The sequence below is a fragment of the Achromobacter sp. ACM02 genome, from assembly GCF_014851605.1.
Classification (GTDB): domain Bacteria; phylum Pseudomonadota; class Gammaproteobacteria; order Burkholderiales; family Burkholderiaceae_B; genus Achromobacter; species Achromobacter aegrifaciens.
Window position 1 is genome coordinate 112,954 of record NZ_JACUZY010000011.1, and the last position, 55,476, is coordinate 168,429.

The following is a 55,476-nucleotide window of genomic DNA, read 5'->3' on the forward strand; positions in this document are numbered from 1 at the left end:
CAGCACCTGGCCGGTCGCGGCCCAGCGGCCATCCGCGTCATAAGGCCGACCCAGGTGACGCTGGCACCAGCCATCCAGCAGGACGTTGGCGGGTCCCGTGTCGAAGCCGCGGGGCGCATGCCCCGGCTCCAGCAGCGTCACGTTGGCGATGCCGCCCAGGTTGAGGACGGCGCGGCCTTGCGGCGCGCCGAAGATGGCACCGTGGAAGGGCGGCACCAGCGGCGCACCCTGGCCGCCCGCGGCCACGTCGCGGCTGCGGAAATCCGCCACCACGTCGATGCCGGCCAGTTCCGCCAGCACGGCGGGGGCATTGAGTTGCACGGTGTAGCCCAGGTCGGGCCGGTGCCGGACCGTCTGGCCGTGGGCGCCGATGGCGGTCACGTCGCCGGCCGCGACGCCGGCCTGCTGCAACAGGGCCGCCACGGCCTGGGCATACAGGCGGGCGAGGGCGTTGGCGGCCAGCGCGGCGCGGGCCAGCTCGTCGTCGCCGAATTGATTCAGGGCCAGCAGTTCGCGCCGCAGGTCCGCAGGCATGGGCAGGCTGGCGCTGGCGAGCACGGCTGGCGCCGCGCCGTCGTCCAGGCGCACCAGCACGCCGTCCACGCCGTCCACGCTGGTGCCTGACATCAGTCCGATATAGAGCTGAGCGTTAGTTGTGGAAGGATTCACGAGAGCCTCGAAAAAGAAAAAGCGGCCGCGCAACTGAGAGTGCGGGGCCGCCTTTGACGGGGACGTTAGGCCGGCTTTAGCGGCTGGCCACGTTGGTCAGCGCGTCGGGCAGGGTCTGCTGGAACTCGGTCAGCAGCTGGATCTGCGCCTTGTACGGAGCCACGGCCTGGTTGAAGGCGCGGACTTCGGCGGGTTCCAGGCTGCGGGCGACCGGCAGGTCCACCGACAGCGGATCGATCGGCTGGTTGTCCACGCGGAATTCATAGTGCAGGTGCGGGCCGGTGGCCCAGCCGGTGGCGCCGACATAGCCCAGCAACTGGCCTTGCGAGATCTTCGAACCCTTGGTGATGCCTTCGGCGATGCGGCTCTGGTGGGCGTACAGCGTCGAATACTTGCCGTGGTGCTTGACGATGACGACGTTGCCGTAGCCGTTCTGCCAGCCGGAGAATTCCACCGTGCCGTCAGCGGTAGAGTGGATCGGCGTGCCGGAAGGCGCCGCGTAGTCCACGCCCTTGTGTCCCGTCCAGGTCTTGTGGATGGGGTGCATGCGCATGCCAAAGGTGGAGCTGATGCGGCTGAATTTCAGGGCGGTGCGCAGGAACGCGCCGCGCAGGCTGGTGCCGTCGAAGTCGTAGTATGAACCGCTCTTTTCGTCGGGGCTGAACCAGACGGCGTTGTAGGTCTTGTCGCCGTTGATGAATTCCAGCGCCAGCACTCGGCCGGCGCCGGCGTAGCGGCCGTCGTGCGAACGCACTTCGTAGACCACGCGGAATTTGTCGCCCTGGCGCAGGTCGCGCAAGAAGTCGATCTTGGCGCTGAGGATGTCGGCCATCTGCATGGTGACCGAGTCCGGGATGCCGGCGGCGTCGGTGGCGCCGAACAGCGACGAACGGATCGTGCCCACGGCGACGCGGGTCTGGCGTTCGGTGCTTTCGGTGATTTCCTCGGCCTTGTAGCTGTCGCCTGCCGGCGCGACGTGCAGCATGCGCGTCACGACCTGGCCGTCCGTCTCGTTGCCGGGGGTGTGGATGTAACGCAGCCAGATCAGGTTGCCGGCTTCGTCCGTCGCGGCTTGCACCGAGCGGCCCGGGTACAGCTTGTAGATGCTGCGGGCGCTGGCTTCGTGCGTCAGGAAGGTCTGCAGGCTGGGCGCGTCGAGTTCCAGGCGTTGCAGCACCGCGGCCAGCGTGTCGCCGGCGCGGATCCGGGTTTCGCTGATATAGGGAGCGGCACTGGGAGTGCTGACTTCGACTTGCTCGGCGCTTAGCGGCAGGACGCTGCTGATGATGCGCGAAGGGGGGAGTTCAGTGCGGTCGGGTTGCTGCACCATGCCGAGGGCGGCGGCGCCAGCGAACAGACCAATTGCGGTGACGAGGAGAGTGCGGCGGAAAAGTCCCGAGCGCTGGGGCTTGGGCTCGCCGGGCGCAAACACGGCAGCAACTTTGCGTTTGATGCTACTCGCCATTTCGTGGAGGCCACGATTCATCGTGAAGATACCCTCTCAGGTGGCTTGAGCTCGCAGGGTGCGTGACACGAACGGCCCTCGCGCGCACATTTCGGGGCAAGGGCTGGCGCGGGGCGCATCTTGTGAACAACGGGGTGTAAACCGGACCACAACTGCGTATAGATGGCAATTGCGTATGATTAGGGCGGTATCCTAGCTGATTCGGCTAGAATTTTCGATAGTTTTCGTCACTTTTTACACCTTTTTATCGGCTGAAGCCGAGTTGGTCCCCCTGCCATGTCATCCTCAGAAGCCCCGATTACCCCCGAAGTCGAAGCAGACCTGCGTATAGCGAAGCGCGGTTGCGATGAGTTGCTGGTCGAGTCCGAATTCGCCCGCAAGCTGGCCAGGAGCCGCGCCACGGGCGTGCCTCTGCGCATCAAATTGGGGTTGGATCCGACCGCGCCGGACATCCACCTGGGTCACACGGTGGTGCTGAACAAGATGCGCCAGCTGCAGGACATGGGCCACAACGTCATCTTCCTGATCGGCGATTTCACCTCCACCATCGGCGATCCCAGCGGCCGCAACAACACGCGCCCGCCGCTCACGCGTGAACAGATCGAGGCCAACGCCAAGACCTATTACGCCCAGGCCAGCCTGGTGCTGGATCCGGCGCGCACCGAGATCCGCTACAACTCCGAGTGGTGCGATCCGCTGGGCGCGCGCGGCATGATCCAGCTCGCGTCGCGCTACACGGTCGCGCGCATGATGGAGCGCGAGGACTTCACCAAGCGCTTCAAGGGCGGCATCCCGATCTCGGTCCATGAATTCCTGTATCCGCTGATGCAGGGCTATGACTCGGTGGCGCTGAAGTCCGATCTGGAGCTGGGGGGCACCGATCAGAAGTTCAACCTGCTGGTCGGGCGCGAGCTGCAAAAAGAGTATGGACAGGAGCCGCAGTGCATCTTGACGATGCCGCTGCTGGTCGGGACGGATGGCGTAGAGAAGATGTCCAAGTCCAAGGGCAACTACATCGGCATTTCGGAGTCGCCCGATTCGATGTTCGGCAAGCTCATGTCGATTTCCGACACGCTGATGTGGCGCTACTTCGAGCTGCTGTCGTTCCGCTCTCTGGAAGAGATCGCGGCGCTCAAGCAGGAGATCGATGGCGGCCGCAACCCGCGCGACGCCAAGGTCATGCTGGCCCAGGAAATCATTGCGCGCTTCCATTCCGCCAAGGCTGCCGATGACGCGCTGGCCTCGTTCGAAGCCCGTTTCCGCGACGGCGCGATCCCCGACGACATCCCCGAAGTAAACATCGGCGGCGCGCCGGTGGGCATCCTCAAGCTGCTGCGCGAAGCCGGCCTGGTGGCTTCCGGTTCGGAAGCGCAGCGCAACGTGGAGCAAGGCGGCGTGCGCGTCAATGGCGACCGCGTGGAAGACAAATCGTTGCAATTGCCGGCGGGGACTTACGTCGTTCAGGTGGGCAAGCGCAAATTTGCGCGTGTTAACTTGAACCCATGATTGCGAAGTTTTGATACGCTGAGGGTACAGACAGGGGCAGTGGGGCCTTTGCGGCACATCAAGGAGCACGACATGAAACTTTCGAGTTTGTCCTTTTCCGATAACGAGTCGATTCCCGAACGCTACGCCTTCGGCAGGATCGATGCGCAATCGCACGTCGCGCTGGCAGACAACTTCAACCCGCAGTTCTCCTGGGACGAAGTTCCGGCGGGCACGCAGTCGTTTGCCTTGATCTGCCATGATCCCGATGTGCCCTCCGAACCCGACGACGTCAACCAGGAAGGCCGCGAGGTGCCGGCCAGCCTGCCCCGCGTGGACTTCTTCCACTGGGTGCTGGTCGATCTGCCGGCCGACCTGCGCGACATCGAGGAAGGCGCCTTCTCCAGCGGCATCACGCCGCGCGGCAAGGGCGGCCCGCTGGCGCCGATGGATGCGCGCCAGGGCATCAACTCGTACTCGTCATGGTTCGCCAACGATCACGACATGAGCGGCGACTACTTCGGCTATGACGGCCCGTGCCCGCCCTGGAACGACGCCATCCCGCACCGCTACGTCTTCACCCTGTATGCGCTGGACGTGCCCACGCTGAACCTGCAGGGTTCGTTCACCGGCGAAGACGCGCTGCGCGCGATCCAGAAGCACGTGTTGGCGCAGGCGTCGTTGACCGGCACCTATACGCTCAATCCGAAACTGGCTCCCAAGCAGATCGGCGCCACCTCGGCCTGATTCGCCGCGCCACAGAAAGGCCGCAGTCTTGCGACTGCGGCCTTTTTTCATCGCCGAAAAGATTCAGCCCGTGGCGCGCTTGAGCCGCAGCAGCGCCAATCCAAAAGTGATGAAGATGGCGCCGACCAGGCGGTTGATCCAGGTCACGATGCGGGGTTGGCGCAGCAGGCGCCGGGCGCGGTGGGCCAAGGCGCCATAGGCCAGCAGCGACACCAGCGACATGCCCGTGAAGATGCCCGTCAGGATGAAGAACTGCGGCAGCAAGGGCTCGGCCGCGTTCAGGAACTGAGGAAACAGCGCCGTGAAGAACAGAATGGGCTTGGGGTTCAGCGTTGCAACCAGCGCGGCTTCCGAATAGAGCCGCCCGGCGCTGCGCGGCGCCAGCGCGGCGGCGTCTGCGGGCGGCGCAATGTTCGAGCGGCCCAGCAGGTGGCGCAGGCCGATGTAGAGCAGGTACGCCGCGCCGGCCAGCTTGAGCAGCATGAACAGCATGGCGGACGATTGCAGCACCACGCCCAGTCCCAGCATGGCGGCGGCCGACAGCAGGAACAGCCCGGTGACATTACCCAGGGTGGAGGGCAGCACGGCCCGCCATCCACCCGCCGCGCCGTTACGGATGGCCAGCATGGTGGCCGGGCCGGGGCTGACGACGCTGACCGCAGCTACTAATGAGTAGGTTATGAGCGTGGCGCTTTGCATGAAAGTTTCTCAAGTCGGATTGAGACGGCTTTTCCGGCCGCGGAGGATGGCGTGGTTTTCGCGCCCATGCCGGGAATTTTGCCCGGGTTCCCTGCATTTTGGGAGCATTTGATCCTGTCCGACGGGGTAAACTATCCGTCATTCTCCGGGTTTACCCACCCGGGCGCAGTTTTCTCCTCTCTTACCGCCTCAGGAACCCCCCGTCATGTTTGACCGCAACCTCACCTTGTCCAAGGCTGACCCGGACGTTTGGGCCGCCATCCAGAAGGAAGACGTCCGCCAGGAACAGCACATCGAGCTGATCGCCTCGGAGAACTACGCCAGCCCGGCCGTCATGGAAGCCCAGGGCACGCAGCTCACCAACAAGTACGCCGAAGGCTATCCGGGCAAGCGCTACTACGGCGGTTGCGAATACGTGGACGTGGTCGAGCAGCTGGCCATCGACCGCCTGAAGCAGATCTTCGGCGCCGAAGCCGCCAACGTGCAGCCCAACTCGGGTTCGCAGGCCAACCAGGGCGTGTACATGGCCGTCCTGAAGCCGGGCGACACCGTGCTGGGCATGAGCCTGGCCGAAGGCGGCCACCTGACGCACGGCGCGTCGGTCAACGCCTCGGGCAAGCTGTACAACTTCATCTCCTACGGCCTGGACGAAAACGAAGTCCTGAACTATGACCAGGTCGAGCAACTGGCCAAGGAGCACAAGCCCAAGCTGATCGTGGCTGGCGCCTCCGCCTACGCCCTGCACATCGACTTCGAACGCATGGCCCGCATCGCCCGTGAAAACGGCGCGCTGTTCATGGTCGACATCGCCCACTACGCCGGCCTGGTCGCTGGCGGCGCCTACCCCAACCCGGTTCCGCACGCCGACTTCGTCACGTCGACCACGCACAAGTCGCTGCGCGGCCCGCGCGGCGGCGTCATCATGATGAAGGCCGAGCACGAGAAGATCATCAACTCGGCGATCTTCCCCGGCATCCAGGGCGGTCCGCTGATGCACGTCATCGCCGGCAAGGCGGTGGCCTTCAAGGAAGCGCTGGAACCTGCCTTCAAGGACTACGCGCAGCAAGTGGTCAAGAACGCCAAGGTGCTGGCCGACACGCTGGTCAAGCGCGGCCTGCGCATTGTCTCCGGCCGCACCGAAAGCCACGTCATGCTGGTGGACCTGCGTTCCAAGGGCATCACGGGCAAGGAAGCGGAAGCCGTGCTGGGCCAGGCCCACATCACGGTCAACAAGAACGCCATCCCGAACGACCCGGAAAAGCCCTTCGTGACCAGCGGCATCCGCCTGGGCACGCCGGCCATGACCACGCGCGGCTTCACCGAAGCCGAAGCCGAGCTGACCGCCAACCTGATCGCCGACGTGCTGGACAACCCGCGCGACGAAGCCAACATCGCCGCCGTGCGTGCAAAGGTCAACGAACTGACCTCGCGCCTGCCGGTCTACGGCAAGAAGTAAGCGAGCAATCCCTGCGGCGGGCTGTGGCCCGGCCGCAGCGGTCTACCAGGGACGGCCCCGCAAGGCGCCGTCCCTTTGTTTTCGGGCGGCTTGGCGCCGCCTGGTAAAAAATACGGGGGCGGATTAGCCCGTATTGGCGCTGGCGGCCGGACGCCTCGTTACAATATGCTCAACTATTGCCCCCTCAGTGCCTTTAGGGATCACACATGCGGTGTCCATTTTGCGGCAATGCCGAAACGCAGGTCGTAGACAGCCGGGTCTCCGAAGAAGGCGACGCCATACGCCGTCGCCGTCGCTGCCTGTCCTGTGACAAACGTTTCACCACCTATGAACGGGTGGAGCTGGCCATGCCCTCCATCGTCAAGCGCAATGGCAGCCGCAGCGACTACGACCCCGGCAAGCTGCGCGCCAGCCTGAGCCTGGCGCTGCGCAAGCGTCCCGTCAGCACGGAAGACGTGGACGCCGCGGTCGCGCGCATCGAAGAGCAGCTGCTGGCCAGCGGGCTGCGTGAAGTGCCCAGCGAACACATAGGCGAGCTCGTGATGAACGAACTGCGCAAGCTCGACAAGGTGGCATACGTGCGCTTCGCTTCGGTCTACAAGAGCTTCGAGGACATCGGCGAATTCGTCGAAGCCATCCGCGAGATGCAAGGACCGCTGTTGCCGGGCAAGCTGCGCAAGGACTAGCAGGGCTCAGGTTCAACCGATCCGCGGCCGGCTGGCCGCATGGAAGCTGGAAAATGACGGCGCTGCGGCGCCGTCATTGCATGGTGGGAGCCGTACGCGCCAGGCTGGGCGTCAGCGGCTGGAACTTGCGCCAGACGCGGCGCATGTGCTGCGCCGAGCCGAATCCCGACTTTTCGGCCACGCGTTCCAGGTCCAGCCGGGTATCGCGCAGCAGGTCGCGCGCCAGCGCCACGCGTATCTGATACAGGTAGTCCATCGGCGTGCAGCCCGCGTGTTCGCGGAACAGCCGCGTCAGATGGCGCGCGCTGGTGTGTGCCTGGTCCGCCAGCGATTGCGCCGACCAGGGCGCCGCCGGATCACGGATGACCGCGTCCTGCACCCGGTGCACGCCTGGATGCAGGTGGCTGCGATGGTCCAGCCAGGGCGACAGCGTGGAATCCGTGCCGGCGCGCCGTTGGTAGACCACCATGTCGCGCGCCGTTTCGCTGGCCACGCGCGGGCCGCAATGGCGCGACACCATGTGCAGAGCCAAATCGATGCCGGCCGTGATGCCGGCGCTGCTGACCAGTTTGCCGTCTTCGACGAAGATGCGGTTGTCATGCAGCCGCGCGCTCGGGTCAATGCTGGCCAGCTGTTCCAGGCAAGTGTGGTGTGTGGTGCAGTCGCGCTGCCGCGTCAGGCCGGCGGCGGCGGCGAACAGGGCGCCTGCGCACACCGTCATCAGCGTGAAGCCGTCCACCGGATGGCGGGCCGCGAGCCAGTCGATGATGGCGCGCGAGTCGGGGTCGTCCAGGCGCGTGGGCTTGCCCACCACGCCGGAAATGATGACCAGGGCTTCGGGCGGCAGGCTGGCCGGCAAGGCTTGGATATGAGCCAGGTGCAGGCCCGGCAGGCCGCTTTCGACTTCCCGGGACGGGCCGCAGAAATGCTGTTCGAAGGCCCCGGGAACCAGCTTGTTGGCGACGCGGAAGGCCTCCGCGGGGCCTGCCACGTCCAGCAGCACGACGCCCCGCGTCAGCACGAAATACACTGGAACCATGCGGCCCTCCGCCAGTGTCAGGCCGCCAGCGCGTCGGCCGCGCGTGCGATGCGGGCAAAACGCCCTTGCAGCACCAGCTCGGTCCGGTCGCGGATCTCGGCCGGCGTGTAATGCTGGCCGGACGGGCTCTGCATGGCAAAGGTCAGGGTGGCGTCCGTGGGGAACACCACCTTGTAGCCGGCGTCGCTGGCGTGGCGCGAGGTGGTTTCGCAGCACTGTTCGGTGCGGATGCCGCTGACGATGATGCCTTCGATGCCGTGCTTCACCAGCCAGTCCTGCAGGCTGGCGCCGTCCGCGTCTTTGGCGTAGAGCGAGGAATGCACGGTCTTGTGGAACACGGCGGTGGGCTCGATGCGCAGTTCCTTGAGCGTCTTGACGTGGCCGGAGGCCATCGAGAAGGGGTTGGCGGGGTCGTTCGACACGCTGGTGTGGAACACCTGCAGCACCGGAATGTCGCGGGCCTGGGCGGCGTCGATCAGGGATTGGATCTGTTCCACGAACGCAGGGTACTCGGCTTCATCCCAAAACGGACGTTGCCGGAAAGAGTCTTGTACGTCGATGACGATCAGTGCTTGTTTCATGGATCGCGCTCCTGGAGGGCGAATTTTAGGGGTGTGCAGCTATTTTTACTGCAATCCGGCGTGGCGGCGAGTGCGGCGAAAGACGGCCATCGGCCTAAAACGGACATTGGCCGCCGCTGTCCCGTGGACCCGCTGCCGGACCGCCTGCCCGCCCTGCGGCGGACATACAATCCTGGACATGATGATTCCCAGCGACAACGACGACATTTTCTGGATGCGCCGCGCCCTGGCGTTGGCGCAGGCCGTCATGTACACCACCGCGCCCAACCCCCGGGTCGGCTGCGTGATCGTGCGCGGCGGACAGCTGCTGGGCGAAGGCGCCACGCAGCCGCCGGGCGGCCCGCACGCGGAAGTCTGCGCCTTGCGCGACGTCCAGGCGCGCGGTGAATCCGTGGAAGGCGCCACGCTTTACGTCACCCTGGAACCCTGCAGCCATTTCGGCCGCACGCCGCCCTGCGTGGACGCTGTGCTTGCGGCCCGGCCGGCGCGGGTCGTGGTGGCCATCGGCGACCCCAATCCGCTGGTCAATGGGCAAGGACTGGCGCGTCTGCGCGATGCCGGGATCGCGGTGACCACTGGCGTCTGCCGCGCGGAGGCGCTGGCCATCAACGCGGGTTTCATCTCGCGCATGAGCCGCGGCCTGCCGTGGGTGTGGATGAAGATGGCGGCCTCGCTGGACGGGCGCAGCGCGCTGCATAACGGCGTCTCGCAATGGATCACCGGACCCGAGGCTCGCGCCGACGGACACCGCTGGCGCGCCCGCGCCTGCGTGGTGCTGACCGGCATGGGCACCGTGCTGAAAGACGATCCGCAGCTCAATGTCAGAGGCGTGGACACGCCCCGCCAGCCGCGCAAGGCGGTAGTGGACGGCCGTTTTGAAATCCCCGAGGACGCGCGGTTGTTCGATGGCGCCGAGGTCATCATCTTCACGGCTCGCGAAGATGCCGCCAAGGCCGTGCGCCTGCAGGCCAGGAACGCCCGCGTGGTGCTGCTGCCGGGCGAGGCGCCGGGCCGGGTCGATCTGCCGGCGATGATGCGCTGGCTGGCGCAGGAACAGTTCAACGAGGTCCACGTCGAAGCCGGCGCGGGCCTGAGCGGCGCGCTGGTCGCCGCGGGCTGCGTGGATGAACTGCTGCTGTACCTGGCGCCGGTGCTGCTGGGCGACGCCGCCGGCATGGTCCGCCTGCCCATGCTGGAGCACCTGGACGGCGCCCGCCGCTATGAATTCATCGAGACCGCGCCGGTGGGCGCAGATCTGCGCGTGCGCGCCCGGGTGGCCGACACCTGGAATCAGCTGACGCGGCGGGTGGAGCTGCCTGAGCTGTCTTAGGCGCGGCGCCGGCCCGTGCGCGCCGCGGTGTAGCGCCAGGCCAGGATCGTGGCAGCGCCGCCGGCCAGGGCCAACAACGCGGCCGCCAGCAGCAGGCCGGGATGGTCGCGGCGCAGACGTTCCCACGATTTTCCGGCCTGCGTGTAATGGAACCAGGCAGCCGCCTGGAAATCGGGCGCGGCGCATTCGCGGCCGAAAGAGCCGCTGAACGGCACCTGCGCGCCGTGTTCTATATAGCGGCGGTAGATCGTGGCGGCCAGTTCCGGGGAGTCGTCGATGATGTAGCGGGCGCCCTGGCACAGCACGGCGGCGTAGGCTTGCGAGCGGCGCGGCAGCTCGTCGGACGCGCGCAGCGCATGATTGGCCGCGATCTCGCGGTAGTGGAAGCGGGTGTAGGGCTGCGCTTCGCTGGCGGCATAGCGACGGCGTTCCTCTTCGGTGACAAACGGGCCCGGCAGCGCGGCGGCGGCACGCAAGGCCGGCGTGTCGGGCGTTCCGGCATCGTCATCCTCTGCCTTCCAGCCTGGGACCGCGCTGCGTCCCGCGCCATAACTGGTGTTGCCGCCATAGACCGCAAAATCCGGCTCCTGTTCGTAGCCCATGATCTCCATCCCGTCGCGCCGCGCCAGCCGCGAAGCTTCGTACCAGGCTTGCGCCCGTGATGTGCGGCCCCAGGCGCTCCCGGCACGGCGCAAGGCCGCGCCATACTCCGCGGCGAGCCGGCGGGTTTCCTGCAGACGCACTTCCCACTTGCCGTCGACGCTTTCCAGCGTGGCGTAGCGGGCGTCCGAATCGGCGGGGAAATAGGGCAGCGCCAGCTCGATCGAACCTTCGCGCACCATCCGGCGCGCCAGCAGCAGGCGCAGGCGGTCGGATGCGGTGATGGGATGCTGCCTTACCCAGTCGTAGAAATTCTGCGGATCGCGCGGCACGGACCTTGCCGGCGCCGGAGTGGCGGGCGCATGCCGGTCCACATAGGACTTGAGTTCGGCGGTGGTCAGCACGCGCTCAGCGACGTAGGCAGCGTCATTCCAGTACGGGGTGGATAACCAGAAGCCTCCGGCCGGATTGGCCGGATCGTCCTTCACGGTGGCGTGCAGTAGTTGATCCAGCGCCTCGACATACTGGCCGCGCGACAGCGTCAACACGCCTTGTTCGCCCAGCAGGCGCGCCGCGCCGACAGCCTCCAGGCTGCCGTCGGCGCGCGGAAACGCGCGTGCAGCCTGGGCATAGGCCTGGGCCGCCGCCTGCGTATCGCCTTGCCGCAGCGCCAGCTTGGCGCGGACCCACCAGGCCAAGGCCGTGTCCAGCCGCGCGGCCAACGTCTGCGCTAGCTCGTAGCGGCCGATGCGGTAGGCCAGCGCGGCTACGCGGTCGGCGTCCGGCACCTGCTTCAGGTCCTGGGTTTCCAATGCCGCAACCAGCGATTGCAGCGCCGGATTGGGTGTGACGTCATGCCCTTGCGCCGCATCGGCCAACCCCACCTGGCCAGTCGTATCGTAGGCGGCGTACGGATCGCTGGCGCTGTCCAGCCTGCCATCGACGATGTCGCCGACCCTGGCCAGCGCGTAGGCCACCAGCAGGCGTTGCGCGACTGGATCGTCGATCAGGCGGCGCGTGCGCGCCGGATCTTCCAAGGCCCATTCGGCCAGCATGCGCAGCGATGCATTGCCGCTCGCGGAGTCGCGCGCGGCCTGTTCGGCATAGAGGCGCAGCGCATGCTTTAGCGAGGCCGCGGGAATGGCGTCCATGCAGGGCTCGGCATTGACCAGCTCCATATAGCTGCATTGCCCCTGCGGCCCGGCGAGGAACAGGCGCGCCTCCTGGCCGTAGCTGGCAACGGCCAGGCCCAGCGGGTCCGGCGCACCGTCGCGCGCCAGTTGCCGCACGCGGCCATAGGCTTGTGCTGCGGCCTGCCGCTGCGCCTCGGCGTCGTCAGTGGCTAACTCTGTCTCGTCCCCGATTTCTGCCAGCATATAGGCGGCCCAGACGCTGCGTGGCGCGGCCTGCTGCGCCGGCAACTGGAGAATGGCGCGGTAGCGGGCGCGCGCCTGCTCCAGCAGGCGGTCGGTGTCCGGCGCTTCGCGGGCGGCATGGGTGTCGACCGCGGCCGCGGTGTAAAGACGCACCGCTTCCGGCAAATCGGCGCCCAGCGCATAGGCCCGGTCGCCATCGGCTTGCGCGCGCATGGCGCGAGCCGTGGTCCGCTGCGCCGGCGTGAGCGCGGGATCGCGGTCTTCCGGCAGGGCGTTTTGCAGATAGCTGCCGTCTGGCAATTCATAGGCTTCGCGGGCTCGCAGCGCATCGCTGGCGTCCACGAGGCGCGCGGTTTCATAGCTGAAAGCGTTGGCCGGCGTCGCACGCAGCGTAGCCGCGCGGTCGTCGAGCAGCTGGGCGGGGAACTCCGGCCCGCAGGCGATGACGATACCGGCTCCCGTCAGGAGCAGCAGCGCCGCAAGCGATTTACGGTTGTACATGGAAGCTCGTGGGCCCGTTTTCACAGCGTATCCAGCCTATGTTGCGTTGGCCGCCGGCATGCAGCAGGCCATTCTGGGAGCGGCGCAGGAAGGCGCCGCTGGAATCATGTTCGAGGGTATAGCCATTGATGCCGTCGGCCGCGCGGCAAGCGCCTTGCCAGCGGATCGCGAAGGGCAGGGCTGCGTCGGCATTGCCGCCGTTGGCCAGAATCAGGTCTTGCGCGCCGCTGCCGCCTGCTGCGCGCGCCGTGACGGACAGCGCCGGCGACAGGGGCTGGCGCGTCAGTACGGCGCGCCAGGTGGCCAGGCTCCAGGCGCGTTCGTCGCGCGCGGTGGGCAGGCGGAACCAGACGATGCCCGCCAGTCCGCGCGGACGGGCGCGGTGGATCTCATCGATGAAAGCCGCCATGGCTGCCGGGGTGGCCACCAGTTCGCTGGCGCGGCCGCCCGGCAGCAGGGCGGGGCGTTCGCTTTCGACCGCGGCGATGCTGCCGTCGTCGTTCCAGCTTACGCGGCTGCCATAGGTGGCCAACGCCACGCGCCATGGCCGCTGGGTGCGGTCCGCGAACGCCGCCAGCCAGGCGCTTGCGCGCCTGGCATTGAACAGCCCCTGTTCGGGACTCAGCACGGCGTGGACCTGCAACACGGCTTCATCGGGAATCCGCAACAGCGCGTCGAGCCCGGCGCCGCCCAGCCATGTCGGCAACGCGGTTATCGACAAAGGCAGATCCGGTTCCAGGCCCTGCTTCAAGGTCTCCAGGAACGTCGCATAGGTGGGCAACTTGGAGGTTGGGCAGTCGTAGTCGATTTCGATGCCGGCCAAGCCGATACCCGCGCTTTCCCATGCGCCGCGCGCGGCGTTGATCCGCGCAAGCACTTCCGCGGCGGGCAGCGCATCGGCGCGACCGTCCAGGCGGAAAACCATGATGACGGGACGTTTGGCCGCGGCCAGTGCGGCCAGATCGGGCGCAGCAGTGAACCACCTGCCATCCGGGTTCATTTCCGCCATCAGCACGCGCCATGCCCGCACCACGTCGGCACTGTCGGCCAGCGCCTGGCTGACCGGCGGCGTCCAGACGCGTTGCCAGACATAGGCGTCGGCCGGCAGATCCGCCTGCTTGCCGCAAGCGGCCAGAAGCAGCAGCAAGACGCTGCAAAGCACTGCGCGACAGCGTTTGACGAGGACCTTCATGCGGCGGGTCAAAAATCGGAAAATTATGATGTGGCGATGGCGATGGGCGGACGACAGGAAGCGAACCAAATGCGCGGCGCGTTTCGAATGCGTGATTCTATCGCCGCCGCAAGGGGTATTAGCACTCTGCGTTCGCGGCTGCCAATCGCGCAGACCTCCGTAATCCGTGGCTTGCAGGCGATTCGCGATGCGCCAGCGCTATCGATATGCCATCAAGTTTGCGCAGGTTTGCGTGGTTGCAGCGCGTGTCTATTGCATGAATTTGAAAGCGCGCGACACGACTATTTTTGGCCTTGCGTTAAATGAATTGCCACAAAAACGTCAATTGGCTTTAGCATAGGCACATGACTTGGCGCCACGCACTGATGGACTACACCGTGCAATGCCACGCGCCCTCGTCACCACGGATCCTCGTGCAGCGTCATCGGTGCTTTTCACAACCGGACCTGCACGCTGCTGAACGAAGACGCTACGCGCCGTTCAGACCGTCCGCTGCCATCGCACAGCGGGCGCAACGGGTTTATGCCCGCATCATAAAAATCCCTGGGACATCGCTCTTCCCTTCAAATCATTGCTGAGCATTTCATGTGCGGATGCACCATGCACGCACACATACAGCGATATGCTGAAGTCGAACGAGTGAACTTATTCACTTAAGTTGCATTCCCTGACGGAACTTGCATCCGAAGAGTGCAGCCTAACTGGAAAGGGCCTGATCATGCCTTTGGTTGATGTGTGGCGAAAGCAACATACCATCCGGCCGACAGTGCTTATCGCGAGATTGTCTAGTAATGCGCGAGCGCTGAGGCACAATGGGGGCAGGTAGGGACGTATTGGATTTTTCGCGTGTTGTAGGAGGTTTCCGTGCAAAACATCGTCGAAGGCTTCAAGTCGCAGTATGCAAGAGAGCAGGAATCGGAACTCTCTCTCGAGGAGTACCTCAACCTCGCCAAAAGCGATCCCATGGCGTACGCCAGCCCCGCAGAACGCATGCTGGCGGCAATAGGCGAACCCGAAGTCGTGGATACGCGCAACGACCCACGTCTTTCCCGTTTGTTTTCCAACCGGACCATCCGACGCTATCCGGCGTTCCAGGAGTTCTACGGCATGGAGGACGTGATCGGACAGATCGTCGCGTTCTTCAAGCACGCCGCGCAGGGACTGGAAGAGCGCAAGCAAATCCTCTATCTGCTGGGCCCGGTGGGCGGCGGCAAGTCGTCCATCGCGGAGCGGCTCAAGTCGCTGATGGAGGCCTATCCCATCTACGCCCTGAAGGGGTCGCCGGTCAACGAATCGCCGCTCGGACTGTTCCACCCGGAACGTTTTGGCGACACGCTTGAAAAGGAATACGGCATCCCGCGGCGCTACCTGAGCGGCATCATGTCCCCCTGGGCCGTGAAGCGCCTGAAGGAGTTCGACGGCGACATCTCGAAGTTCCGCGTCGTGCGCCTGAACCCGTCGGTGCTGCGCCAGATCGCCATCGCCAAGACTGAACCTGGCGACGAGAACAACCAGGACATTTCGTCGCTGGTGGGCAAGGTCGACATCCGCATGCTCGACCGCCACTCGCAGGACGATCCGGATGCCTACAGCTACTCTGGCGGGCTGTGCCTGGCCAACCAGGGGCTGCTTGAATTCGTCGAGATGTTCAAGGCCCCGATCAAGATGCTGCACCCCTTGCTGACGGCAACCCAGGAAGGCAACTTCAAGGGCACCGAAGGCTTTTCCGCGATCCCGTTCAACGGCGCCATCCTGGCCCACTCGAACGAATCGGAATGGCAGACCTTCCGCAACAACAAGCACAACGAGGCGTTCCTCGACCGTATCTACATCGTCAAGGTGCCTTACTGCCTGCAGGTGTCGGAAGAGGTCCGCATCTACGAAAAGCTGCTGCACCACAGTTCGCTGTCGGCGGCGCCATGCGCCCCGGGAACGTTGGACATGATGGCGCAGTTCTCGGTCCTGACGCGCCTGAAGGAACCCGAAAATTCCAGCATCTATTCGAAGCTGCGCGTCTACGACGGCGAAAGCCTGAAGGACGTGGATCCCAAGGCCAAGGCCCTGCAGGAATACAAGGACTATGCCGGCACAGATGAAGGCATGACCGGGGTGTCGACGCGTTTCGCGTACAAGATCCTGTCCAGCGTCTTCAACTACGACCAGACCGAAGTCGCCGCCAACCCGGTGCACCTGATGTACGTGCTCGAGCAGCGGATCGGCCGCGAAGACTACCCCGAGGAAATCCGCCGGCGCTATCTTGAATTCATCAAGGGCTACCTGGCGCCGCGCTACGCGGAATTCATCGGCAAGGAAATCCAGACCGCCTACCTCGAGTCCTACTCGGAATACGGCCAGAACATCTTCGACCGCTACGTGACCTTTGCCGACTGCTGGATCCAGGACGAGGAATTCCGCGACCCGGAAACCGGCGAAAGCTTCGACCGCAGCGCGCTCAACGACGAACTGGAAAAGATCGAGAAGCCGGCCGGCATCGCCAACCCGAAGGACTTCCGCAACGAGATCGTCAACTTCGTGCTGCGGGCGCGCGCCAACAACAACGGCCGCAACCCGACCTGGACCAGCTATGAAAAGCTGCGCGAAGTGATCGAGAAGAAGATGTTCTCGAACACCGAAGACCTGTTGCCGGTGATCTCGTTCAACGCCAAGGCGTCGGCCGAGGACAAGTCCAAGCACCAGAGTTTCGTGGATCGCATGGTTGAAAAGGGCTACACGGAAAAGCAGGTAAGACTGCTGTGCGAGTGGTATCTCCGTGTGAGGAAGTCTTCCTGAGCGAGGTGAATCATGAATTCACTCATCGATCGCCGTCTTAACGGGCGCAATAAAAGCGCCGTCAACCGGGAGCGTTTTCTCCGGCGTTATAAGAACCAGATCCGCAAGGCGGTACATGGGATGATCCGCGACCGCTCCATCCAGGACATGGATCAGGGCGGCGAGATCAACCTGCCCGCCCGCGACATCTCCGAGCCGACCTTCCATCACGGCCAGGGCGGCGACCGCGAGATCGTGCACCCCGGCAACCGCGAGTTTGCCAAGGGAGACACGTTCGACCGGCCGCAAGGCGGGCAGGGGGAAGGCGGCTCCGAGCCGGGCGAAGGCGAATCGGTCGACCAGTTCACCTTCAGCCTGTCGCGGGCGGAATTCCTGAACCTGTTCTTCGAGGACCTGGAACTGCCGCACATGGCGCGCACGCAGCTGGGCGAGGTCAGCCAGAAGAAATGGCAGCGCGCTGGCTACACGACCACGGGCTCGCCCAGCATGCTGAGCATCAGCCGCACGCTCAAGTCTTCGCTGGCGCGCCGCGTATCGCTCGGCGTGAAGGCGCGCGCCGATCTGGAGGATGCCGAGGAGCGCCTGGCCAAGGCGCTGGAAGCGGGCGCTCCCGCCGACGAGATCAAGGCGCTGGAGCAGGACGTCGAAGGTTGCCGCGAACGCCTGGCCCGCGTGCCTTTCCTGGACGACCTGGACCTGCGCTACCGCAACCGGGTGTCGGTGGCCATCCCGATGGCGCGCGCCGTCATGTTCTGCCTGATGGACGTGTCGGGCTCCATGGACGAAAACAAGAAGGACCTGGCCAAGCGCTTCTTTTCGCTGCTTTACCTGTTCCTGTCGCGCAAGTACGAACACGTGGACCTGGTTTTCATCCGCCATACCGACAACGCCGAGGAAGTCGACGAACATACCTTCTTCTACGATCCCAAGAGCGGCGGCACCATCGTGCTGTCGGCGCTGGAACTGATGCGCGAGATCCTGGAGAAGCGCTATCCGCCGACCGCCTGGAACGTGTACGCGGCGCAGGCCAGCGACGGCGACTCGTTCGGCGCCGACGCGGGCAAGAGCGCGCGCTTCCTGGCCGAACATCTGCTGCCGGCCACGCGCTACTTTGCCTACATCGAAGTGCCCGACTCGCAGGAGGCGCGCAAGAGCAGCCTGTGGGCGGAATATGAACAGAAACTGGAGCCGCATTTCGTCATGCGGCGCATCTGCGAACGCGGCGAGATCTTCCCCGTGTTCCATGACCTGTTCAAAAAGGAAACCGCATGAATGCCATCGTGGGAGCGCTCGTGGAACCGGAGGCCGCCGGCAGCGCTCGGCCCATCTCCCAGGGTTCCGAATGGACCTTCGAACTGATCCAGTCCTATGACGACGCGATCTCCAAGGTCGCCGCCGAATACGGACTGGACACGTACCCGAACCAGATCGAGGTAATCACCTCGGAACAGATGCTGGATGCCTATGCGTCGGCCGGTCTGCCTATCGGCTATCCGCACTGGTCGTACGGCAAGGAATTCATCCGCAACGAGCAGTTCTACCGCCGCGGCATGCAGGGGCTGGCGTACGAGATCGTCATCAACTCCAACCCTTGCATCTCCTATCTCATGGAAGAGAACTCCATGACGATGCAGGCGCTGGTGATCGCCCACGCCTGTTACGGCCACAACTCGTTCTTCAAGGGCAATTACCTGTTCCGGCAATGGACCGATGCCGACGGTGTGCTGGACTACCTGGTCTTCGCGCGCAAATACGTCATGTCCTGCGAGGACCGCTATGGCATCGACGCGGTGGAATCCTTGCTCGATTCCTGCCACGCGCTCTCGCACCACGGCGTGGACCGCTACAAGCGCCCCACGCCCATTTCCTACAAGGAAGAGGCCGCGCGCCAGGCCGAACGCCAGGAACATGCCCGGCTGCAGTACAACGATCTGTGGCGTACCCTGCCGCGCCTGGAGGCCGACAAGGACACCCACGTCGAGGCCTCGGTGTTTCCGCCGGAGCCCGAAGAGAACTTGCTGTACTTCATCGAGAAGTATTCGCCCAAGCTCGCGCCGTGGCAGAAGGAACTGGTGCGCATCGTCCGCAAGGTCGCGCAATACTTCTATCCGCAGACCCAGACCAAGGTCATGAACGAAGGCTGGGCCACGTTCTGGCACTACACCATCCTGAACCGGCTGCATGAAAAAGGCTTGGTCAACGACGGCTTCATGATGGAGTTCCTGCAAAGCCACACCAACGTGGTCAGCCAGCGCGGCTTCGACGAACGCGGCTACGGCGGCATCAACCCCTATGCGCTGGGCTTTGCCATGATGTCCGACATCCGCCGCATCTGCGAGGCGCCGACGGCCGAGGACCGGCGCTGGTTCCCCGACATCGCCGGCGGCGACTGGCTGAAGACGCTGGACTTCGCCATGCGCAACTTCAAGGACGAGTCCTTCATCTCGCAATACCTGTCGCCCCGCCTGATCCGCGAGTTCCGTTTCTTCGCGATCTCCGACCACCAGGCCAACCCCAAGCTCGAAGTCGCCGCCATCCACGACGACGAAGGCTACCGCGACATCCGCCGCCTGCTGGCTGCGCAACACAACCGCGACAACATGGTGCCGGACATCCAGGTGGTCCGCTTCAACCGCGACTCCGACCGCTCGCTGGTGCTGCGCCACCTGAAGAGCCGCGGCCGCCCGCTGGCGGGCGAGGACGCCGAACAGGTGATGAAGCACCTGGCCCGACTGTGGGGTTTCAGGGTGCGGCTGGAAGAGACCGAGCCGGACGGCACCGTCAGCTCCTACCGGGAACAGGACCCGCCGGCATCAGCCTCCTAGTGGTCGGTCAAAGCAGGGGACGCCGTTGGCGTCCCCTTTTCTTTGTCCGCTTGTCGGCGTTGTGCGAAATCTGCTAGAATCGCGGATTCGCATTTTCTGCAGCGGCTCGCCCGCAGCGAAAATCGCAGATAGGACAGGTGGCCGAGTGGTTGAAGGCGCACGCCTGGAAAGCGTGTATACGTCAAAAGCGTATCGGGGGTTCGAATCCCCCTCTGTCCGCCAGAATTCGCACTGCAAAGCAGTACACAAAAAACCCGCAAGCGCTCAAGCCTTGCGGGTTTTTTGCATTTTCGCGGCATTAAAAAACGCCGCCCGGCGTAATTTGCCGGGCGGCGTCTTGGACCGGAACGCCTACGCGCCCACCGGCTTCCCATCAATACGCCGCACCACCACCGTAGCCGAGCGCGCATCGCCGCCGCCGGCACGCAACGTGTTCCACGTCTGATCCGGGTGCTGGATGTTGATGAAGAACGTGGTCAGGTCCGGCGTGTAGGCGATGCCGGTGATTTCGCAGCCCAGCGGGCCGACCAGGAAGCGCTTGGATTCGCCGGTCTTCTGGTCGATGTAGTACATCGAGTTGTTGCCGAAGAAGTCCGTGGTCGAGGCGCTGGTGCCGGCGTCGGTCTGGACCCACAGGCGGCCCTTGGGGTCGACGCGGATGCCGTCGGGGCTGGAGAAGGTGTCGCCGTTGACGTTGCCCGTCAGGTTGGCGGCCACGCCGTCGGCCTTGTCGCGGCCGGCCAGCAGCAGCAGGTCCCACTCGAAGGTGGTGGCCAGGGGCGAGTCGCCGCGCTCGTGCCAGCGGATGATGTGGCCGTGCGAGTTGTTGACGCGCGGGTTGGCGGCGCTGGTGCGCTTGCGGCTGCCGTTGTTGGTCAGCGTGCAGTACACGGTCTTGTCCACGCCCACCGTGATCCATTCCGGGCGGTCCATCAGCGTGGCGCCGGCGACGCGGGCGGCGGCGCCGGTGTTGACCAGCACGTCGGCCTGCGTATTGAAGTTGACGAGCTTGCCGGTGATCACGGTGCCGCTGGCGACCTGCGTGAAATTGCCGGGATCGGTGGCGCCGGCGGTCAGGTTGTTCTTGCCCACGGTCAGTTCGACCCAGTTGCCGCTGCCGTCGTCATTGAAGCGCGCGGCGTACAGCGTGCCTTCGTCCAGCAGGCCCATGTTGGCGGCGCGGTTGGCGGGATCGTACGGCTTGCTCGGCACGAACTTGTAGATGCAGCCAGGCGTGGTGTCGTCGCCCATGTAGAAAGCAACACGGTTGTTCTCGTCCAGCATGAAGGCCGTGTTTTCATGGCTGAAGCGGCCCATCGCGGTGCGCTTGACGGCGGTCGAATCCGGGTTCTGGGGATCGATTTCCACCACCCAGCCATAGCCTTCGTCGGCCGGTTTGCCGGCGTCGCCGGTCTTGTAGTGGTAGTTGTTGAGCGTTTCTTCGCAGGTCAGATAGGTGCCCCAGGGCGTGTCGCCGCTGGAACAGTTGTTCAGCGTGCCGACGACGGTGTCGCCCACGACGGACTTGGCCGGACCGCTGACGTTGTAGACGGTGTTGCCGGTGTAGCGCTTGTTGTAGCGCGAGTCGGTCTTGACGGCCCATGCGCCATTGGCGCTGCGCGCGATTTCGATGACGGACACGCCGACGTTGGACAGGCGGGTCTTCACGCCTTCGACGCTCTGGTCCAGGGTCTCGTCGTCCAGCGCTTCATGGTTCAGCACCAGCAGGCCGCCCTGGTTGGGGTCCACGCCGGGCAGGGCATAGAAGTGCATGCCATCGTGCTGGCCGCCGGATTGGGTTTCCGTGGCGGGATAGGACTGCGGCACGCCGGCGTAGCCAGCCGAGCCGATCATGCACTTGTCGCCGGCGGAGTAGAGCACTTCGGCCACGTAGCCTGCGGGAACCGTGACGGTGTCGGCGACGATCTTGTCGGCCAGCGGGGTGAACGTGACGGAATAGTCGGGGCCGGGGGGCGGCTTGGTGCCGCCTTCGCCCGGCTCGTTGCCGGAGGTGTCGTCGTCGTCATCGTCGCTGCCGCCACAGGCGGTCAGCAGGGTCGATGCGCCGAACACGGACAGCATTGACAGGCCGAAGCTGTTCTTCAGCAAAGTGCGGCGCTGGGGATTCGCGGCGACGATTTCGTCGAACATCTGCCCGGGAACGGTGACTTCGTCTTGGGCTTCGCGATAGGGGGCGCGCAATTTATCAGTCAAGTAAGACATTCCAACCTCATAGTGTCGCGATCGAGTCGCTCAATTGTTTGTAAGCAAAACGAAAGCGAGGTTAAGGGTCGGTCGTTACAACGGGGTGACGATAGTGTGAAGTCCTTATGGTTAAGTGGGTAGTCCGCCGCCTGACCGAGCCCGTGATCGGAATTCCGGTTGAGGCGGCGGCGTTGCGATTGTCAGTCTTGCGGCCCGACGATGGGCGTGACGTCCAGCACATACATCTGCCGCTCGCCTTCGTGCACGGAGTCGATGCAGACCTGCGTGCCGTCGCGGCTCCAGCGCGGATGCAGGTCGCAGCGGTTTTCCTTGGACAGATTGGGATCGGCGTAGAAGCTGCCCAGCGAATGGCGCAGGCCGGTCTGCATGTCGTAGAGGAACAGGATGCGCTCGTGCGTGGTCGAGTCCGGATAGGTGTCGCTGAGCAGCCAGCGCGTGTTCACGGGAGAGTAGGTCATGTGGCCGTTCTCCGTCAGCACGCCGTCGCCCACGACCTGGACCGCGCCGCCGGGCGCATCGCGGTAGAGGTGGTAGTGGATGCTGCCGTCATGCGGGCCCCACACGATGATGGTCTGGTCGTCGCGCCACAGCGGGTGCGAGATCTGGTATTCGGATTTCTCGTAGTCGAACGTGCCGACCGCGCCGGGATCGAAGTCGTCGGCCAGTTGCGGCAGCGGATGGTCGGAGCATTCCAGCAGGCGCATGTCGCTGCCGTCGGCGTTCATGGTGATCAGCCGGTGCAGGAAGCAGGTCTCGTCCTTGACGCGTTCGGTCCAGCGGTGCAGGAACAGGATGCGGGAGGACGAAGGATTGATCTCGATATGGCTGACCCAGTGGATGGCGCGCTCCATCGAGTCGCGCGGATGGAAGTTGCGCAGGTCGGCGTAGCTGACCAGCAGGCGGTGCGCGCCGCTTTCCAGGTCCATGCTGTGGATGCCGTCGTCGGCTGGGGCGTAGTCCACGGGGCCGGGCGCGTGTTCGCTGTAGCCGATGGTCTCGTGCGTGATGTAGAGGCGGCGGTAATCCACGCAGAGCGCGTAGCGGCTGTTGGGCGCGGCCACGTAGATGGGCAGTGGCAGGTGGCGCGTCTGGCCGGTGGCGACGTTGTGGACCGCGGAGCGGAAGCCCGGATAGAAGCCGCCGTCGTCGTCGCGGCGGCAGTTGTAGATCATCTGCGGCTCGGATTCGCCGTCCAGCCATTGCAGTTGGCAGCCCATCTGCCAGTTCCAGGCCGTGGTGCTGCCCACGGCGTGGTAGCGGTCGCCGTCCTGGAGATCGAAGTAACCCACCTCGGCGCTCAACTCGGGCGTGAGCCGCGCGTCCTTGAACGGCGTGCGGTTGGCCAGCAGATAGCGGCCGTCGCGATGCCAGACGGTCTTGTTGTAGTAGCCGAAGAAATGATGGTGTGGCGTGGCGCCCAGGCGGCGGCAGGCGATGGGCGTGGCGAGCATGCGGTTCATGGATGGCAGGGCAAAGAGGAAGTCGGAAAGAAAAAAGGGCGGCGCAGGCGCCGCCCCGGGCGTTCAGCCCGCAGTGATGTGTTCGGTTTCGATGACCTGGTTCCAGCGGGCGCGTTCGCGTTCGACGAAGGCGCGCGCGTCGGCGGGGCTGTTGCCCACCGGAGTCATGCCCAGGCGCTCCAGGCCTTCGCGGAATGCCGGGTCGGCGTAGACGCGGCGCAGGTCGGCGCTGATCTTTTCGATCAGCGCGTCCGGTACGTCCTTGCTGGCGGCCAGCGTGGTCCAGGACGTCACGGTCAGGCCGGGCAGGCCTGCTTCGGCGGCGGTGGGGACGTCGGGCAGGGCTGGCGAGCGCGTGGCGCCGGTGATGGCCAGCGCCTTCAGCTTCTTGGCCTGGATGTAGCCGATGGTGGTGGGCACGTTCTCGAACAGCAACTGGATCTGGCCGCCCAGCAGGTCGTTGGTGGCGGCCGAGCTGCCGCGGTACGGGATGTGCACGATGGGCGCCTGCGCGGCCATCTTGTAGAGTTCGCCCACCATGTGCACGGACGAGCCCACGCCGGCCGAGCCGAAGTGCAGCGTTTCCGGCTTGGCCTTTGCCAGCGCGGTGAGTTCGGCCAGGGTGTTGGCTTCCAGCGCGGGGTTGGCCACCACCACGTGCGGCATCTCGGCCACGATGGTGATCAGCTTCAGATCGCGGGCGGGTTGGTAGTTGAGGTTCTTGTAGACCCCGTAGGTGGCATGCAGGCCGATGGAGCCCAGCAGCAGCGTATAGCCGTCCGGCCCCGAGTCGGCGACGAACTTGCCGCCGATGTGCCCGCCCGCGCCGGGGCGGTTTTCCACCACTACCGACTGGCCGTAGAGCTTGCCCAGGTGTTCGGCCAACAGCCGTCCCTGGATATCGGAGCTGCCGCCCGCGGTGAAGGGCACGATGATGCGCACCGGGCGGTCGGGATAGTTGGCTTGCGCGTGCGCGGCCAGCGGCAGGGCGGCTGCCGTCAGGCCCAGGCACAGCGTTTGCAGGAGTTGGCGCCAGGAGCGGCGGAGGTTCATGTGGTTTCCCCTGGAAGGTTGGGTAGTGCGGGGGGCGCATCTGGCGGCGCCCTTGGGAAAACCAGTGTAGGAGTCCTCATGTATTTGAAAAAATTCTTTTTTCAACATAGGCTATGCAAGTTTGCTATACATTGCCCGCCATGAGCCGACCCCTGAATTTCCGCCAGATCGAAGCCTTCCATGCGGTCATGCTGGCCGGCACCACTACCGGCGCGGCGCAGATGCTGCGCACCACCCAGCCCTCGGTCAGCCGGCTGCTGGCGCAGGTGCAGCAGGCCAGCGGCCTGAAGCTGTTCGACATGGAGCGCGGCCGCTTGCGGCCCACGCGCGAGGCCAAGGATCTGTTCGATACCGTGCAGCGGCACTTCGTGGGGCTGGAGCGCATCGAGGACCGCGTTGCCGCGATGCGGCGCAGCGGCAGCGGCGTGCTGCGGCTGGCCTGCACCCCGGCGCTGGGCCTGGGCGTGCTGCCCGGCGCGATCGAGACCTTCGCGCAGCGCTATCCCGAGGTACACATCAACATGCAGACCGTGGGCAGCCAGTATCTGCGGGAAGGGTTGCTGCACGGCACCTACGACCTGGTGGTGACTACGGCGCCCATGGACGGCGCACAGCTGGAAATGCAGGCCTTGCACGAAAGCGCGGCGGTTTGCGTGATGCGGCCCGACCATCCGCTGGCCGCGCAGCCGTCCGTCGACATCATGGACCTGGACGGGCGCCGCCTGCTGGTGCTGAACGCGGATGACGACGTCTATCTGCAGCTGCGCGGCGCGATGCAGGAACACCAGGCGCAGCCCGCCTCGGAAATCGAGACCACCTATTCATCCACCATCTGCGCGCTGGCTGCCGCCGGCAGCGGCCTGGGCGTGGTCAATCCCTACATCGCCGCGGTGTTCGCGGACCGTTTGGCGATACGGCCGTTCACGCCGCGCCTGCCGGTGCGCGTCAGCATGGCTTACCCCGCGCAGACCGCGCCGTCGTCGGTGACCGAGGCCTTCGTGGAGATCCTGGCGCGCGGTTTCCAGGCGCAGCCGGACGCGACCTGAGCGCGGCAGGGGCCGCGCCCGGGCTCGCGTATCATCTGGCCATCGCGTCGGCTCAGCTCTTGCGGTTTTCGTAAGACGTATCCAGCACGTCATCTTCCGGGGTGATGATGCCGGGTTCGCCAGGTTCCGCCATGGCGCGTCCGCGCCTTGGCATGCCGGCGACCTCTTTGCTGTGGTCCGCCATCGGCAGGATTTCGGTGCCTTTGCGCGGGTCGACGGCGACGGGTTGTTCCGTTTCAGCGGCCTTGGCCGCCTGCGGATCGGGGGCGGTTTTCAACATGATGTCTGCTCCGCTTGCGGGCGTCCCGGGATGGCGACGCGCCTGGTTGCCACTTCCATCTTAGGGCCGTGCGGCCGGCTGGGAGCAGGAATGCCTGTCACGTTTGCAAGGGGCTGTTGCAGGAGCCCGACCCTTATAATTTCCGACGCCTCGCGGCTTGCCGCAAGCCGCCCGGTTTCTCACTTTCCATAAGCCTACCTTGACTGAATCCGTCGAACGCTCCGTCCATGCTGAACTCGTTGCCGTGCTGGTCGCCGTCACCAACGGCGAGCCGCGGGTGCTGACGACCGACGATGCGCGCGCCTTGCCGGCCGGTCCCTTCAAGCTGTCGCACCGTTCGCTGCAGGCCGGGCTGCGCGCCTGGGTGGAGGAGCAGACCCATCACCCGCTGGGTTACGTGGAGCAGCTCTACACCTTCGCCGACGGCGACCGCTCCGATGAATCGGGCGCGCGCGTGATGTCGGTCAGCTACCTGGGCCTGACGCGCGAGGCGGGCGAGACCGGCGTGGCGCAAGTCGGCTGGCAGGATTGGTACCGCTACTTCCCCTGGGAAGACCGGCGCACGGGCACGCCCGCGCTGGTGGAAGAAATAATCGTCCCGCGTCTGGCCGCCTGGTGCGAAGACAGTAGCGATGCGGCCGTGCGCATGCGCCGCCGCCAACGCGCCGCCATCACCTTCGGACTGGACGGCTCGCCCTGGAACGAGGACATGGTGCTGCAGCGCTACGAGCTGCTGTTCGAAGCGGGGCTGGTGCCCGAAGCGGCCCGGCGCGGGGGCAAGGGCGCCGTGGTGCCCGGCGAACCCATGCGCCACGACCACCGTCGCATCCTGGCCACCGGCATCGCGCGGCTGCGCGCCAAGATCAAGTACCGCCCCGTGGTGTTCGAGTTGATGCCCGCGCAGTTCACCCTGCTGCAATTGCAGTTGGCCGTGGAGGCGCTGGCCGGGCGCGGCCTGCACAAGCAGAATTTCCGCCGCCTCATCGAGCAGCAGGCGCTGGTCGAAGAGACGGGCGAAATGGCCACGGGCACGGCCGGCAGGCCGGCCAAGCTGTTCCGTTTTCGTCGTGACGTGCTGCTGGAGCGCGCTATTGCAGGGAGCAAGTTGCCGCTGTCTCGGGCGATGTGACGTTGAGATGCATCACGCTTGAGAGTCCAAGTCACCCAAGAGTTTTAGCGGTTCTCGCAGGTGTGCCACAGCCGCAGCACGTGGACAACCGCATCCTGGTTTTCGTAGCGAATCTCGTACTCTCCAACCAGGATTCTTCTCACCTCTCGTGGTTCGAATTGGAACAGTTGTTCGCCAATACGCGGGTTGGTCTAAGAACTTGATCTTGCCCTGCTCCTGGCGACGCCGTGATCAGCGCGAGGCGGATTTCGGACTCGATGACACGCTAATGATCTCGAAATAATCACAGTGATTAAAATTTAATCGATCACACAAGCTATTTCAAACTGGACGGAAAATGGCTGACGCTTGACAAGCCTTATGCTCGTCTCTAGCATAAGTGGTGCGCAATCTCCGCGCGCCTTTTTTTAACTGGTAAATACTCAAAATGAGCATTAAAGCCGAAGCGCCTATGACCATCGCCCGACTGCCCGTTCCCCCTCTGCCGGAAGTCATGCTGGAGCCGCTGGTGCGCGCGGCCTTGCTCGAGGACCTGGGACGCGCCGGGGACCTGACCACCGACGCCATCGTGCCCGCCGACGCCACGGCGCAGACCCGTCTGGTCGCGCGCCAGGAAGGCGTGCTGGCCGGGCTGGACCTGGCCCGCCTGGCGTTTCGCGCCATGGACCCGGGCATCAAGTTCGACGTTGCGGTGCGCGACGGCAGCGAATTGCAGCCAGGCGCGGAAATCGCCCGCATCAGCGGTAACGCCCGCGCCATGCTGACGGCTGAGCGCGTGGCGCTGAACTTCCTGTGCCATCTGAGCGGCGTGGCCAGCGCCACTGCGTCCATCGCCCGCGCCATCGAAGGGTACGGCGCCCGCGTCACCTGCACCCGCAAGACCATGCCGGGCCTGCGCGCCGTGCAGAAGTACGCGGTGCGTGTCGGCGGCGGCAGCAATCACCGCCACGGCCTGGACGACGCGGTACTGATCAAGGACAACCACATCGCGCTGGCGGGCGGGGTCGCGACGGCGGTCGAGCGGGCGCGCGCCGGCATCGGCCACATGGTCAAGATCGAACTGGAAGTGGACACGCTGGAGCAGTTGGAAACGGCGCTGTCCCTGGGCGTGGATGTGGTGCTGCTGGACAACATGGGCCTGGACGATCTGCGCCGCGCCGTGGCGATGGCGCGCGGCCGGGCCATCACCGAGGCTTCGGGGCGCATCACGCCCGAAACCGCCGCGGCGGTGGCGGCCACCGGGGTGGACCAGATCGCGGTGGGCTGGATCACCCATAGCGCCAAGGTGCTCGACATCGGCCTGGACGCCTGACCTTTCCGCCGGCCACCGGCCGGCATTGCCCATGCCCCCGCGCGCATGCCGCGCGGGGACGCTTGCAAGCCCGCATCATGAATCGCCTGCTTAGCTCTGTTCTCGCATTCCTGGTTTTGCCCCTGGCCGCCTGCGGCAATTCACCCTCGGGCGAAGCGCCCAAGGACGCCGCTTATCCTTCGCACCCCATCACCATCGTGGTGACATTTCCGCCGGGTGGCGGCACCGACCTGCTGGCGCGCCGCATCGGCGCCAGCCTGCAGGAGCAGTTCGGCATGGCGGTGGTGGTGGAAAACCGTCCTGGGGCCAGCGGCAACATCGGCGCGCGCGCCGTGGCCGAAGCGCCAGCCGACGGCCATACGCTGCTGATGGTCAATAGTTCCTTCGCGATCAATCCGGGGGTCTACAGCAATCTGGGCTTCTCGCCCAAGCAGGATTTTGCGGCGGTCATCAACGTGGCCTTCGTGCCGTCGGTGTATGTGGTGCCGGCGGTTTCGCCCTGGCGCAGCCTGGACGATGCGCTGGCCGCCGCCACGCCGGACCGCCCGCTGCCGTTCGCGTCCTGCGGCAACGGCACGCCGCAACACCTGGCCGGCGAGATGCTGTCGCGCGCCACCGGCGCACCTTTGCAGCACGTGCCTTACAAGGGTTGCGGACCGGCGCTCACCGACGTGACCGCCGGCCAGGTTGGAATGGGCGTGGTCACCGCGTCCAGCGCCGCGCCTTTGATTGCGGCCGGCAAGTTGCGGGCGCTGGCCGTGACCTCGCCGGCGCGCTCGCCGCTGTTGCCGTCGGTGCCGACGGTGGCCGAGCAGGGCGTGCCCGGCTACGCGCTGGACCAGTGGCATGGCCTGCTGGCGCCGGCGGCCACGCCGCCCGCGGTGGTGGCCAAGTTGAATGCGGCAGTGGCGAAGATCGTCCAGCGCCCCGAGGTGCAGGCGGCGCTGCGCGAACAGGGCTTTACGCCCGCCAGCAGCACCCCGCGTGAATTCCAGGCCATGATCGACGCGGATATTGACCGATATACCGCCCTGACGCAGGCGATCGGCTTGCGCGCCGACTGAGCCGGGCGCAGGCCGGCCGGACTCAGGCCGCGGCGGCGGCCCGGGCGTGCTGTTCCAGCTGTTCCTTCAGGCCCGGCTGCAACTTGAGCTGGCGCGCCAGTTCGTCCAGATAGGCGCGTTCCATGTAGCTTTCCTCATCCACCACCAGCAGGCTGGCCAGGTACATCTCGGCCGCCATTTCCGGCGTTTGCGCGGCTTGCGCGATCACGGACGGATCCAGGGGGCGCGACAGTTCGGCTTCAAGCCAGCGGCGGTCTTGCGCGTCCGACGACAGCTTGGATAGTTCAGTTTCGAGCAGCGCGCGTTCTTCCGGGCCGATGTGGCCATCGGCCTTGGCCGCGCCGATCATGGCGGTCAGCACCGCCGTGCTGTGCTGCTCGGCCTGGGGCGCGGGCAGGCGGTCCAGCGTCTGCGGGGGAGCGGCCGGCGCGCCAGCCTGGCTGCGTTGCCAGTCGCCATAGGCGCGATAGGCCAGGGCGCCCAGCGCCGCCATGCCGCCGTACATGGCAACCTTGCCGCCGATCTTGCGGGCCTTCTTGCTGCCCAGCAGCAGTCCGAGCGCGCCCGCGCCCAACGCGCCGCCGCCCAGGCCGGTCAGGAAGGACGAACCCTTGCCGCCCGTGGCGTTCTGCACGCGATTGGTGGTGTCCGACAGCAGCCCTTGCCCGGACTGCAGCAGTTGATCGAGAAGTTGTCTGGCGCTCATGCGGCCCCCTTTAAAGTTTGCTCAGGTATTGCGGATAGAGATATCCGACCGGAGCGGGAGGCAGAAGTTCAGCTTACAGTCAGTTGCTTGCGCGGGCGACGTCCTTGGAGCGCCCGCCAGGTGATACAACGTGGTCTGGGGCGGCCGCGGCGGCTGCCCGTCAGGACCCCGTTACCAGGAGACAGGACCCATGAGCATCCGCGTGAGCCAGAATGCGCCCAACACGCTGCAATTCACCGCCACGGCCGAAGGCCACGATCTGCCGCTGGACATGCCCCAGCCTGCCGGCGCCGGCCCCGACCCCCACGACTACTTCGACACCGCCCTGGGCGGCTGCAAGGCCATGACCTTGATGGTCTACGCGCAGCGCAAGGGCCTGCCGCTGGAATCGGTGGGCGTGGAAGTGGTGCGCGACGCCAGCGAGGAGCGCAAGGGGATCTACCGCCTGACGGCCAAGCTGACGCTGAACGGCGAGCTGTCCGACGCGCAGATCGACGAACTGCTGGCGGTGGCCGAGAAGTGCCCGGTGCACAAGCTGATGACGGCGGTGGACGTGCAGGTGTCCACCGTGGTGGTGCAGCCGGCCTGACGAGGCCGGTTGCGGCGGCAGGGGCCGGCGGCCCCGCCGCGGGCGGATTCAGTCTTCCATGCCCGGGACGATGGTCGAGAAACCGGCATCCACGTGGGTGATCTCGCCCGTCACGCCGGCGGCCAGGTCCGACAGCATGAAGGCGGCGACGTTGCCCACGTCTTCGATGGTGACGTTGCGACGCAGGGGAGCCTGGGCTTCCACGAACTTCAGGATGGCCGAGAAGTCCTTGATGCCGCTGGCGGCCAGCGTCTTGATGGGGCCGGCGGAAATGCCGTTGGCGCGGATGCCGCGCGGGCCCAGCGCCGTGGCCAGGTAGCGCACGCTGGCTTCCAGCGAGGCCTTGGCCAGGCCCATGGTGTTGTAGTTCGGAACCACGCGTTCGGCGCCCAGGTAGGTCAGCGTCAGCACCGAGCCGTTGCGGCCTTCCATCAGCGGCAGCGCGGCTTTGGCCATGGCGGCGAAGCTGTAGGCCGAGATGTCATGTGCGATGCGGAAACCTTCACGCGACAGGCCGTCGAGGAAGTTGCCGGCGATGGCTTCGCGCGGGGCGAAACCGATGGAGTGCACCAGGCCGTCCAGGCCGTCCCAGTGTTGGCCGAGTTCGGCGAAGGCGCCTTCGATCTGGCTGTCTTCGGCCACATCGCAGGGCAGCACGATCTTGCTGCCGAATTCAGCTGCGAATTCGCCTACGCGGTCCTTGAAGCGGTCGCCCACGTAGGTGAACGCCAGTTCGGCGCCTTGCTGGTGACAGGCGCGCGCGATGCCGTAGGCGATGGATCGGTTGGAAAGCACCCCGGTGACCAGGATGCGCTTGCCGGCGAGAAAGCCCATATTTCTATCCTTTGATTTTTTCCCTCTGGAATCCGCCTATTTTAAGGAGTTTGCGCGGTTTCGCGATATGAAAATCCCTGGGACGGATCCGACCGGCATGAGCCTTTAGGACGGTTTTCAGAGCGACGGAAACAGGCGCACGAAACTGGCGAGCAAGGGATCGCGCTGGTCGGCGCGCCAGACCAACTCCAGATCGAACGTCAGGTCTATGCCGCCGATTTCCTTGAAGACCACGCCGGCCGGACCATGCAGCCGGAACGAGGCGGGAATGATGGCGCAGCCCAGGCCGGCCGACACCAGGCCGAGGATGGTGGGAAGATCGGTCGCCACGGCGGCCGGGCGCGTCAACGGAATGCCGGCGGCCTTCAAGATGCGCACCAGCGCGTCATAGTGCGAGGGCGATCCGGCGCGCGGGAACAGGATGAACTTCTGGCCCGCCAGGTCCTTGAGCGTGCGGATCTTGCCGACGTTGCGCGCCACCGCCGCGGGCATGGCGAGCAGCATGCGGTCTTCATAGATCTTCATTCCCTCCACTTCGCCATCGAGCGGAGAGCGCCAGGCGACGACGCCCGCGTCCAGCTCGTGGCGTTTGATCGCATCGAGCTGCCAGGCCGACAGGCCGGATTCCAGCTGTACATCGGTATCGGGCGAGGCGCGCGACAGGGCCGCGATCGCCTGTCCCAGGCCGGGCAGCCAGCTGTAGCCGGGCATGATGCCGATCTTCAGCGAGCCTGCCTTGCCATTGGCCGCCAGCGCCACCTGCGCCCGCAGGGTTTCGGAACCCGCCAGCATCAGTTTCGCGTGGGCGAGCAGCGCTTCGCCGGCGCGCGTGAGCGCCACGCCGCGCGGCAACCGGACCAGCAGTTGCGCGCCGAATTCCTCTTCCAGCGCCATCATCTGGCGCGACAGGGCGGGCTGGGCGATATGCAACGCCTTCGCCGCGCCGGCCACGCTGCCGGCTGCGCACACCGCCGCGAAGTAGCGCAACTGTCTCAATTCCATGCCATGCCTCCCGGGCATATGTAGCAAGCATCAAAAGTATTTGTTGCTGGTCAGTCAAATACCTATATTTTCGGATTTAACCCCATAACGTATACCCAAAAGGTCTATGACGAAACCGACATTCCGCGAGTCGCCGTTATTGCGTGACCGGCGGGTCGCGCACCTGCCGGCACGCAACCCGCACTGCGCGACGGCCTTCACCGACGTCGATCTCGACGCGCCTGGACGCCAGGCGGGCTTCCTGCACATCCCGCAGTCGCCGCACGAAGACGCCTGGGGCACGGTGCGCATACCCATGGCGGTGCTGGCCAATGGCGACGGCCCCACCGTCATCCTGGAAGCCGGCAACCACGGCGACGAGTACGAAGGCCAGATCGTGCTGGGCGAACTCATCCGCGACCTGCCGCTGGACCGCATTCGGGGGCGCCTGATCGTCATGCCCGCGCTCAACGCGCCGGCAGCGGAAGCCGGCCTGCGTACCTCGCCGCTGGACGGCAAGAACCTGAACCGCACGTTTCCCGGCGACCATGCGGGCAGCATCACGGAACAGATCGCCGCCTACGTCAGCGACGAGCTGTTCTCGCGCGGCGACGCGTTCCTGAGCCTGCATTCCGGCGGTTCGTCGCTGGACATCATTCCCAGCGCCCTGGTCCAGCCGTCGCAAGACGCCGGGCAGACCCAGCGCAACATCGATGCCGTAATGGCCTTCGGCGCGCCGTTCAACGTGATGCTGGACACGCTGGGCGATACCCGCACCAGCGTCGCCACGGCCGTGGCGGCGGGGCTTACCTGTGTCAGCACCGAGATGGCGGGACGCGGCACGGTGACGGACAGTGCGCTCGCGCTGTGCCGCGCCGGCGCGCTGCGCGTGCTGGCGCATTGGGGCGTGCTGGACCAGGCTTGCGCCCAGCCGCTGGCGGCGCAGCCAGCGCCCCTGTGCAAGGTCAGCGGCGCGAAGTCCTACGTCATCGCCTCCGAACGCGGTGTGTTCGAGGCTTACCATCGGCATGGCGAAGCCGTCGAGGCCGGCCAGCCCGCGGGCCGCATCCACCAGACATTCGATCCGCGCCGCGCGCCGGTCGAGCTGGTTTACGGGACCAGTGGCGTCATCTTCGCCAAGCGCCATCCCGGCATCGTCGTGCCCGGCAACGTCTGCTGCGTCGTGGCCAGCGCGGCCTGATTCACCCATTTTTGAAGAACGGAACATGGCAATCCATATCGAAACCCCGGCGCTCGCATCCCGCGCCTTCTCCCTGCGCAGCGGCAAGGACGTGCGCCTGAAGATGGAGGCGCTGCAGCCCAGCGGCTCGTTCAAGGCCCGCGGCATAGGCCACGCCTGCCAGATCTACAAATCCCGCGGGGCCCGGCGCTTCATCTCTTCGTCCGGCGGCAACGCCGGTTATGCGGTGGCCTACGCCGGCCGCATGCTGGCCACGCCGGTGATGGTGGTGGTGCCCGCCACGACCTCGGAGCGCGCCAAGAGCCTGATCCGCTCCGAAGGGGCGGAGGTCATCGTGCATGGCGCCTCCTGGATGGAGGCCAATGCCCGCGCGCTGGAACTCATGACCGAGGCGGATGCGTTCCTGCATCCCTTCGACGCCCCTTTGCTGTGGGAGGGGCACGCGACCATGATCGACGAGCTGGCCCGGCAGGGCGGGCGGCCGGATGCGGTCATCTGCTCGGTCGGCGGCGGCGGGCTGCTATGCGGCGTGGTCGAAGGCCTGCGGCGCAATGGCTGGGCGGAAGTGCCGGTGATTGCGGCCGAGACGGCCGGCGCCGACTCCTATGCCCAGGCCATGGGCGCGGGGGCGCCGGTGCTGTTGCCCGAGATCCGGTCCATTGCGACCTCATTGGGCGCGCGGCAGGTCTGCGACCGCGCGCTAGAGCTGGCGAAGGAGCATCCCATCGAGAGCGTGGTGGTATCGGATGCCGCCGCGGTGGCAGCCTGCGAGGACGTGCTGCTGGAGCACCGCATTCTGGTCGAGCCCGCCTGCGGCGCCTCGATTGCGGCGCTGGACGGCGGTTCGGAGTTCCTGAAGAACGCACGATCGGTGGCGGTGATCCTGTGCGGCGGCGTGGGCGTAACGGCGGGCCAGCTGGCGCAATGGAGTACGCAGTTCGCGGCGCAGCCGCGGTAGCGGGTGGTGGATGGACATAAAAAAGGGGCGTCCCGCGGGACGCGCCTTTTTCATGCAAGCGCCGATCAGCCGCGGGCGTTGGTGCCCGGCACGCGCAGTTGCGAGCCGACCTTCAGGGCGCTGCCCTTGATGTTGTTGAGCGCGCGCAGCGCGTCGACCGAGGTGCCGTACTGCTTGGCCAGCGAGAACAGCGTGTCGCCCTGGCGCACCTTGTGGGTGCGGACATTGGGGCGGGCGCTGGCTACGCGGGCGGCTGGCGCCTGGGTGGTGCGGCCGCGCGGGGCGGCGGCCTTGTTGTCCGACGGTGTCGAGTCCAGCGCGCCCACCGGCGTGGCCAGCGAGGCCAGCTGCACGCCGCCCGTGCCGGGTTCGCCCGGCACCAGCAGGGATTGGCCGGAGGCGGATTTCTGGCGCGAACCGATGTCGTTGGTCTGGCGCAGCGTGGCTTCGCTCACGCCGAAACGCTTGGCGATCGAGGCGTAGGATTCACCGCGGCGCGTATGGTAGATCTTCCAGGCGCTGAGGTCGCCCTTGTAGTTGGTCAGGTTGGCGTTGAAGATCTCGACGCGGTCGGCCGGCAGCAGCAGGGTGGGGCCGTGGTCGCCGCGGATCACGGGACGGTTGAACGAGGGGTTCAGCGCCTTGAATTCGTCCAGCGGCATTTCGGCCAGCTTGGCGGCGATTTCCAGGTCGATGTCGCTGTTCTTCTGGACCGTCACGAAGTAGGGCGTGTTGCCCACCGGGGGCAGGGCCACCGCGTAACGTTGCGGATCGGCGATGATGTTCTTGATGGCCTGCAACTTGGGCACGTAGTTGCGGGTTTCATCGGGCATGTTCAGGGACAGGTAGTCCGTACCCTGGCCGGCCGCCTCGTTCTTGGCCATGGCGCGCTGCACCGAGCCTTCGCCCCAGTTGTACGAGGCCAGCGCCAGGTACCAGTCGCCCTGCATTTCAAACAGCTTTTCCAGGTAATCCAGCGCCGCGTTGGTCGAGGCGATGGGGTCGCGGCGCTCGTCGCGCCACCAGTCCTGCTTCAGGTTGAAGTGCTGGCCCGTGGCCGGCACGAACTGCCACAGGCCGGACGCCTGGGCGCGCGACAGCGCGGTCGGGTTGTAGGCGCTTTCGACGAAGGGCAGCAGCGCCAGCTCTGTCGGCAGGCCGCGGCGGTTGATCTCGTCGACGATGAAGTACAGGTATTTGCCTGCGCGTTCCGCCATGCGCTGCACCGACTCGGGGTGGGACGCGTAGTACTCGGTCCACTGCTGCGAGAGATCGGTGTTCAGGTTGGGGATGGCGAAACCGCGGCGGATGCGGTCCCAGGCGTCGGCGGGCGGGTTGGTCAGGTCAACCGTCCGGGACGTGTCGCGGGCGATGTATCGCCCTTGCGAATTGGTGGTGAGGTTCTTGCTATCGGGGGCTTTGGTTCCTGCGCAACCGGCGAGGACTGCCAGCATGAGCGGCAGAAGGAGTCGGGATAGATTCATCGGGTTGTCACTTGAAATCGTTCTTCCATTCACGAAGGGAGGCAAAAACCTCTACCGGCGTAGCGTGGCTGCGGCCGGCCCAGCGCTCTGCGGCGTGGACGACCTCAACTTCTTGCGTGCGCAAAAACGGATTGGCCGCGCGTTCCTGCCCGATGGTGGACGGAAGCGTGGGAAGACCTTCTGCTCGTAATTGCTGGGCCTGCTGGTGCCACTGTTGCAGGCTGCGGTTGGCCGGATCGACTGCCAAGGCCCAGCGCAAGTTCGCTAGAGTGTACTCGTGTGCGCAAAAAACCTGTGTATCTGGCGGTAAAACGGCAAATTTCCCTAAAGAATCATGCATTTGCGCCGGAGTGCCTTCGAAAAGACGGCCACAGCCCCCCGCAAACAGGGTGTCGCCACAGAACAGAACCGGCTCCTGGCCGGCCGCCCGGCCGTAGTAGGCGATATGGCCGGCGGTGTGCCCGGGCACGTCCAGCACGGCCAGATCCAGGTCCAGTTCCGGGATCGCCACGCGGTCGCCCTGCGCCAGGCGCACGTCGCAGCGCGGCAGCTGTTCATGCGCGGGGCCGTATACGGTAATGCCCTCGATGCGGGACAATTCCGGTACGCCGCCCACATGGTCGCCATGATGGTGCGTGAGTAGAATGGCGCGCAGTCTCAAGCCGTTCTGGGCCAGCCATTGCAGCACCGGGCCGGCGACGCCGGGATCGACCACGGCGGCTTCATCGCCGCGGACGATGGCCCAGATGTAGTTGTCGTTGAAGGCGGGTAGAGGCAAGACCGCGGCGTTGCGATCGCGGCCGCCTGTGGGGGCGGTCAAGGCTTGCATGGGATTCGAAGGAATAGAACGTGGCAGAAGATACTCCGCCGATTGTAGAACTGGCCGAATGGTTCCAGACGCCGCCGGGACAGTACGTCCTGGCCTGGGAGCGGGCGCAGTTCGATGCGGCTGTCGCGGACGTGTTCGGATATTACGCCTGGCAGGTGGGTCTGGCGGATATGAATCTGCTGCGCGCCAACCGCATGCCCTTCAAGGGCTACGTGGGCGCGGAGACCCCGTCCGCGGAAAGCGCGGCGGCCTGGCAGTCGCGGGTGGTGCTGGCCGAGCCCGAGGCCCTGCCGTTCGAATCCCAGAGCGTGGACCTGCTGATCCTGCCGCATGCCTTCGAGTGCGCGGACGATCCCCACAACGTGCTGCGCGAGGTCGAACGCGTGCTGGTGCCCGAAGGGCGGGTCGTGATCTCGGGCTTCAATCCCTGGAGCATGTGGGGCATGCGCACGCGCATGCCCGGCATGGAACCCTGGCTGCCGCAGCCGCCGTCATCCCAGGTGTCCTTGCCGCGCCTGAAGGACTGGTTCAAGCTGCTGTCGCTCGAGGTCGAGGCCAGCCACTTCGGCTGCTACGCCCCGGCCTGCCGCAGCGAAAAGTGGCTGCAGCGCTGGTCCTTCCTGGAGTCGGCGGGCGCCCGCTGGTGGAGCGTGGGCGGCGCGGTCTATCTGGTGTCGGCCGTCAAGCGGGTGGCCGGCATGCGTATCATTGGCCCGGCCTGGAAGAAGGCCAAGCCCAAACGCGCCCGCGCCGCGTCCGTGGTGGTCAACCGCCACGCGGACGACGGCTCCTGAGGCCCCAGTTCCGCGCCGCGGGGCCAATTTTTGGGACTTTTTTTAGCAAGGAATACCAAGCAGCACCATGCAGGACGACAAAGCGAACGAGCAGAAAGTGGAAATGTGGACCGACGGCGCCTGCAAGGGCAACCCCGGTCCGGGCGGCTGGGGCGTGCTGATGCGCGCCGGCAGCCATGAAAAGACCCTGCATGGCGGCGAACTCCAGACCACCAACAACCGGATGGAACTGCTGGCAGTCATCCAGGGCCTGCGCGCGCTCAAGCGCCCGTGCACGGTCATCATCCATACGGACTCCCAATATGTAATGAAGGGCATGACCGAGTGGCTCGCCAACTGGAAGCGGCGCGGCTGGATGACGGCCGACAAGAAGCCGGTCAAGAACGCCGAGCTGTGGCAGCTGCTGGACGAACAGGTGCAGCGCCATACCGTGTCCTGGCGCTGGGTCCGCGGCCACGCCGGCGATCCCGGCAACGAACGGGCAGACCAGTTGGCCAACATGGGCGTGGAATCGGCCCGCCGGGGCTGAGGGCATCGGGATATACCCTCAAATCCGCCCTCTGGGGCGGATTTAGTTCTTTCATCCGGCTTCAGGATTGTTCCAGTATGTAAATCCGGGTGCTAAAGTGCCAACCCTCATTCCAGTTCCTGCGGCGCAGTCCGCGTGGGGGCATGCCAGGCCCGCGCCGCAATACCGCCACATTCGCGCATGAAAAAAGCAGTACTGCTCGCCGCCGTAGCGGCAGGGTTGGCCGCGGGGGCCGCGCTCGGCGTTTTTGTGCCGCGCTGGCTCGCCTTCGGAACCGTTAGTCCACAACCCGGCGCCGTCGAGGCGCCCCTCGTGACGCGCGTTGCGCCCGTTCGGGTCGAAGTGGCCGCCGTTGAAGAGATTCCTTTCGCGCGCGGCATCTCGGCCGTGGGCAGCCTGCGCTCCGACGAGTCCGTGGTGCTGCGACCAGAGGTCGCGGGCCGCATCCAGTCGATCGATTTCAAGGAAGGCCAGCCGGTCAAGCGCGGCGACGTGCTGATCCGGCTGGACGATTCCGTGCCGCGCGCCGAGCTGGCCCAGGCGCGCGCCAACCTGACGCTGGCGCAAAGCCACTACCGGCGCTCGGTGGAGCTGCAGGGCAAGGGCTTCGTCAGCCAGCAGGCGCGCGACGAATCCGCCAGCACCCTGAAGGTGCAGGAAGCCGCCGTGGCGCTGGCGCAGGCGCGCCTGGACAAGATGACGATCTCGGCGCCGTTTGGCGGCATCGCGGGCCTGCGCAGCGTGTCGGTGGGCGACTACGTCAACCAGGGCCAGGACCTGGCCCCGCTGGAGGCGATCGATCCGCTCAAGGTGGATTTCCGCGTCCCTGAAATGTATTTGAGCAAGGTGGGCGTGGGCCAGCAATTGACGCTGCGCATGGACGCGCTGCCCGGCCAGGAGCGCCAGGGCGTGGTCTACGCGGTCAGCCCGCTGGTCGACGCGGGCGGACGCTCCATCCTGCTGCGCGCCACGGTCCCCAACAAGGATGCGGTGCTGCGTCCGGGCATGTTCGCCCGCGTGCAGCTGCAGTTCAACCAGGACAAGGCGCTGGTCGCGCCGGAAGCCGCGCTGTCGCCCTCGGGCGCGACGCAATACGTCTACCGCGTCAAGGATGGCGTGGCCGAGCGGCGCGAGGTCACCATCGGCGAGCGCCGCGAGGGCCGCGTCGAAATCCTGACCGGCGTGGCGGCGGGCGACCGGCTGGTGGTGTCGGGCCTGCAGCGCGTGACAGACGGCGCCGCGGTGACCGTCCTGGCCAACGGCGCGTGACGCCGGCTTTTTTCCCTATGTGGCGGTAGCGCAATGCGTATCTCGGAAACCTGCATCAAGCGGCCGGTGTTCGCATCGGTCCTGTCGCTGATCATCGTGCTGATCGGCCTGATTTCGTATTCGCGCCTGACCGTGCGCGAGTATCCGAAGATCGACGAGCCCATCGTGTCGGTGGACACCACCTACAAGGGCGCCTCGCCCGAGGTGATCGAATCGCAGGTGACCAAGCCGCTGGAAGACCAGCTGGCCGGCATCGAGGGCGTGGACGTGATGACCTCGCGCAGCCGCTCGGAACGCAGCCTCATCAACATCAAGTTCAACCTGTCCCGCAATCCGGACGCCGCGGCCGCGGAAGTCCGCGACAAGGTTTCGCGCGCCCGCCGCTTCCTGCCCGACGAGATCGACGAGCCCATCATCGGCAAGGTCGAGGCCGATTCCCAGCCCATCATCTACATCGCGGTCGAGTCCGGTTCGTACTCCGCGATCCAGACCTCGGACTACATCAACCGCTACATCAAGACCCGCCTGTCGGTGCTGCCCGGCGCGGCCGAGGTGCGCGTCTTCGGCGAACGCCTGCCGTCCATGCGCATCTACGTGGACCGCGACAAGCTCGCCGCCTACGGCCTGACCGTGCAGGACGTGGAGGCCGCGCTGCGCAGCCAGAACGTCGAGATTCCGGCCGGCCGCATCGAGTCGCGCGCCCGCGAGTTCTCGGTGGTGTCTTCCACCGACCTGCAGACGCCGGCCCAGTTCGAGAACGTGATCGTCGCCAACGTCAAAGGCTATCCGGTCCGCATGCGCGACGTGGCCAATGTGGAGATCGCTGCCGCCAGCGACCGCGTGCTGTCGCGCTTCAATGGCAAGCCAGCCATCAACATCGGCGTGACGCGCCAGTCCACCGCCAACCCGCTGGAACTGTCCAAGGCGGCGCGCGAGGAAGTGGCGCGCCTGAACGAGAACCTGCCGGCCGGCATGAAGCTGAACATCGCGTATGACTCGTCGGTGTTCATCGAACGCTCCATCGACTCCGTGTTCCACACCATCGGCGAAGCCATCGTCCTGGTGGTGCTGGTGATCTTCTTCTTCCTGCGCAACCTGCGAGCAAGCATCATCCCCATCGTCACCATTCCGGTGTCGCTGGTGGGCGCCTGTGCGCTGATGTACCTGTTCGGTTTTTCCATCAACACGCTGACGCTGCTGGCCATGGTGCTGGCCATCGGCCTGGTGGTGGACGACGCGATCGTGGTGCTGGAGAACATCTTCCGCCACATCGAAGAGGGCATGCCGCGCAAGGAGGCCGCGCTGCGCGGTTCGCGCGAGATCGGCTTCGCGGTGGTCGCCATGACCATGACGCTGGTCACCGTGTACGCGCCGCTGGCTTTCGCCACGGGCCGCACCGGGCGGCTGTTCATCGAATTCGCGCTGGCGCTGGCCGGCGCCGTGCTGGTGTCGGGTTTCGTGGCGCTGACGCTTACGCCCATGATGTGTTCGGTGCTGCTGCGCCACCAGAGCAGCCACAGCCGCTGGTACAACCTGATCGAAGGCTGGCTCAACGGCATGAGCAACGGCTACCGGCGCGCGCTGGCGCTGGCCCTGCGCCACCGCTGGGTGGTGGTGGCCATCGGCCTGGCGGTCGCGGCCGCGAGCGGCGTGCTGTTCAAGGTCGTCAAGAGCGAGCTGGCGCCCATCGAGGATCGCGGCGTGGTGTTCGGCATCGTCAGCTCGCCTGAAGGGGCGACGCTGAACTACACGCTGGAAAGCATGCTGGGCATCGAAAAGTTCTACTCCGACATTCCGGAGGCCAGCGGCAGCCAGGTGACCGTGGGCTTCCCCACCGTGACGGACGGCACTGCCATCCTGCGCCTGAAACCCTGGGAAGAGCGCAGCCGCAAGCAGCAGGCCATCACGCAGCAGCTGCAGCCGCAATTCGCCTCGCTGCCCGGGGTGCGTGCGTTCCCGACCAATCCGCCGTCGCTGGGCCAGTCGGCGCGTTCCAAGCCGGTTGAGTTCATCATCATGAGCCAGGCGTCCTACGCCGAGCTGTCACGCCTGACCGAGGTGTTCCTGGCCGAGCTGCGCAAGTATCCCGGCCTGATCAACCTGGATACCGACCTGCGCCTGAATACGCCCGAGCTGCGGGTGCGCGTGGACCGCGACAAGATGGCCGACGTGGGCGCCAATGTGGATACCGTGGGCCGCACCCTGGAATCCATGCTGGGCGGCCGCCAGGTCACGCGCTACAAGGACGAAGGCGAACAGTACGACGTGATCGTGCAGGTGACGCCGCGCGACCGCGCCAATCCCACCGATATCTCGGGCATCTACGTGCGGGCGCGCGACGGCAGCATGGTGCAGCTGGACAATCTGCTGGGCGTGCACGAGGGCGTGTCGCCGCAATCGCTGAACCACTTCAACCGCCTGCGCGCCGTGAAGATCGACGGCGCGGTGGCGCCCGGCTACGCGCTGGGCGAAGTCCTGACGCACATGCACCAGGTGGCGCGCGACGTGCTGCCCAACACCATCGTGACCGACCTGGATGGCCAATCGCGCGAGTTCCGCGATTCCTCCGGCAGCATCTATCTGGTCTTCGCCATGGCGCTGGCCTTCATCTACCTGGTGCTGGCCGCGCAGTTCGAAAGCTGGCGCAATCCCTTCATCATCATGCTGTCGGTCCCGCTGTCCATGACCGGCGCGCTGCTGGCGCTGTGGCTGACCGGCGGCACCTTGTCCATCTACAGCCAGATCGGCCTGATCACGTTGGTGGGGCTGATCACCAAGCACGGCATCCTGATCGTCGAATTCACCAACCAGCTGCGCGACGAGGGCAAGGAGTTGTTCGAGGCCGTGGTCGAAGCCAGCGTGCTGCGCCTGCGCCCCATCCTGATGACCACCGGCGCCATGGTGCTGGGCACCGTGCCGCTGGCCTTGTCCACGGGCGCGGGGGCGGAATCGCGCCAGCAGATCGGCTGGGTCCTGGTGGGCGGGCTGATGCTGGGTACACTACTGACCTTGTTCGTCGTGCCGGTGGCCTATACCTTGATCGCCACCGCACGCAAGAAACCCGGCCAGGCCGGCAGCGCAGCGCATCACCCGGACCCCGCTCCGGCGCCGCACGCGCAGCCCGCCGCGCCTGCCCAAGCGTCGGAATAAGTTATGCGCCAGATCATCTTTGACAGTGAAACCACCGGACTGGACCCTGCCCAGGGCCATCGCATCGTCGAGATCGGCTGCGTGGAAATGGTCAACCGGATGGCCACCGGCAACAACCTGCACATCTACCTGAACCCGGACCGCGACAGCGACCCCGAGGCCTTGGCCGTGCACGGCCTGACCACGGAGTTCCTGTCGGACAAGCCACGCTTCGCCGATGTCGCGGACGAATTCGTCAAGTTCATCCAGGGCGCCGAGCTGATCGCGCACAACGCCGCGTTCGACGTCAAGTTCTTCAACGCCGAACTCGCCAAGACCGGGCGCGGCGCGGTCACCGAGTACTGCGAGACGGTCACGGATTCGCTGTTGCATGCGCGTTCGCTGTTCCCGGGCAAGCGCAATTCGCTGGATGCGCTGTGCGACCGCTTCGGCATCTCCAACGCCCACCGCACCCTGCACGGCGCATTGCTGGACGCGCAGTTGCTGGCGGAAGTCTGGCTGGCCATGACCCGCGGCCAGGACGCGCTGCTGATCGACGTGGACGACAGCGCCAGCGGCGGCGGCAATGGCATCGAGCTGGCCCGCTTCGACGCTTCGGGCCTGCCCGTGATCAAGGCCAGCGAGGCGGAACTGGCCGAACACGAAAACTATCTCGCGGCCCTGGACAAGTCCGTGGGCGGGGAGTGTACCTGGCGCAAGATCGACGCGCCGGCGGCGGCCGCATAAAGTTTTTTCGAGGCGACTTGCACACGTCCAAAAAAACGTGCTAATATTTCGCCTCTTTCGGGGTGGTTAGCTCAGTGGTAGAGCACTGCCTTCACACGGCAGGGGTCACTGGTTCGAACCCAGTACTACCCACCAAAGACCCTTGGAAGATGACGTAAGCCCCAGGCTTATCGTTGTCGGCGTACCAAGGTTAAAAAAGACGCAAAGCAAAGAAAGCCAACCGCGAGGTTGGCTTTTTTGTTTTGTGCGCATCGAACATGATTCCGCCTTCAAGCCCGGACGCCTTGCCCATTGCGAGCAAGCCATTGCGCTGAACCGTCCCTTTCATTACGCTTGGCTTGATTTGACGCAAGCGGACTCTCATCGATTGAGCCGCGTCGCATGCAAGCCTGACTATCATGGATAACAAAGGCTTTGGCCCGTGGGGCCAGGCGTAGGCGAACAGGAGAAGGTCATGTCCGAGCACACCACTACCATGTTGATCATTATCGGCGCCGGGGTGGCGCTCATGCTGATCGGCTTCGGGCTGCGCGACCGCAATCTCGGCATGGGGCTGATGGGCATAGGCCTGATCACGGCCCTGGGCACGATCATCTACAAGGCCTACATCACCTTCTATTGACCGCTAGCCGCGGCCGGCCGGACTTCAGCCCTGCTGCGTCTTGCGCGCCGCGCGCGCCAGCAGCGTGTCCAGCTGGTTTGCGAAGGCCTTGCGGTCGGCCTGGCTGAATGCGGCCGGGCCGCCGGTATCCACGCCGCTGGCCCGCAACTCTTCCATCATGTCCCGCAGCGCCAGCCGCTCCCGGATCGTTTCCGGCGTATAGCGTTCGCCGCGCGGGTTCAGGGCCATTGCGCCTTTTTCCAGGACTTGCGCGGCCAGCGGGATGTCGCCGGTGATCACCAGGTCGCCCTCGGATGCGCGCTCGGCGATGTGGGCGTCGGCGACGTCGAAGCCGCGCGGCACCTGCACCGCGCGGATCAGCGGCGAGGGCGGGGTGTAGAGCATCTGGTTGGCCACCAGCGTCAGCGGCAGCTGCCAGCGCTGGGCGGCGCGGAACAGGATGTCCTTGATGACTGCGGGGCAGGCGTCCGCATCGACCCAGATGTGCATGCGCTTACTTGTCCAGCGCGTTTTGCAGCACTTCGGCCACGATGTCGTTGGTGGACACGCCGCGTTCGGCCGCCAGGGCGCGCAGCTTGTCGGCGTGGGCTTGCGACAGCTTCAGCGGGAACGGCACCAGGCCGGCGGCCTGGTCCAGCTTGCGCTGTTCGCGGCGGTCGGGCACTTGCGAGGCGGTGCCGAAGCGGTCCGGGGTGGAGGCTTGCTTGAGCTGGCCGGCCAGCTTCAGGGCCTGGTTTTTCTGCAGATCGAATTTATTCATGGAGATTCCTGGTAGGGAGCGCAATCATAAGCGCAACCGGCTTTATTGCGGCTTGGCCTGTTCAAGCTTGGCCAGCCCTTCCTGGGCGCCGTCGTGCAGCGGCACGGTCAGGCCGCGGCGGGCGGTCGCCAGGCCCACCTGAGCGCCCTGGGCCGAGCCCGCGGCCAGCAGGTCCTGCCCGGTCACATAGACCGCGCGCACGATCACCAGGGCCTCGTCCCGGGTCAGGTCCGCGGTGGTGAGCAGCAGAGCCGCCATGCCCACGGTGGGGATAGGCTCCGTCTGGTTGGGGTAGGTGCCGGCGGCGATGTCCAGCGGCATCAGCGCGTTGTCCTCGGCCCCGGTCAGCGTCTTGATGGCGGCAGGGTCCAGCGGCAGCAGCTTCAGTCGCGCCTGGGTCAGCGCATCGCGCAAGGGCGTGGCGGGCACGCCGATGACCTGGGCGGCGGCGTCGACCTTGCCGGAGTTCAGCGCAGGCAGGGACTCTGTGAAGGGCGTATCGGCCACGGTGTAGTCGCGGCCGGCTTGCAGGCCGTGCGCGGCCAGCACGGTTTCCAGCGTGGCGCGCACCGCCGAGCCTTCCGGTCCGAGGGCGATGGTCTTGCCCTTGAGATCGCGTACGCCGCGCAGGGCGGCGTCGTCGCGGACCACGATATGGACCAGTTCCGGATACAGGCTGCCCAGGGCGCGCAGACCGGTGAAAGGCCCCTGGCCGGCGAACGGCCCCTTGCCGTCATAGGCGAGCCGCGCCGTGTCGGCCTGGGCCAGCCCCACCACCGCGTCGCCGCTGCGCAACAGCGCGATGTTCTCGGCGCCGCCGCCCGTGATCAGCGGCGAGACCCGGATCTGCTGCTTGCGAGCGACGTCGCTCAGGGCGCGCGCGAACGCCACATACTCGCCGCGGTCCGGACCGCCGGCCAGCGGATAGCCCTGTTGCATGCGGGCCAGCCGGCCATTGATGCGCGCCACGGAGCGTTCCAGTTCCTGCTGCACTACGTGCTGCGCGGTGCTGGAGGCGCTGTAGGAAACCGAATGAGTGATCTGGTCCAGCGTGTCCAGCAGCTGGCGCGTGACGGGAGGCGGCGCGCCGGTGTCCAGGTTGGGCGCCTCGGCCGCCTTGAAGCCGGCCGGGGTCACCAGCTTCCAGGTGTCGCCTTCCTGGCGGTAGATGGCGCTGGCGTGCGCGACGATGCGGTCGCCGGCCTGGTTGCCGCCGGATTTCACGCCGCTGATGCTGCGCGGACCTGCGCCCAGCAGCGTGACCAGCGCGGCGGCGCCGGGCTGGTCCCAGGCGCCCAGGGTGATGTTGCGCGCCAGGTCCAGTTCGACGTCGTAATAGACCACGCGGCGGGTTTCGCCCGCCGGGGCGCTGCTGTCCGAGGCCGAGCCCATGCGCTTGATCTCGGCGATGCGGAACAAATCCGCGCCGTAGGCGGTGGCCAGGCTGCGTTCCACGTCGGCGCGCAGGGCATCGGTGTCGGGCGCGCGGCCGCAGGCCGCCAGCAGCAGGCAGAAGCTCAGAATGACAAGACGTTTGAGCATGGTCACATACCTCCCACGAACGGCAAGGAGATCAGCGAGGTCAGCACGATCACGTTGAGGATGTCGACCAGGAAGGCGCCGGTGACCGGCACGACGATGAACGCTTCCGGCGCCGGGCCGTGGCGCCGCGTCAGCGCCTGCATATTGGCGATGGCGGTGGCGGTCGCGCCCAGCGCGAAGCCGCAGAAGGCGGCCGACATGATGGCTGCTTCGTAGTCGCGCTTGAGCATGCGGAACACGACCCAGGCGGCATACAGCGCGCACACCAGGGTCTGCACCGCCAGCATCAGGGCCAGCGGGCCGGCCAGGCGCGCCACGCTGGACAGGTCCAGCGTCATCATCGTCATGCCCAGGAACAGCGACAGCGAGATGGTGCCGATGATTTCGGTGGCGCGGTCGTCCAGCTTCAGACCCAGCTTTTCGCCGCCGTTGCGGATCAGTACGCCCGTGGCCAGGCACCACAGGAAATTCGGCAGGCTGACCGGGGCGTCCTCGACCAGGGCGGCCAGGTAGCCGCCGACCACCAGGCAGACCAGTGCGGCGGTCAGGGACACGATGTAGGAGCCTGCAGAGGACGCGGGTGCGTTTTCCGTCAGGTCCGCAGGCTCGTGGCCGTCGCCGGGCGCGTGGTCCAGGCTGCCGGCCAGCTTGTGGCGCCGCATCAGCCATTCGGCCACCGGCCCGCCCACCACGCCGCCCAGCACCAGCCCCAGGGTGGCGGCGGTCATCGCCAGCGCCATCACGTCCTGGATGTTGTTGAAGTCGGCGAAGCGCGTGGCATAGGCCGCGCCCGTGCCGTGCCCGCCCACCAGCGTGATCGTGCCGCCCAAAAGGCCCATCAGCGGATGCATGTCCAGCAGCCAGGCCATGCCCAGCCCGACGGCGTTCTGCAGCACCAGGAACGGGATCAGGGCCAGCAGGAAGGCAATCAGCCTGGGGCCGCCCTTGGCCAGCAGCTTGAGGTTGGCGGTCAGGCCGATGCTGCCAAAGAACAGCAGCAGCAAGGTCGGCTTGATGCTGGTTTCCAGCGAGACGGACACGCCGCCCCAGGTCGCCAGCAGGTAGGCCAGTACGGCGAACAGGAGGCCGCCGACGATGGGGTCCGGAATGCTGTAGCGGGCGAGGAAGCCGATCCTGGTGGTGAGCACGCGTCCGATGACCAGGACGAGGCAGCATGCCAGCAGTGATTGAACGGGCGTAAGCGAGATCATAGGTACCTTTGCGCCCTGTCAGGGCACGGTGAACTTTCTGGCTGTTTGAACCCTGCCGCCTCTCACGGACTGAGGCTTATGTTACGTCCGCCGCGCGGGCGGTGTACATGGGGGCAGGGAGGCGGCGCGCGGCGCGAAGCCGGGCGGGCGGAAAGCCGCGGCGCAGGCAGCCGCGGCCGGGGCGGCTAGAGCGGAAATGCGCGCGACATGTATTGCGCGCGCGGCCCGTAGCCAGCCAGTTTTTCGGTCAGATCGGCGCTGTCTGCGCTGTCTGCGCTGACCGGCAGGTAGCCGTGGCGCTGCCAATAACCCACGGCGGATTCCAGTGACACTAGGCTCGCGCGGCGCAAGCCGCCCTCATGCGCGCTGCGGGCGGCGGCGCGCAGTAGCGCCTGGCCCACGCCCAGCCCTTGCGCCGAGGGCGCCACGGCGCAGTCGTGCAGGAACCAGTGGTCGGCCGCGGCCGGCAGCGTCGCGAGCGCGACGTCCAGGGCGGGCGGCAGTCCCGCATCCCAGGGATAGGAGATCAGGTAGCCCAGCAGCGCATCGGAGCTGGCCGCGGGCTGCGCCACCCAGCAGTGCGCGGGGGCGAGCGCCAGGCGATTCTGGAAGAAATCCGCGCTTTCCAGCAGGAAACCGGGGTAGGCCAGGGTCTGGAGAGCCAGGATGGCGTCCACGTCGCTGGCCCGCATGAGCCGGATTTGATATTGCATGACAACCTGCGAAAACAAAAAACTCGGGCGCATTTTACCGATGCACGGACGGCCTCAGGCTTTACAGGGCTTCACAAATTGGGGACACAGGTTCACGGGACTTTATTGTTTTCAGGGAGGGGCTCCCTAGAATTCGCCCTGGATTGCCGGATCGTCGGGCGCGCCGCATTTTATGAAAATTCAACGACACCCTTCGCATACTGCTCGCCATAGTCCTGCATTCCGAGTCTAGAGCCATGCACATCCAATTCCGGTCCGAATCCGCCGTCCCGCAAGTGTTGACCAAATCGTATCCTCTGGAAGCGGTATGGCCGGCGGCCGAGGCGCCCGTACCGTATGACGCCTGCGTGACTTGCGTGATTCCCTGCCTGAACGAATGCGAAAACCTGCGGGTCCTGCTGCCTTTGCTGCGCAACCGCCTGGAGGCGCTTTGCACCAGCTGGGAGATCATCGTGGCCGATGACGGCAGCACGGACGGCACGGAAGCGCTGATGGCCGAATGGACCGAACACGACGGTTTCCGCTACGTGCAGCTGTCGCGCAACTTCGGCAAGGAAGCCGCGATCAGCGCCGGCCTGGAAGCCGCCACCGGCAATGCCGTGATCTGCCTGGACGCCGATCTGCAGCATCCCCCTGCTTTGATCGAACAGATGCTGGCGCGCTGGGCCGCCGGCGCCGAAATGGTCTACGCGGTGCGCGAGACCCGCGCCGACGAATCCTGGGCCAAGCGCACCGGCGCGCGCTGGTTCTACAAGCTGTTGAGCGGCGCGCGCGGCGTGGATGTGCCGGCGCACGCGGGCGACTTCCGCCTGATGGACCGCAGCGTGGTGGACGCGCTGATCGCGCTGCCCGAACGGACCCGTTTCATGAAGGGCCTGTACGCCTGGGTCGGCTTCAAGGGCGAGGCCCTGGCCTATACCCCCGAGGAACGCATGCACGGCGACAGCCGCTTCGGCAGCATGCGCTTATTCCGGCTGGCGCTGGATGGCCTGACCGCCTTCACCACCTGGCCGCTGCGTCTGGTCAGCCTGGTCGGCGTGGCCTTCGCCATGCTGGCGCTGAGCTACGCGGCCTATCTGGTCGGCGAGTACCTGTTCTTCGGCAACCAGGTCTCCGGTTGGACGACCATCGTGACGGCGGTGCTGTTCTTTGCCGGCGTAAATTTGATTTCCTTGGGCGTGGTGGGCGAGTACGTGTCCCGCATCTTCGATGAAGTGAAGGGACGGCCGCTCTTCGTCGTGCGCCGCCGGCAGGGCCAGGCTTCCCGGCCGGGCAAAGGCCTGGGCTGACATGTCCGCCACGACTTTCTGGCGGCGTTCCGACTGGACCCCGCCGGCAGGACGCTTCCTGCTTGCGATAGGCGCGTGGCTTGCCTTCCTGGCCTGGATCAGGCCCCTGACCCTGCCCGATGAAGGGCGCTATGCAGGCGTGGCCTGGGACATGCTGCGCAGCGGCTCGCATGCGGTGCCCTTGCTGGACGGCATGCCGTACTTCCACAAGCCGCCGCTCTATTACTGGCTGACCGAGCTGTCCTTCTCGGTGTTCGGCGTGCATCCCTGGGCGGCGCGGGTGCCTTCCTGGCTGGCCGCGTGGGGCGCCGTGGCGGCCCTGTATTGCTTCGTGCGGCGCTACCGCGATACCGAGACCGCCGCATTGACGGTGCTGGTCCTCGCCACCATGCCGTTCTTCTATGGCGGCGCGCAGTTCGCAAATCTGGACATGCTGGTTGCCGGCCTGATCACGCTGTGCGTGCTGGCCGCCGTGGACACGGCGCTGCGCGTCGAGCGCGGGCAGGCATGGCGCGCGATGGCGGTGGCGGCCGGCGTGCTGGCGGCGTTGGCGGTCTTGGCCAAGGGCTTGATCGGCCTGGCGCTGCCGGGCGCGATCCTGCTGGTCTGGCTGCTGTGGGAGCGGCGCTGGCGCGGCCTGGCCGCGCTGTGCTGGCCGCCTGCGCTGCTGGCGTTCGTCGCCGTGGCGGCGCCGTGGTTCATGCTGATGCAGCTGCGCTATCCCGGTTTTTACGACTACTTCTTCGTCTATCAGCATTTCCAGCGTTTCGCGGCCAGCGGCTTCAACAATGCGCAGCCGTTCTGGTTTTATCTGCCGGTGATTGTCGGGCTCAGCCTGCCCTGGTCGTTGTGGGGCGGCGGCATATTGCGCCAGGCGTTCTGGGTGGGCCCTACGCGCAGCCTGCGGCGCCTGGCTTTGGTGTGGTTTGCCGTCGTGCTCGTGTTTTTTTCGCTGCCGCAGTCCAAGCTCGTGGGCTATGTCCTGCCGGCGCTGGCGCCGCTGGCTTTTCTGCTGGCTGAAGTGATCCAGGGGGCCAGGCGCGCCGATGCCGAGGGTGCTACTCGCCTGGTGCGCCTGAGCGCGGTCCTGGCGGCGGGCATCTGCGTCATCGCGGTGGGCATTGCGGCGAACAACGCGCGCGGCAGCGCGGAGCCGCTGGCCAGGGTGGTGCGGGAACAGGCGCGGCCAGACGATACGTTCGTCTCGCTGCACACCTATCCCTTCGATCTGGCGCTCTACGCAAGGGCGGCGCGTCCTGCGTGGGTGGTGGACGACTGGCGCAACCCGGAGGTCCCCGTGCGCGACAACTGGCGCAAGGAGTTGTACGACGCCGCCCAGTTCGATCCCGAGACGGGCGGAGAGGTATTGCTCAGTCCCGCGGAGTTCACCGCGCGTCTGTGCCAGGCGGAGCAAGGCGCGCGTTTCTGGGTGTGGGGCACTGCGGCCGACAACCCCACCTATCCGCCGCTGCAGGGGCTGGCGCCGGTGGTGAGCAGCGTGAAGTACGTGATGTGGCGCGTCGACGTGGACGCGGCGTTCAGGCAGCGGGTTTGTGGCGGAACGCCCAGAACCGGCTGACGATGAAAGTCGCCACGGCAAGCCCGAGCAGGATCAGCGCCAGCAGGATGTCGTAGCGGATGGCAGTGTTGTGCAGTAGCCAGGCGTAGGTGGCTTCGTTGATGAGAAAGCCTGCGGCTGACACAAAGAAGAAACGGCGCGCTGCTACCGTCCAGGGAGTTTTGGAATGTCGGAATGTAAGCCGGTAATGGCCGGCGAAGGACACTGCGAAGGCGATCAGCCAGCCCACGAGGTTGGCGGCCAGGGGCGGCAGGCGGAAGAGTTCGACGCAACCCACGGCGACAGCCCAATGGGTGGCTGCGGCCGCGCATCCGACAGCAATGAAAGTGCTTACTTGTTGCAGCAGGGCGCGCATGAAAGCCGTGAAGATAAGGAAGTCAGAGGTATAGCGATGAGCAAACGTATCGTTGTCTGCGGGGACGATTTTGGCATGAATGCCGACATCGATGAAGGCATGATTGCGCTGGCCGGCATGGGCCGCCTGAGCGCGGTCAGCTGCCTCGCGCTGGGCCCTTCGTTTGCGGTCAATGCGAGGCGGCTGGCGCCGCTGAATGTGGATATCGGCCTGCATGTGAACTTCACCGAAGCGCTCGTGCCCGGCGCCGAGCCCATGCCGACGCTGAGCCGGCTGATCCTCAATGCCTACACGGGCAGGCTGGACGGAGAGTGGATCGAGGCGCAGCTGGAGCGTCAGTTCGACGCCTTCGAGGCCGCGTTCGGCCGCGCGCCCGACTATGTCGACGGTCACCAGCACGTGCATCAACTGCCCGGCATTCGCGAGCGCCTGCTGCAACTGCTCAAGCGCCGTTACGGCGCCCGTATGCCATGGCTGCGCCAGACGGCGCCGGGCATGCAGTTCGGCATTCCCATGAAGGAGGCCATCAAGGCGCGTGTCATCGGCGCGCTGGGCGCCGCGGCGTTGGCGCGCCAAGCGCGCCAGGATGGCATGCGCACCAACCGCCGGCTGCTGGGCGTCTATGGTTTCGCAGGCGGCAAGCGCCGCTATGCGGATCTGCTGCAGAACTGGCTGTTCAATGCGCGCGACTGCGACCTGCTCATGTGCCATCCGGCCATGGGCAACCAGGACGGCTGCGCCATGTCACGCCAGCGCCGCGCGGAATTCGACGTGCTGGCCAGCCCCAAGCTGGGCGACTGGCTCAACGCCAACGGGGTGCATATCTCGCGCTTGCCGGCCACGGCGCGCTGATCGGCTGCAAGGTCGTTGCGGCGCGGGCTGGCTCTAGCCGCCCGTCAGGCTCTGCAGCAGCCAGGCGCCCGCAGGTCCCAGCGCGCGCCGCCGTGACCAGACCGCATCGACGCGGATGTGGCGCGGCCAGCCCGGCGACTTCAACTCCACCAGCTGATCCTGGCCGAAGCGCTGGATCATCCAGCGCGGCAGCTCGGTCCAGCCGAATCCGCGGCTGGCCATTTCCAGCAGCATCAGATAGCCGGGCGCCGACCAGGTCGCATAGGCAGGCTCGGCGTCCTTGTCGCCCAGCTCGTAAGTGCTCAGGCGTAGCGCGCGTTCGGACTTCAGCTGGTCTTGCGTGACCTGCGGCAGCTGGGCCAGCGGATGCCCGCGGCCCACGCACAGGACGATCTCAGACAGCTCCGCCAGCGTCGCGTGCGCCACGTCGGGCGGGTAGCTGTCCTGGGCGGCCATCAGTCCCAGGTGCGCGCGGCCCTGCTGCACCAGCGCCACCACGTCCTCGTATTCCGCGATCAGGCATTCGAAGCGCAGCGCCGGATAGCGCCGGTCGATCTGGCTGAGCATGGTGTCGAAGGTCTCGGACTGGAATGTGTCGGACAGCACCACCGTCAGCCGGGGCTCCAGGCCCTCGGCCAGCTGGCTGGCGCTGCGGTTCAGCCGATCGTTGGCAGCCAGCACTTGCAGGGCCTGGCCCAGCAGGACCTGGCCGGCTTCGGTTAGCGCGGGCTGGCGCTGGCTGCGGTCGAACAATGTCACGTTCAGGTCCACTTCCAGGTTGGCGATGGTTTCACTGACCGTGGACTGGCTTTTCCCGAGCTTGCGGGCGGCAGCCGAAAACGTGCCTTCGGAGGCGACCTGGGCGAACGCCGCCAGGGATTCCAGGGAGTGGCGCATGGGTGGGATGTCCGGTGTTATCGGTTTTTCCGATGAAAACTATCTTTATGGTAACGGAAATATCGTCGAGAATCCCTGCCACTGAGTATCAACCGACCGCAGGTGGGTCATGACGCAAGCCAAGAAATCCATTAAAGAACGTTTCCTCCACGCCTTTCTGTTCGAAATCATCGCCATCGGCCTGTGCGCCCCGGCGGCCGCCTGGGCCATGGGCAAGTCCCTGTTCGAAATGGGCGTGCTGACGGCAGTGATCGCCTGGATCGCGCTGGTCTGGAACATGATCTACAACGCCGGCTTTGACCGCATCGAGAACCGCATGGGCTGGACCCGCACGCTGCGGCTGCGCGTGGTGCATGCCTTCGGCTTCGAGCTGGGCCTGATCCTGATCGTGATCCCGCTGGCGGCCTGGTGGCTAGACATCAGCCTGTGGCAGGCCTTTGTGCTGGATATCGCGCTGGTGCTGTTCTATCTGCCCTACGCCTTCCTCTACAACCTGGCCTATGATCGCTCGCGGCCACGGGTCCTGCAGTGGCTGGCCCGCCGCAAAGGGCAGGCCGCGCCGGCCGTCACGCGTCAATCACCTTGCGCGTGAACATCTCCAGGTAGTCCATCAGCGAGTCCGCGCCCTTGATGGCCGCGGACTCGTTGCCGGTGGCGATGCCCTCGGCCATCAGCATGTGGCGGCGAGCGCCCTCGGCGATGTCGCCCTCGTGCTGGTAGGCGTACCAGAAGCGGCGGCACTGGATGATCAAAGGGGCCACCGCATTCACGGCCGAGGCGTTGCGGCAGGCCTGGTGGCAGACGTGGTCCAGCATCTGGTCGGCATGCATGTAGTTGTCGAGATTGCCGCCTTCCGCCGCCTGGATCATCTGCGCCGCGCAATCCACGATCTGGCTGCGCTGCGCCGGGGTGGCGCGGCGCGCGGCGCTGGCCGCGATCAGCTGCTCCAGCGCCCGGCGGGTCTGGATCAGGTCCATGTGGTCCGCCAGCTGGATCATGGACACGCGCAGGCCGCGCCGCGGTTCCTGGCGTATCAGCCCGGCGGCCACCATGCGCAGCAGCGCCTCGCGCAGCGGCGTGCGTCCCAGACCGGTCATTTCCACCAGATCCGCTTCTACGACCGCGCTGCCCGGCTGCAATTGCAGCGTGGCGATCATGCTTTCGATCTGGTCGTAGGCGACATCGGCGGCGCGCCGTTTGGATTCTGCTGCTGCCATCAACTGTTGTTTTCCTTCGTTTTGCGCCACTGCGTGTAGGCCAGCCATTCGCCGACGAATCCGCGCCGGAAGAACGACACGCACAACACGAAAATCAGTCCGATGACGATGGTGACGATGTCGCCCAGGGTGGCAAGATAGTTCTGCAAGCTGACGACCAGCGTCGCGCCCACCACCGGCCCCCATACCGTGCCGATGCCGCCCAGGAGCGTCATCAGCAGCACCTCGGTGGAGGTGGCGAGCGAAACGTCGTTCAATGCAACCAGCTGGAGCACCAGCGCCTTCAGCGAACCGGCCAGGCCGGCCACCGAGGCCGACAGCACGAAGGCCAGCAGCTTGCACCGGTCTGTATCGTAACCTAGCGATATGGCGCGCGGCGCGTTGTCCCGGATGGTCTTGAGCACCTGGCCGAAGGGCGAATGGATCACCCGGTAGACGAACAGAAAGCCCAGCACGAAGACCCCAAGCGTGAAGTAATACATGTTGGCGTCCACGCTCAGGTCCACCAGGCCCAGGAACTTTCCGCGCGGGATGCCCTGCATGCCGTCCTCGCCGCGCGTCCAGCCCACCTGCACCGCCATGAAGTACGCCACCTGCGACAGCGCCAGCGTGATCATCGCGAAATAGATGCCGGTGCGCCGGATCGCCAGCCAGCCGATGGCCCAGCCGATGGCCGCGGCCATGGCCACGCCGCAAGCGATGGCGATTTCGGGCGGCAGGCCGCGGGCGCCGAACAGGATCATCATTTCGCCGGCCGCGTAGCCGGCCCAGCCGAAGAAGGCGGCATGGCCGAACGACACCAGGCCGGTAAAACCGGTCAGCAGGTTGAAGGCCAGCGCGAACAGCGCAAAGCACAGCACCTTCATGACGAACACGGGATAGACGATCTGCGGGAAAAGCGGCACCAGCAGGGCCGGCACCAGCAGCAGCGCCAGGATGCGGATCGAGGAGGGTATGCGCTGCACCTTATTTCTCCTTGCCGAACAGGCCGGCGGGGCGCGTCAGCAGAACGATCGCCATGACGATGAAGACGACCACCGTCGAGGCTTCGGGATAGAACACCTTGGTCAGCCCTTCCAGCAGGCCCAGCGTCAGCCCGGTGACGATGGCGCCCATGATGGAGCCCAGCCCGCCGATCACGACCACGGCGAACACGATGTTCAACAGGTTCGAGCCCATCAGCGGGTTGATCTGCATGACGGGCGCGGCCAGCACCCCGGCCACGCCGGCCAGCGCCACGCCGAAGCCGTAGGTCAGGGTGATCATCACTGGCACGTTCACGCCGAAAGCCTGCAGCAGCCTGGGGTTCTCGGTGCCGGCGCGCAGCATGGCGCCCAGGCGGGTGCGTTCGAACAGATACCAGGTGGCCAGGCACAGC

The 55,476-nt window shown here is 66.0% G+C and carries 53 protein-coding genes, 2 tRNA genes and 1 pseudogene (2 of these 56 cut by a window edge); 28 read left to right on the forward strand and 28 right to left on the reverse strand.

Going from position 1 to position 55,476, the window contains the following annotated elements:
• Positions 1-669 carry the 5' portion of an anhydro-N-acetylmuramic acid kinase gene (locus tag IB258_RS27630; RefSeq protein ID WP_370539861.1) on the reverse strand. 453 nt of this gene lie to the left of the window's left edge, so 669 of the gene's 1,122 nt are visible here — the first part of the coding sequence; it begins with the start codon at positions 667-669; its stop codon lies beyond the left edge, outside the window.
• A 76-nt stretch (positions 670-745) separates the two neighbouring features.
• Positions 746-2,155, reverse strand: a complete 1,410-nt coding sequence (locus tag IB258_RS27635; RefSeq protein ID WP_054458392.1) for a M23 family metallopeptidase — start codon at positions 2,153-2,155, stop codon at positions 746-748.
• Between the two features lie 255 nt (positions 2,156-2,410).
• Between IB258_RS27635 and tyrS the strand changes: the two genes are divergently transcribed.
• Together tyrS and IB258_RS27645 are read left to right on the forward strand one after the other, a co-directional pair.
• Positions 2,411-3,640: a tyrosine--tRNA ligase gene (gene tyrS, locus IB258_RS27640; protein WP_192353472.1), complete on the forward strand. Its 1,230-nt coding sequence runs from the start codon at positions 2,411-2,413 to the stop codon at positions 3,638-3,640.
• Between the two features lie 72 nt (positions 3,641-3,712).
• Positions 3,713-4,366 (forward strand): YbhB/YbcL family Raf kinase inhibitor-like protein, encoded by a 654-nt coding sequence (locus tag IB258_RS27645; RefSeq protein ID WP_054458397.1) that lies wholly within the window; start codon positions 3,713-3,715, stop codon positions 4,364-4,366.
• 63 nt (positions 4,367-4,429) lie between these two features.
• Here IB258_RS27645 and IB258_RS27650 read toward each other — a convergent pair whose 3' ends face one another.
• Positions 4,430-5,065, reverse strand: coding sequence for a LysE family translocator (locus tag IB258_RS27650; protein ID WP_054458399.1), 636 nt, complete (start codon positions 5,063-5,065; stop codon positions 4,430-4,432).
• A gap of 205 nt (positions 5,066-5,270) precedes the next feature.
• On the opposite strand from IB258_RS27650, the gene glyA reads away from it, so the two are divergent.
• Both glyA and nrdR read left to right on the forward strand, forming a co-directional pair.
• The gene (gene glyA / locus IB258_RS27655) at positions 5,271-6,521 is read left to right on the forward strand and encodes a serine hydroxymethyltransferase (protein WP_054458401.1); all 1,251 of its coding nucleotides are present in this window, start codon (positions 5,271-5,273) and stop codon (positions 6,519-6,521) included.
• 206 nt (positions 6,522-6,727) lie between these two features.
• Positions 6,728-7,207, forward strand: coding sequence for a transcriptional regulator NrdR (nrdR, locus tag IB258_RS27660; RefSeq protein ID WP_013391422.1), 480 nt, complete (start codon positions 6,728-6,730; stop codon positions 7,205-7,207).
• Between the two features lie 73 nt (positions 7,208-7,280).
• Here nrdR and IB258_RS27665 read toward each other — a convergent pair whose 3' ends face one another.
• Together IB258_RS27665 and IB258_RS27670 are read right to left on the reverse strand one after the other, a co-directional pair.
• Entirely contained in the window at positions 7,281-8,246 is a 966-nt protein-coding gene (locus IB258_RS27665; protein ID WP_119450702.1) for a GlxA family transcriptional regulator, read from the reverse strand.
• A 17-nt stretch (positions 8,247-8,263) separates the two neighbouring features.
• Complete coding sequence (locus IB258_RS27670; protein ID WP_054458405.1) at positions 8,264-8,827, reverse strand: cysteine hydrolase family protein; 564 nt, start codon at positions 8,825-8,827, stop codon at positions 8,264-8,266.
• 178 nt (positions 8,828-9,005) lie between these two features.
• Between IB258_RS27670 and ribD the strand changes: the two genes are divergently transcribed.
• Entirely contained in the window at positions 9,006-10,157 is a 1,152-nt protein-coding gene (ribD, locus tag IB258_RS27675) for a bifunctional diaminohydroxyphosphoribosylaminopyrimidine deaminase/5-amino-6-(5-phosphoribosylamino)uracil reductase RibD (RefSeq protein ID WP_370539862.1), read from the forward strand.
• Here ribD and IB258_RS27680 read toward each other — a convergent pair.
• Positions 10,154-12,634, reverse strand: a complete 2,481-nt coding sequence (locus tag IB258_RS27680) for a hypothetical protein (RefSeq protein WP_192353473.1) — start codon at positions 12,632-12,634, stop codon at positions 10,154-10,156. The two genes, ribD and IB258_RS27680, sit on opposite strands and share 4 nt — an antisense overlap.
• Positions 12,621-13,781, reverse strand: a complete 1,161-nt coding sequence (locus IB258_RS27685; RefSeq protein WP_225590534.1) for a DUF3142 domain-containing protein — start codon at positions 13,779-13,781, stop codon at positions 12,621-12,623. The genes IB258_RS27680 and IB258_RS27685 overlap by 14 nt, the downstream gene beginning before the upstream one ends.
• A 232-nt stretch (positions 13,782-14,013) precedes the next feature.
• Here IB258_RS27685 and IB258_RS27690 point away from each other — a divergent pair, with 232 nt between their 5' ends.
• The 5 genes from IB258_RS27690 (at position 14,014) to IB258_RS27710 (ending at position 19,663) form a co-directional block, all read left to right on the forward strand.
• A complete protein-coding gene (locus IB258_RS27690; protein WP_156337471.1) occupies positions 14,014-14,166 on the forward strand; it encodes a hypothetical protein in 153 nt (50 codons plus the stop codon).
• 533 nt (positions 14,167-14,699) lie between these two features.
• On the forward strand, positions 14,700-16,616 hold the full coding sequence (locus tag IB258_RS27695; RefSeq protein ID WP_370127010.1) for a PrkA family serine protein kinase: 1,917 nt from the start codon (positions 14,700-14,702) through the stop codon (positions 16,614-16,616).
• A 12-nt stretch (positions 16,617-16,628) separates the two neighbouring features.
• Positions 16,629-17,888, forward strand: a complete 1,260-nt coding sequence (locus IB258_RS27700) for a YeaH/YhbH family protein (protein WP_054458415.1) — start codon at positions 16,629-16,631, stop codon at positions 17,886-17,888.
• Positions 17,885-19,441 (forward strand): SpoVR family protein, encoded by a 1,557-nt coding sequence (locus IB258_RS27705; RefSeq protein WP_082401331.1) that lies wholly within the window; start codon positions 17,885-17,887, stop codon positions 19,439-19,441. The genes IB258_RS27700 and IB258_RS27705 overlap by 4 nt, the downstream gene beginning before the upstream one ends.
• A 131-nt stretch (positions 19,442-19,572) precedes the next feature.
• Positions 19,573-19,663: transfer RNA gene (locus IB258_RS27710), tRNA-Ser, on the forward strand.
• Positions 19,664-19,792: 129 nt separating this feature from the next.
• On the opposite strand, the gene IB258_RS27715 is transcribed toward IB258_RS27710, so the two are convergent.
• From IB258_RS27715 to IB258_RS27725, 3 genes are all read right to left on the reverse strand, one after another.
• Positions 19,793-21,664, reverse strand: coding sequence for a PhoX family phosphatase (locus IB258_RS27715; RefSeq protein WP_192353475.1), 1,872 nt, complete (start codon positions 21,662-21,664; stop codon positions 19,793-19,795).
• A 182-nt stretch (positions 21,665-21,846) separates the two neighbouring features.
• Positions 21,847-23,127, reverse strand: a complete 1,281-nt coding sequence (locus IB258_RS27720) for a hypothetical protein (RefSeq protein WP_192353476.1) — start codon at positions 23,125-23,127, stop codon at positions 21,847-21,849.
• Between the two features lie 63 nt (positions 23,128-23,190).
• The gene (locus tag IB258_RS27725; RefSeq protein WP_175181744.1) at positions 23,191-24,180 is read right to left on the reverse strand and encodes a tripartite tricarboxylate transporter substrate binding protein; all 990 of its coding nucleotides are present in this window, start codon (positions 24,178-24,180) and stop codon (positions 23,191-23,193) included.
• A gap of 140 nt (positions 24,181-24,320) precedes the next feature.
• Here IB258_RS27725 and IB258_RS27730 point away from each other — a divergent pair, with 140 nt between their 5' ends.
• Positions 24,321-25,226, forward strand: coding sequence for a LysR substrate-binding domain-containing protein (locus tag IB258_RS27730; RefSeq protein ID WP_054458422.1), 906 nt, complete (start codon positions 24,321-24,323; stop codon positions 25,224-25,226).
• Between the two features lie 52 nt (positions 25,227-25,278).
• Here IB258_RS27730 and IB258_RS27735 read toward each other — a convergent pair whose 3' ends face one another.
• Entirely contained in the window at positions 25,279-25,506 is a 228-nt protein-coding gene (locus IB258_RS27735) for a hypothetical protein (RefSeq protein WP_054458424.1), read from the reverse strand.
• A gap of 199 nt (positions 25,507-25,705) precedes the next feature.
• Between IB258_RS27735 and IB258_RS27740 the strand changes: the two genes are divergently transcribed.
• Positions 25,706-26,635, forward strand: coding sequence for a hypothetical protein (locus IB258_RS27740; protein WP_192353477.1), 930 nt, complete (start codon positions 25,706-25,708; stop codon positions 26,633-26,635).
• 44 nt (positions 26,636-26,679) lie between these two features.
• Here the strand turns inward: IB258_RS27740 and IB258_RS30555 are convergent.
• Positions 26,680-26,826, reverse strand: a pseudogene (locus IB258_RS30555) (type II toxin-antitoxin system RelE/ParE family toxin); the annotation flags it as partial.
• A 236-nt stretch (positions 26,827-27,062) separates the two neighbouring features.
• On the opposite strand from IB258_RS30555, the gene nadC reads away from it, so the two are divergent.
• A complete protein-coding gene (gene nadC, locus IB258_RS27750; protein ID WP_192353478.1) occupies positions 27,063-27,947 on the forward strand; it encodes a carboxylating nicotinate-nucleotide diphosphorylase in 885 nt (294 codons plus the stop codon).
• Between the two features lie 77 nt (positions 27,948-28,024).
• Positions 28,025-29,011: a tripartite tricarboxylate transporter substrate binding protein gene (locus tag IB258_RS27755; protein WP_054458428.1), complete on the forward strand. Its 987-nt coding sequence runs from the start codon at positions 28,025-28,027 to the stop codon at positions 29,009-29,011.
• A 22-nt stretch (positions 29,012-29,033) separates the two neighbouring features.
• Here IB258_RS27755 and IB258_RS27760 read toward each other — a convergent pair whose 3' ends face one another.
• A complete protein-coding gene (locus IB258_RS27760; RefSeq protein WP_054458430.1) occupies positions 29,034-29,717 on the reverse strand; it encodes a tellurite resistance TerB family protein in 684 nt (227 codons plus the stop codon).
• Positions 29,718-29,907: 190 nt separating this feature from the next.
• Between IB258_RS27760 and IB258_RS27765 the strand changes: the two genes are divergently transcribed.
• Positions 29,908-30,306: an OsmC family protein gene (locus tag IB258_RS27765; RefSeq protein WP_054458431.1), complete on the forward strand. Its 399-nt coding sequence runs from the start codon at positions 29,908-29,910 to the stop codon at positions 30,304-30,306.
• Positions 30,307-30,354: 48 nt separating this feature from the next.
• On the opposite strand, the gene fabI is transcribed toward IB258_RS27765, so the two are convergent.
• Both fabI and IB258_RS27775 read right to left on the reverse strand, forming a co-directional pair.
• Positions 30,355-31,140 carry an enoyl-ACP reductase FabI gene (gene fabI, locus IB258_RS27770; RefSeq protein ID WP_013391441.1) on the reverse strand — a complete coding sequence of 262 codons (786 nt, stop codon included), beginning with the start codon at positions 31,138-31,140 and terminating at the stop codon, positions 30,355-30,357.
• Positions 31,141-31,257: 117 nt separating this feature from the next.
• Entirely contained in the window at positions 31,258-32,142 is an 885-nt protein-coding gene (locus IB258_RS27775; protein ID WP_192353479.1) for a LysR family transcriptional regulator, read from the reverse strand.
• 106 nt (positions 32,143-32,248) lie between these two features.
• On the opposite strand from IB258_RS27775, the gene IB258_RS27780 reads away from it, so the two are divergent.
• Positions 32,249-33,322: a succinylglutamate desuccinylase/aspartoacylase family protein gene (locus IB258_RS27780; RefSeq protein WP_192353480.1), complete on the forward strand. Its 1,074-nt coding sequence runs from the start codon at positions 32,249-32,251 to the stop codon at positions 33,320-33,322.
• A 25-nt stretch (positions 33,323-33,347) separates the two neighbouring features.
• Positions 33,348-34,280, forward strand: coding sequence for a pyridoxal-phosphate dependent enzyme (locus tag IB258_RS27785; RefSeq protein ID WP_192353481.1), 933 nt, complete (start codon positions 33,348-33,350; stop codon positions 34,278-34,280).
• Between the two features lie 65 nt (positions 34,281-34,345).
• Here the strand turns inward: IB258_RS27785 and IB258_RS27790 are convergent, their stop codons facing one another.
• Positions 34,346-35,764, reverse strand: a complete 1,419-nt coding sequence (locus IB258_RS27790) for a transglycosylase SLT domain-containing protein (RefSeq protein WP_054458438.1) — start codon at positions 35,762-35,764, stop codon at positions 34,346-34,348.
• Positions 35,765-35,771: 7 nt separating this feature from the next.
• Complete coding sequence (gene gloB, locus IB258_RS27795; RefSeq protein ID WP_192353482.1) at positions 35,772-36,593, reverse strand: hydroxyacylglutathione hydrolase; 822 nt, start codon at positions 36,591-36,593, stop codon at positions 35,772-35,774.
• Between the two features lie 20 nt (positions 36,594-36,613).
• On the opposite strand from gloB, the gene IB258_RS27800 reads away from it, so the two are divergent.
• From IB258_RS27800 to IB258_RS27825, 6 genes are all read left to right on the forward strand, one after another.
• Positions 36,614-37,387, forward strand: a complete 774-nt coding sequence (locus IB258_RS27800; protein WP_054458442.1) for a class I SAM-dependent methyltransferase — start codon at positions 36,614-36,616, stop codon at positions 37,385-37,387.
• A gap of 67 nt (positions 37,388-37,454) precedes the next feature.
• The gene (gene rnhA / locus IB258_RS27805) at positions 37,455-37,916 is read left to right on the forward strand and encodes a ribonuclease HI (RefSeq protein WP_054458443.1); all 462 of its coding nucleotides are present in this window, start codon (positions 37,455-37,457) and stop codon (positions 37,914-37,916) included.
• Positions 37,917-38,096: 180 nt separating this feature from the next.
• Positions 38,097-39,185 carry an efflux RND transporter periplasmic adaptor subunit gene (locus tag IB258_RS27810; RefSeq protein WP_054458445.1) on the forward strand — a complete coding sequence of 363 codons (1,089 nt, stop codon included), beginning with the start codon at positions 38,097-38,099 and terminating at the stop codon, positions 39,183-39,185.
• A gap of 33 nt (positions 39,186-39,218) precedes the next feature.
• Entirely contained in the window at positions 39,219-42,335 is a 3,117-nt protein-coding gene (locus tag IB258_RS27815) for an efflux RND transporter permease subunit (RefSeq protein WP_119450688.1), read from the forward strand.
• A 3-nt stretch (positions 42,336-42,338) separates the two neighbouring features.
• Positions 42,339-43,061, forward strand: a complete 723-nt coding sequence (gene dnaQ / locus IB258_RS27820) for a DNA polymerase III subunit epsilon (RefSeq protein ID WP_192353483.1) — start codon at positions 42,339-42,341, stop codon at positions 43,059-43,061.
• 60 nt (positions 43,062-43,121) lie between these two features.
• Positions 43,122-43,196 (forward strand) — tRNA-Val (locus IB258_RS27825).
• A gap of 55 nt (positions 43,197-43,251) precedes the next feature.
• Here IB258_RS27825 and IB258_RS27830 read toward each other — a convergent pair.
• Complete coding sequence (locus IB258_RS27830; RefSeq protein WP_192353484.1) at positions 43,252-43,413, reverse strand: hypothetical protein; 162 nt, start codon at positions 43,411-43,413, stop codon at positions 43,252-43,254.
• 102 nt (positions 43,414-43,515) lie between these two features.
• On the opposite strand from IB258_RS27830, the gene IB258_RS27835 reads away from it, so the two are divergent.
• Positions 43,516-43,683 (forward strand): hypothetical protein, encoded by a 168-nt coding sequence (locus IB258_RS27835; protein WP_042796365.1) that lies wholly within the window; start codon positions 43,516-43,518, stop codon positions 43,681-43,683.
• Between the two features lie 24 nt (positions 43,684-43,707).
• On the opposite strand, the gene IB258_RS27840 is transcribed toward IB258_RS27835, so the two are convergent.
• The 5 genes from IB258_RS27840 to IB258_RS27860 form a co-directional block, all read right to left on the reverse strand.
• Positions 43,708-44,172: a YaiI/YqxD family protein gene (locus tag IB258_RS27840; RefSeq protein ID WP_054458451.1), complete on the reverse strand. Its 465-nt coding sequence runs from the start codon at positions 44,170-44,172 to the stop codon at positions 43,708-43,710.
• Positions 44,173-44,176: 4 nt separating this feature from the next.
• Positions 44,177-44,443, reverse strand: coding sequence for a hypothetical protein (locus IB258_RS27845; protein WP_054458453.1), 267 nt, complete (start codon positions 44,441-44,443; stop codon positions 44,177-44,179).
• Positions 44,444-44,485: 42 nt separating this feature from the next.
• Positions 44,486-45,991 carry a TAXI family TRAP transporter solute-binding subunit gene (locus tag IB258_RS27850; RefSeq protein ID WP_192353485.1) on the reverse strand — a complete coding sequence of 502 codons (1,506 nt, stop codon included), beginning with the start codon at positions 45,989-45,991 and terminating at the stop codon, positions 44,486-44,488.
• Positions 45,988-47,196, reverse strand: a complete 1,209-nt coding sequence (gltS, locus tag IB258_RS27855; protein WP_054458457.1) for a sodium/glutamate symporter — start codon at positions 47,194-47,196, stop codon at positions 45,988-45,990. Before gltS ends, IB258_RS27850 begins: the two co-directional genes overlap by 4 nt.
• A 185-nt stretch (positions 47,197-47,381) precedes the next feature.
• Positions 47,382-47,888, reverse strand: coding sequence for a GNAT family N-acetyltransferase (locus IB258_RS27860; RefSeq protein WP_192353496.1), 507 nt, complete (start codon positions 47,886-47,888; stop codon positions 47,382-47,384).
• 257 nt (positions 47,889-48,145) lie between these two features.
• On the opposite strand from IB258_RS27860, the gene IB258_RS27865 reads away from it, so the two are divergent.
• Together IB258_RS27865 and IB258_RS27870 are read left to right on the forward strand one after the other, a co-directional pair.
• Entirely contained in the window at positions 48,146-49,198 is a 1,053-nt protein-coding gene (locus tag IB258_RS27865) for a glycosyltransferase family 2 protein (RefSeq protein WP_119450685.1), read from the forward strand.
• A 1-nt stretch (position 49,199) separates the two neighbouring features.
• Entirely contained in the window at positions 49,200-50,777 is a 1,578-nt protein-coding gene (locus IB258_RS27870; protein WP_192353486.1) for a glycosyltransferase family 39 protein, read from the forward strand.
• On the opposite strand, the gene IB258_RS27875 is transcribed toward IB258_RS27870, so the two are convergent.
• Entirely contained in the window at positions 50,737-51,132 is a 396-nt protein-coding gene (locus IB258_RS27875) for a GtrA family protein (protein ID WP_082401333.1), read from the reverse strand. The two genes, IB258_RS27870 and IB258_RS27875, sit on opposite strands and share 41 nt — an antisense overlap.
• Positions 51,133-51,168: 36 nt before the next feature.
• Between IB258_RS27875 and IB258_RS27880 the strand changes: the two genes are divergently transcribed.
• The gene (locus tag IB258_RS27880) at positions 51,169-51,984 is read left to right on the forward strand and encodes a ChbG/HpnK family deacetylase (protein ID WP_192353487.1); all 816 of its coding nucleotides are present in this window, start codon (positions 51,169-51,171) and stop codon (positions 51,982-51,984) included.
• 33 nt (positions 51,985-52,017) lie between these two features.
• On the opposite strand, the gene IB258_RS27885 is transcribed toward IB258_RS27880, so the two are convergent.
• Positions 52,018-52,881 (reverse strand): LysR family transcriptional regulator, encoded by an 864-nt coding sequence (locus IB258_RS27885; RefSeq protein ID WP_119450683.1) that lies wholly within the window; start codon positions 52,879-52,881, stop codon positions 52,018-52,020.
• A 109-nt stretch (positions 52,882-52,990) separates the two neighbouring features.
• Between IB258_RS27885 and IB258_RS27890 the strand changes: the two genes are divergently transcribed.
• Entirely contained in the window at positions 52,991-53,473 is a 483-nt protein-coding gene (locus IB258_RS27890; RefSeq protein ID WP_054458466.1) for a multidrug/biocide efflux PACE transporter, read from the forward strand.
• Here IB258_RS27890 and IB258_RS27895 read toward each other — a convergent pair.
• The 3 genes in view from IB258_RS27895 to IB258_RS27905 are tightly spaced (at most 1 nt apart) and all read right to left on the reverse strand, a layout consistent with a single transcriptional unit that may run on beyond the window.
• On the reverse strand, positions 53,448-54,098 hold the full coding sequence (locus IB258_RS27895; RefSeq protein WP_054458468.1) for a GntR family transcriptional regulator: 651 nt from the start codon (positions 54,096-54,098) through the stop codon (positions 53,448-53,450). The genes IB258_RS27890 and IB258_RS27895 overlap by 26 nt on opposite strands.
• On the reverse strand, positions 54,098-55,063 hold the full coding sequence (locus IB258_RS27900; protein ID WP_125472389.1) for a branched-chain amino acid ABC transporter permease: 966 nt from the start codon (positions 55,061-55,063) through the stop codon (positions 54,098-54,100). The genes IB258_RS27895 and IB258_RS27900 overlap by 1 nt, the downstream gene beginning before the upstream one ends.
• Position 55,064: 1 nt before the next feature.
• On the reverse strand, positions 55,065-55,476 hold the 3' portion of the coding sequence (locus tag IB258_RS27905) for a branched-chain amino acid ABC transporter permease (protein WP_054458471.1). Its footprint extends 491 nt past the window's final position; only the last 412 of its 903 coding nucleotides appear in the window; its start codon lies beyond the right edge, outside the window; the stop codon is at positions 55,065-55,067.

Coding starts and splice junctions, on each gene's coding strand:
- IB258_RS27840 (WP_054458451.1), bottom strand. CDS start 44,172: ATGCACATCTGGGTCGATGCGGACGCCTGCCCCGCAGTCATCAAGGAC.
- IB258_RS27720 (WP_192353476.1), bottom strand. CDS start 23,127: ATGAACCGCATGCTCGCCACGCCCATCGCCTGCCGCCGCCTGGGCGCC.
- glyA (WP_054458401.1), top strand. CDS start 5,271: ATGTTTGACCGCAACCTCACCTTGTCCAAGGCTGACCCGGACGTTTGG.
- nadC (WP_192353478.1), top strand. CDS start 27,063: ATGAGCATTAAAGCCGAAGCGCCTATGACCATCGCCCGACTGCCCGTT.
- IB258_RS27835 (WP_042796365.1), top strand. CDS start 43,516: ATGTCCGAGCACACCACTACCATGTTGATCATTATCGGCGCCGGGGTG.
- IB258_RS27865 (WP_119450685.1), top strand. CDS start 48,146: ATGCACATCCAATTCCGGTCCGAATCCGCCGTCCCGCAAGTGTTGACC.
- IB258_RS27780 (WP_192353480.1), top strand. CDS start 32,249: ATGACGAAACCGACATTCCGCGAGTCGCCGTTATTGCGTGACCGGCGG.
- nrdR (WP_013391422.1), top strand. CDS start 6,728: ATGCGGTGTCCATTTTGCGGCAATGCCGAAACGCAGGTCGTAGACAGC.
- gltS (WP_054458457.1), bottom strand. CDS start 47,196: ATGATCTCGCTTACGCCCGTTCAATCACTGCTGGCATGCTGCCTCGTC.
- IB258_RS27670 (WP_054458405.1), bottom strand. CDS start 8,827: ATGAAACAAGCACTGATCGTCATCGACGTACAAGACTCTTTCCGGCAA.
- IB258_RS27875 (WP_082401333.1), bottom strand. CDS start 51,132: ATGCGCGCCCTGCTGCAACAAGTAAGCACTTTCATTGCTGTCGGATGC.
- IB258_RS27765 (WP_054458431.1), top strand. CDS start 29,908: ATGAGCATCCGCGTGAGCCAGAATGCGCCCAACACGCTGCAATTCACC.
- IB258_RS27635 (WP_054458392.1), bottom strand. CDS start 2,155: ATGAATCGTGGCCTCCACGAAATGGCGAGTAGCATCAAACGCAAAGTT.
- dnaQ (WP_192353483.1), top strand. CDS start 42,339: ATGCGCCAGATCATCTTTGACAGTGAAACCACCGGACTGGACCCTGCC.
- IB258_RS27715 (WP_192353475.1), bottom strand. CDS start 21,664: ATGTCTTACTTGACTGATAAATTGCGCGCCCCCTATCGCGAAGCCCAA.
- IB258_RS27895 (WP_054458468.1), bottom strand. CDS start 54,098: ATGGCAGCAGCAGAATCCAAACGGCGCGCCGCCGATGTCGCCTACGAC.
- IB258_RS27755 (WP_054458428.1), top strand. CDS start 28,025: ATGAATCGCCTGCTTAGCTCTGTTCTCGCATTCCTGGTTTTGCCCCTG.
- IB258_RS27785 (WP_192353481.1), top strand. CDS start 33,348: ATGGCAATCCATATCGAAACCCCGGCGCTCGCATCCCGCGCCTTCTCC.
- IB258_RS27860 (WP_192353496.1), bottom strand. CDS start 47,888: ATGCGGGCCAGCGACGTGGACGCCATCCTGGCTCTCCAGACCCTGGCC.
- IB258_RS27885 (WP_119450683.1), bottom strand. CDS start 52,881: ATGCGCCACTCCCTGGAATCCCTGGCGGCGTTCGCCCAGGTCGCCTCC.
- rnhA (WP_054458443.1), top strand. CDS start 37,455: ATGCAGGACGACAAAGCGAACGAGCAGAAAGTGGAAATGTGGACCGAC.
- IB258_RS27680 (WP_192353473.1), bottom strand. CDS start 12,634: ATGTACAACCGTAAATCGCTTGCGGCGCTGCTGCTCCTGACGGGAGCC.
- IB258_RS27700 (WP_054458415.1), top strand. CDS start 16,629: ATGAATTCACTCATCGATCGCCGTCTTAACGGGCGCAATAAAAGCGCC.
- fabI (WP_013391441.1), bottom strand. CDS start 31,140: ATGGGCTTTCTCGCCGGCAAGCGCATCCTGGTCACCGGGGTGCTTTCC.
- IB258_RS27880 (WP_192353487.1), top strand. CDS start 51,169: ATGAGCAAACGTATCGTTGTCTGCGGGGACGATTTTGGCATGAATGCC.
- ribD (WP_370539862.1), top strand. CDS start 9,006: ATGATGATTCCCAGCGACAACGACGACATTTTCTGGATGCGCCGCGCC.
- IB258_RS27650 (WP_054458399.1), bottom strand. CDS start 5,065: ATGCAAAGCGCCACGCTCATAACCTACTCATTAGTAGCTGCGGTCAGC.
- tyrS (WP_192353472.1), top strand. CDS start 2,411: ATGTCATCCTCAGAAGCCCCGATTACCCCCGAAGTCGAAGCAGACCTG.
- IB258_RS27845 (WP_054458453.1), bottom strand. CDS start 44,443: ATGAATAAATTCGATCTGCAGAAAAACCAGGCCCTGAAGCTGGCCGGC.
- IB258_RS27645 (WP_054458397.1), top strand. CDS start 3,713: ATGAAACTTTCGAGTTTGTCCTTTTCCGATAACGAGTCGATTCCCGAA.
- gloB (WP_192353482.1), bottom strand. CDS start 36,593: ATGCAAGCCTTGACCGCCCCCACAGGCGGCCGCGATCGCAACGCCGCG.
- IB258_RS27760 (WP_054458430.1), bottom strand. CDS start 29,717: ATGAGCGCCAGACAACTTCTCGATCAACTGCTGCAGTCCGGGCAAGGG.
- IB258_RS27870 (WP_192353486.1), top strand. CDS start 49,200: ATGTCCGCCACGACTTTCTGGCGGCGTTCCGACTGGACCCCGCCGGCA.
- IB258_RS27810 (WP_054458445.1), top strand. CDS start 38,097: ATGAAAAAAGCAGTACTGCTCGCCGCCGTAGCGGCAGGGTTGGCCGCG.
- IB258_RS27890 (WP_054458466.1), top strand. CDS start 52,991: ATGACGCAAGCCAAGAAATCCATTAAAGAACGTTTCCTCCACGCCTTT.
- IB258_RS27735 (WP_054458424.1), bottom strand. CDS start 25,506: ATGTTGAAAACCGCCCCCGATCCGCAGGCGGCCAAGGCCGCTGAAACG.
- IB258_RS27690 (WP_156337471.1), top strand. CDS start 14,014: ATGCGCCAGCGCTATCGATATGCCATCAAGTTTGCGCAGGTTTGCGTG.
- IB258_RS27665 (WP_119450702.1), bottom strand. CDS start 8,246: ATGGTTCCAGTGTATTTCGTGCTGACGCGGGGCGTCGTGCTGCTGGAC.
- IB258_RS27775 (WP_192353479.1), bottom strand. CDS start 32,142: ATGGAATTGAGACAGTTGCGCTACTTCGCGGCGGTGTGCGCAGCCGGC.
- IB258_RS27815 (WP_119450688.1), top strand. CDS start 39,219: ATGCGTATCTCGGAAACCTGCATCAAGCGGCCGGTGTTCGCATCGGTC.
- IB258_RS27730 (WP_054458422.1), top strand. CDS start 24,321: ATGAGCCGACCCCTGAATTTCCGCCAGATCGAAGCCTTCCATGCGGTC.
- IB258_RS27725 (WP_175181744.1), bottom strand. CDS start 24,180: ATGAACCTCCGCCGCTCCTGGCGCCAACTCCTGCAAACGCTGTGCCTG.
- IB258_RS27705 (WP_082401331.1), top strand. CDS start 17,885: ATGAATGCCATCGTGGGAGCGCTCGTGGAACCGGAGGCCGCCGGCAGC.
- IB258_RS27790 (WP_054458438.1), bottom strand. CDS start 35,764: ATGAATCTATCCCGACTCCTTCTGCCGCTCATGCTGGCAGTCCTCGCC.